This is a genomic window from Pedobacter anseongensis, assembly GCF_037482965.1.
Lineage (GTDB): Bacteria > Bacteroidota > Bacteroidia > Sphingobacteriales > Sphingobacteriaceae > Pedobacter > Pedobacter anseongensis.
In genome coordinates, this window is record NZ_JBBHKB010000002.1 from 576,714 (window position 1) to 634,384 (window position 57,671).

Genomic DNA, 57,671 nt, shown 5'->3' on the forward strand with positions numbered 1-57,671 from the left:
GTGTAGGATCGCCAATAACTTTATTTTTCAAAGCGGGATCTATATTCAATTTTAACTCAATTCCTTTTTCCTGGGCAAAATTCTGCAAGCCCGCAACAATATTTCTAGCTATGGCCACCACATCAATTTCAGTATAATCGAGTTCTATCTTGCCGGCTTCAATTTTATTATAATCTAAGATATCGTTAACAATACCCAATAAATTATTGGCTGAAAACAACATGATAGCTAAGTGTTCGGCCTGATCTTTACGAGGATTATTTTTCAATAACAAATGGCTCATACCGATAACTGAATTAAGCGGAGTTCTAATCTCGTGGCTCATGGTGCTCAAAAACTCGCTCTTGGCCACCAATCCTTGTTCTGCCTGTGATTTTGCTCTTTTCAATTCGAACGATACGCGATGTGATAAAATAAGGGATTGCAAAAAGAAGAAAGCCACATAACCCCAGAAACTAAATAATTGTAGCACAGGAATAATCCCCCAATAGTTTAAAAGTGCCAATCCAAAAGCAAACATTAATGTTGCCGAGCTTATTAAAGCATACATCGAACCAGGCCTTTTTCTTTTATAGGCAAGGCCATAAATGTAAAGCGTATACACAATGCAAAAAACAGTAACTACCAAAAAAGGGTCGATTAATTGGCTAAAATAATAAGGGGGAATTAATAAAGTAGCTACACTAAATAGCAAACAAATTAAAGAAACGATATCAATAATTAATTTGTTTACATCCTCGGGATACAAGTAGCGTGTATATTGTCCGAACAGGCCAATGGCAGAAAACAAGCTAAGATACTCTAAATGAACCATAATTTCCCAGCTCGCATTTGGCAAAATGGTATGGAGTACATAATTGCTGGTTCCCATTATTCGATAGCAATAAACAATCGAATACAAAGAAAATAATAAAATTGCCTTATCTCTGCTTCCCAAAAGGTATAAACCTAAGAAGAAAAGTCCGCCCATAAACAAGCAGCCTGTTAACAACAAATCTATTGCTTCTACCCTTCTGCGCTCTAATAAGATGGTGCTCGATTTTCCAACAATGATAGGATCTTTAATACCCCCTTTACTATGTACAAAATTTGCGATTTGCAAAACGAGCTGAGCCGTATCGATTCCGGTAGGAATATCAAAAGCTTGATATTGCCAATGCGGTTTAAAATCTTTTGGGTTAGTTGCAACTTGGCCATTTTGTGCCACTAATTTCCCGTTTAAAAACAAGCTATAAGCACAATACACATCTGGCATTGCAATACGTAAACTACCTTTTTCTTTGGGTAGAAGAAGTTTGAGCTCATACGTAGCATAGCCAAATGCAGGTAATTTTTTTCCATTTATGGATAAATCATTCCATTTTACAGGAAAAGAAACCAGTATTCCCGTGGTTGTATCTTTAGGAATAATTAATTTTTGCCAATAAAACCTCCATTCACCGTTGAGCGAAATAGATTGATCTATGGTTTGATTACGAAGATCTAAAACCCCATTTTTAGCCAATGGCACAGTATCTTTAGAAAAAACACTACCTACACAAATGAAAATTAATAAAAAAGTGTAGCTAACAATTCTAAATTTCATGGGGCAAAAAAACACCTATTTTAATGGAATGTTAAAATTAGGTATTTTCTAGTAAATTATATTTATTTATAAATAGCTGCTAGTTTTAATGCATTATAAGCATTTACAACCCCACCTGTGACACAAATTTCGGAAAATGGCACGCTAACAGGCTCTTTTCCTTTTAAATACGTTATATTGTGATTAACCTTTACTACAGATTTTAAAATAATATCTTTTACCTGTACCGCTGTTAACTTAGGGTAGTATGAACGGATTAAGGCGGCCAATCCTGCTACAACAGGTGAAGCCATACTCGTACCGTCTTCTTCCTTATACGTGTTTTCAGTGGTGGTCGATTTTATCTTTACGCCTGGGGCGAAAACATCAACGGCGGTTTTCCCAAAATTAGAGAAACTTCCTTTCAGCGTTTCATCATCTACAAAGCCTGAGGCCCCTACAGTCAAAAATGAGCTCGCTACTTCTCCATTTAAATATTTTCTGTTCGGGAAATTAGGCTCGATATCGATATTTTTATTTTCGTTCCCAGCCGCCTGAACTAGCAATACATCTTTACTTACCGCATACTTAACCGCATCGTCTACTACCGATTTATCCCAAGAATACGACTTACCAAAGCTCATATTTATTACCTTTGCGCCATTATCTGCCGCATAACGAATGGCATTGGCTACATCTTTATCGCGCTCATCACCGTTTGGTGTATTTCGAACACCCATAATCAGTACATTATCGGCAACGCCCATAATTCCTAAGGTATTGCTGCGGTCGGCTCCAATAATACCCGCCACATGCGAACCATGCAAAGCATCTGGTCCTTTTATGTCATTATTTCCATAGAAACGCTCTTTGCTATTATTGGGATCGTCGCCAACGATAGCCCGTGGATCGTAATCTACGTTATAGTTATAATTAACTTGATCACCAAAGTATTTTAAGCCTTCAATAATCTGGTCTTCGTAAAACGTTTTAAAATCTGTTTCCTTTAGAACCTCGAGCAGAGTAGCTCTTATTGCAACTTCTCTTTCTCCTTGCGGTTTAAAGTCCTCCCAATCCTTAATGCTTGGATTCTCCTTTCCTAACTTTTTCACAACAGGGTCTAAAGCCATTTTAAATCCAGTAATACTTGCCAAATTACTTCTCGCCTCACTTAAACCTTCTTCAAGTTTTGTTCTGTTCCGAATAAAAGCATAAAAATCGGCCGTATCCTTTGTCGGCACAGTTCCAGCTGTTAAACCGGCAAAACGAGCTTGGTCTCTTCTTACCAAACGGGTTAGTTCTAAGGTTTCGTGTTCTATTGAACCTGTTTTTCCACCTAAAAAATTCCAACCGTGAATATCGTCTGTATAACCATTCTTATCATCGTCGATGTCATTTCCTACAATTTCCTTTTTATTTGTCCAAATAATCCGTTTTAGATCTTCATGATTTAAATCTACTCCACCATCTAAAACCGCTACGATTACCGGAGACGACTTTTTCCCTTTCAGTAATTCCTTGTACGCCTTTTCGGTGCTGATACCAAAAGTGGTGTCTGTTTTAAGATCTAAATTCTGCCAATTGGGCTTTTGGGCGACTGAAAAAAATGGGAGTGCGCACAATAAGAGAAATGCGCCTATCTTCTTAGTAATGTTCATACAAATTAGTTTTCGGTCACAATAATACCATAAGTTGTTAACAATCCAACTAAACCATGAGTAGAAAATTTAGCTTTCCGAAGTAAATTTCGTTCTGGATCGATGGTAAAGTTAAAAGAGGTAGCAAAATTTGCGCTATTTAGCATGCTGTTCATAAATACAGCGTTGCTAAGGTCGCAACGGTCAAAAATAGATTCTGTTAAATCAGCTTCCGAAAAATCAGTTCCTTTTAACGAGCAATTCTCGAAGCGGCATTTTCGATTTTTCTTTTTCATAAAAGCCGCGTAATCCAAGATGCAGTTAGAAAAATTAACATGGAATAAAAAATCTTTAACTGTAGAGAAATCTGACCCTACCATTTTGCAACCAACGAAATGCACGTTATCTAAACCTACATATCCAAATTTGATCATGCTAAAATTACAATCTTCGAAAGTAGTATTGGCAAAGTTGCAACTTGAAAAATTAATTCCTGTAAAATCGTAATTCTTAAAGTTGCAGCCTTCAAATTGAGTGTCCTTTGTCCCCTTTAGGGGGAATATAGATTTTTCAAATATTTGGTTAACGTAGTATATGCTTTCTTCGGCCTGCATGGTTTTAATTAAGAGACGAAAATAATTAAAAACAGGGTATTATGCCAAAAGCCTTTTTATTCTATTCTCGATATCATCTAGATCAAATGGTTTACTAATGTAATCATCTGGGGTAGCCATTTCGCTCATTTGCTTACTTCTAACGTTGGCCGACATCACAATCACAGGGATATGCTTAGTGAACATATCATTTTTTAAATCGTGACAAATCTCAATTCCATTTCCATCGGGCAACATTACATCCAAAATAAAAAGATCGGGAATAGAATCCTTTAACTTCTTTTTCATTTCTTTAAATGTTGAAGAGAGCTGCAAATCGTAACCTTCGTCTTTCAATAAAAATTCGATGATATAGCCTATATCTTTATCATCCTCTAAAATGTGTATACGTTTCTTCATATTTATATGAAACAATTAAATTGGAGAATTGTTTTAAACATACGAAAATTTAAATTTAAAAATTTCGCAAGTTTCGGCTAAAGCCATAGGCACATAAGATAAGTAATACTGTTATCCCAATCCAAAGCGGATGATATCCAAATTTCCTTGCTAAATAAAACCCGCTAATAGGACCAATTATTTGTGCGGCAGACCATGCCACAGTATTGCCCGCAGCGTATTGCCCACGATTAAATTCATTGCTTCGTTTAATTACTATGGTATTCATAAAAGGAATAGAAAGCATCTCGCCAAAGCTGAAGCAGATAATGCTAATTAATGCTACTACCACTGGCATAAATTTAGGAATCATTAAACAGGCAAAAGAAAATCCCACCACAAGAACCCCTGCAACGATGTAAAATGTAAACGATTTTTTATTTTCTATCTTACTGATCATTACCATTTCAAATAAAGCTATAATTACCCCATTTACACCTAAAATTAAACCGATTAAGGCTTCATTTAAATGCCAAACCTGTTTAAAGAAAACCGGTGCAACCCTAAACATCAAAAAGAAACAGGTGGCAAATAGCACGGTAAGTAGCAAAAATTTTATATATGAAAAATCTTGCCAAGGCTTGCGTACCACTAGGCCTTCTGCTTTCTCCTTAATTGTTTTTCGAAATCCTTTAATAGCGGGTAAAAGCATATAGATTGCGATTCCTACTCCAATACTTACCACCCCATCTACGAGAAATAAAAGTTTATAATTATACGCAGCAATAATGCCTCCCATGCTTATCCCAAATGCCCAGCCTACATTAGTAGCTAAACGGTTTAGCGAATACGAACGGGTTTCCATTCCTGGTGATGCATAGGCTGCAATAGCGGTAAAATTGGCTGGACGGAAAGCATCATAAAAGAAACTAATTAATAAGGAAAGTCCACACAAAACCATAAAATCATTTAGCAATGAAAATCCTAAAAAAAAAGCACCTCCAATAATAGATGAAAAAATTTGAACCGGTCTAAATCCAAACACATCGGTTAACTTGCCACCAACTGCAGCTCCCAAGATGGAGCCTATCCCAAAACACAACATAATAATACCCGCATCGCGATTAGAGCGATGGAGCGATTCGGTAACATAAAGCCCCATAAAAGGAACAGCCATGTACCCACATCGATTAATAAAAATAACAATACTTAAGAGCCAGGTTTCCCTGCTTAGCCCAGAAAACGAAGTCTTATAGGTACTAAAAATTTGTTGGAACATTTGGTTCGACTTGCAAAGCAAAAATAAGGATTCCTATCCATAATTTCTGTATTTTTGAGTTCTCCAAAAAACAAAAGCAAACCCCTAACATCGTATGTCTACAGAAATAAAATGCCCTAATTGCAACCATACCTTTCCAATAGAAGAAGTGATGGCCGAAGAATATAAACAGGATTTAAGAGAAAAGATGGTTTCTTTTACCAAACAAAAAGAGGAAGAATTTCAAAAAAAGGCCGCCGAATTCGAACAGCAAAAAAAACAACAAGAATTAGCGTTTGAACAGAAATTGGCCCAAGAAAAAGCTGCACTTCAGGCCTCTGTAGCGGAGAATCTACGTAAAACAATTAGTGCCGATTTCGAGAACAAATTAAAAATGCTAGATGATGCCAACAAAGAAAACGAAGAGAAATTAAGGCTGGCTAGAAGCAAAGAAATCGAGTTTTTAAAGAAGGAACAAGAAATTAAAACACGAGAAGCTGAACTCGAATTAGTGATGCAAAAAAAGCTAAACGAAGAACGAGAAAAAATGACTGTCGACATTAGGAGCATCGAAAATCAGCGACTACAGCAAGCTGAATTAGACTTTAAAATGAAATTGGCAGAAAAAGATAAACAATTAGACGATCAGAAAAAACTTGCCGAAGAAATGAAACGTAAAGCCGAGCAAGGTTCGATGCAGCTGCAAGGCGAAGTTCAGGAATTAATTTTGGAAGAACTGTTACGCAATACGTTCCCGTTCGATTTAATTGAGGAAGTTGGAAAAGGTGTTCGAGGCGCCGATTGTGTGCACATTGTTCGCAATCAGTTTGGGCAGGAATGTGGCAAGATTATCTACGAGAGCAAACGCACCAAAGATTTTTCGATGGAGTGGATCGAGAAATTAAAAAAAGACATGCGCGGTATTGGTGTAGATGTGGCTGTAATTGTAACACAATGTTATCCTAAAGGAATGGATTGTTTTGGTGAGCGAGATGGGGTTTGGATTTGCTCTTTCGACGAGGTTAAAGCTGTTTCTTATATCTTAAGAGATGGCATTGTGAAATTATTTGGTGCTGCTAAATCGCAAGAAAATAAAGGCGACAAAATGCACATGCTATACGATTATCTTAATGGAAATGAATTTTCTGAACAGTGGAAGGCCATTCGCGAAGGTTTTATGAGCATGAAACTTTCTATCCAGCGCGAGCGTGATGCTATGGAGCGTTTATGGAAAAGCAGAGAGAAACAATTAGAAAAAGTATTACTAAATGCGGCCCATATTCGTGGTTCTATTGAAGGCATTTCTGGGAACGATAATATTCAGCTGAGTTTAGGCGAAGAGGATGGGGATTTGTTATTGGAGTAAGTTTTTCACCATCCAGATATCGCACCCAAAATGGCCTGAATTGCCTAAAGCGCTGCATTGACGAGCAAAACCCATTTTTTCGTACATGCTAACGGCCTTACTGAGTTCGGGCATAGATTCTAAGTAGATGTTTTCGTAGCCTAAATCTAAAGCCTTTTCGAAACATTTATCGATTAGTGCTTTACCCAACCCTTTGCCACGCGCTTCCGGATACAAATAAAGCTTCACCAATTCGCAGGTTCCACTTGGCAGGCCTTCGGTCGGAAAAATTCCACCACCACCAATCACCCTACCTCCTTCTTCAACTACCCAATACGCAGAATTAGGATTTTCGAACACCGTGGCTAAATGATCAGTACTCTCATCGAAATAAGCCGTACCTGGCTTGTTTGCTTTAAACTCGGTTAATACGGCTTTGATGAGTATGCCTAAGGCGGCATTATCGGATGGCTTTATAGGGCGTATACTCATCCAACTACCCCTCCCATTAATGGATCACTTATAGAATCTTCACCAGTTTCTACATGTCCGGCATACTGTTGCTCAAAATCATTCAATCCGCTAATCGAAACTTTAAAATCGTACCACCCCCTACTTTTCTGTAAGTTTAACGTAACTATTTTGCGGCTTTTAGCCTGCACTTTAACCACTTTGTTATTCGCTTGATAAGGATCTTCTTTAATTAACACTTCCTGCGCTTTATCTTCATGGTTTTCTATGATCAATTGCAGATTTCCTGTCAATTTTCTTAGTAATCCACTTTGTTCGTAAACACAACTGATACGTACTTCTAAATCACTTTTAGAACCGCTAAACGACCTGAAAAAACCATTTGGACCATTCACACACAAAGAATAAACCTCATTTTTAAAGTCAGAAATAGCCCATTCTGCTTCAAGTTCATCAGCAGCCCCAACGGCGAATGCCCAGGTCTTCCCTGCTTCATTTTTATAATTAGTTTTTGTATACACGTTAAAAGCAGAACCCAATTTTTGCGCTGAAAAATTCAACCGTACTGCATTTTTATCAGGAGTTAACATGCTATCAACCGTTAATTGATAAGGCAAAGCGCAAGCTAACCGCGTTCCACGCTCTTGCACAGGCGCAAATTCGGAAGATTTTAAATCAAAAGGTAAATACGCATTTATTTTGGTAATTTCTTCCTTAGAGAGCGGTTTTGGAACCACTTGTGCTGGCTTAGACTTCGCATTCTGAATGTTTGCGATCACTTTCTCCTTTTTAAGTCTGTCCGGAACATTTAGGCTCTCGCCCATAGCAGGTCGAAAAGCAGAAGTTAAATCTCCACAAATGGCCCTTCTCCACGGACTAATTACATCACTTTTAATTTCTTTTCCAGTTTTCTTGCTTAAAAACTTCTCTAAAAACATTAGCGACGAGGTATGATCGAACACCTGAGAATTTACATACCCACCTTTGCTCCAAGGCGAAGCAATTAACATAGGTACACGGTAGCCCAATCCTATCGGACTATCTTTTTTATATTCATAATCAGCCCACGCCGTTAAGCCATTGCTAACTTTCCCAGTCGATGGGTCGTCTGGCTTAGGCGCTACAAATGGGGGTAAATGATCAAAATAGCCATCATTTTCATCATAAGTGAGAATAAAAATCGTTTTCTTCCAAACTTCTGGATTTTTGGTTAAAATATCTATTGCTTCAGAAACGTACCAAGTTCCATATAAAGGAGAGCTGGTATGGTCTGAAAAGCGTTGAGGGGCCACTAACCAAGAAACAGTAGGCAATTTTCCACCATCCACATCGTTGCGAAAAGTTTCGAAAATATCTTCTTTCGGGATGGATAAGGTTTCTTGTTTGCCCTGGTCGTTCGTAAACGTATGAGGCGCAAGCTTTAAATAATCGGGATTATGAATATTGCTAGAAAATGCTTTATCTATTAAATTTTTCTCGCGTTGCGAAAGTTGATTATATTTTATTAAAACTTCTTCCGCGCTTAGGGCGGGGCGACTGGTTTGATCGCCATTTTTACGGAAATAGGCCGAAAGCTTAACCCGGTGGCGCTTTACATATTCTAAAGGATTATCTCCATAATTCCCTAACCAATCGTCTACTTCACCTTCTGGTAAATTGGCCGTCCAAATTTCATTTTGATACACTTTCCACGACACCCCGTTGTCTTCTAAAATCTCTGGGAAAGTTTGCCAGTCTACGAAAACATTATCATGCGATTCGGCTTGCGAATTATTTACTACTGGTACTGAATTTGCATTTTGCTCTGGCCGAATGGTACCTGTCCAAAAAAATAAGCGGTTTGGCGTAGTTCCCGTTAGCGAAGAACAAAAATTATGGTCACAAACGGTAAATGCATCAGCCATTGCATAATAAAATGGAATATCTTCTCGCTTATAATAACCTAAAGTCATTAACGACTTAACCGGCACCCATTTATCATATTTTCCTTTATTTCGCGCAGCAACTTGATCAGACCACGAATGGGGCAAACCACCCTGCCAAGTAATTTTTGTCTTATTAATATCGACATGAAATGGAGCATAGGTACTTCCTTTTTCATCGTCTTGCAACCATACTTTATTCTGGTTAGGCAATGTTTTAGCTCTAGGATCATTAAAGCCTCTAACGCCACGCATGGTGCCGAACATGTGATCGAAAGATCGATTTTCCTGCATCAAGAAAACAATATGCTCAGCATCGTAAAACGTACTTCCAGGGTCGGCGCTAATGGCCATCGCCTTTTGAATCGACATCGGAATTACATTCGGGAACGCAAAAGCTCCAGATAATAGCGTTGCTTTTTTAATAAAATCTCTTCTTGATTCCATAGATAAGGTTTTAGATTTGACCACTTTTTATACACATTGCTAAATAGTTGTCAAAGCTCAGAAACAGGTTACTTCCCAACTACGCTGCCATTCGCCATGAGGTTCAAGTACAATTATACCCTCTTTGTCTTTTAACTGTTGGTTATGATTTATTGAATCGGCTATTCCACACCAGGGTTCTAAACAGATAAATTCTGCATCTTTTGCCGCCCAAATGCCGAAGTAAGGAAAATTTTCGAACTTAAAATTAATACCATTATAGTTTTTTGTATTCATCAATGAAATACTGTTACTTTTCAGGTTTTTAATTACCAAAGCATCATTATAGAAGAGCTGGTGCTTCAAGAATAATTTTTTATCATCCAAATTTAATGTTATGGTCTTGTCAGATATTAAATTATCTTCTATTTCATGGTAAGTAAGCTTATCATCTGCATTAAATTGCAAATAATAATCGGTGTACTTACCTTGCCTATTTAATGGTGCGGCAAAAGCTGGATGGCCGCCTATTGAAAACAAGAGTTCTTTAGGGCTAGGATTTGAAATTTCATACGTGCAACAAACGGTGGCTTTGGTAAGCTTATACCGGAGGCCTAATTTAAACTCGAAAGGATAATCTTTTAGGGTTTCTGGTGTAGACTTAAGTATAAATAGAATTTCTAAATCCGAAATTTTTTCTACTTCAAAATCCATATCTCTTGCAAAACCATGTCTTGGAAGAACATACGTTTCGCCTTCGAATTGGTACGAATTTTCTTTTAACGCACCAATAATTGGAAATAACACCGGACTAAACTTTGGCCAATGTTTCGCATCTCCACTCCATAAGTACTCTGTTTCACTATCTATACCAGTAATGTGTTGCAATTCTGCACCCTTTGAGGAAAATGAAACCCTTAAATGTTCGTTTTCGATGTAAATGTCCATTATTCAAAAATATGAAATTTCACTAATCTATTCGACGAATAATTCCATTAAATCCAATTACCGAATCAGGCAAGCTTTTAATGCTAATTTCTTCATTACTCGATGGCATAAACGACCGCTGGCTAAACTTTAAAGGCATTTTAACCGGTATTTCTATAATAGTATATGCTTTTTTTGCCAATTCGCTATGTCCTAGAAGTGGTCGAGGTCCATCCCCAATACAGCCCAAATTAAGTAATTGTACCCCGTTTTTTTTGGCAGGATAATAAGCATGCTGATGTCCGCTGATGTACATATCAATACCATTGGTTTTGAAAAAAGCCAATGCACTATCGGGGTTCGAGTTCACTTCACCGGGCTTATTTTTTGCAGCAACAATGGCGTACAAAGGTAAGTGCCCTACTAAAATTCGCATCCTTGCGTTCTTTGCTACGGGGAGTTCAGTTTGTGCTTTCATCCACGTATAGAGCTCTGGTTTTATTTTAGCCCCCGAAGCATCCCAACTTATAAAAAAAACATTGTTTTTTAGGTAACTAAAATAAAATGGGTAATGTTCGAAATCTACAAATTTTAATCGGGTAGCAGCTTGCTCATCCTTCCAAAACTGACCTGCAACTGCTCTATCCTTTAAAAAACTTGGCGAAGCATCGTGATTCCCTAATGTAAACCCGAACGGAACCTTGGCTTTTTTAATGGGGTCAAGAACTACCGATTTAAAACTTCGCCACATCTCCTTTAAATTTTGTTCGGTTAAAGACGACTTTTGTCCCGCTACCATATCGCCCCCACACAAAATAAGATCAGGTTTTATTTTTCCAATTTCTTTAATTACAGCTGGTACATCTTCACTATAGGTTAAGGAGCCGTAGCCTGCATTTAAATCGCTAATCAAAACTATTTTTAGGGGGCTATCTTTTGTTTCTGTTTGCCATGGCGGGGGAGCAGTAGATTTGAACGAAGTGGTGATAAACGCACTTAAAATCAATAAAATTATGTCTTTTACCTTCATTTTAATTTACGATCATCTTTTTAAAACCTGTACTTAGCGTATCGGCCAACTCTCCGTTTTGCTTGATATAGATCATATATACTTCCATATCTTTCCGTTTAGCCACAAATGCTAAAGCTTCCTTTACGCTCATGGCCATAAAGGCATTATCGTAACCATCTGCTGTTATGGCATCCTTCGCAAAAACAGTAACGCTAATCATTTCATTTTTTAATGGATAGCCGGTCTTTGGATCTATTAGATGTGAAATACGTTGTTTGCCATTCAACACATATTTCTGGTAATTCCCAGATGTGGTGATTGCGCCTTTTTTAAATTGAAGAATATGTTTAATATTTTGTACTGATAACTCCTTATTGGTTGGCCCTTCAATACCAATTTTAAACAATTTTCCATCGTTTTTGATTCCATTAATGCGTAACTCGCCGCCTACTTCTACCATGTAATTATTAATTTTATGCAATTGCAAATACCTTGCTAGTACATCAACACTATAGCCTTGCGCAATGCCGTTAAAGTCGACCTGAACACATGGATTTTCCTTGTCTATCCTTAGATGATGTGCGCTAAGCTTTTCCATACCCACACAATTCAATATATCTTTGAGGGTTGCATCATTAGGGAAGTTCTTCTCCTTTGTTGGCCCAAAACCCCATGCCTGAACCAAAGGTGCCACCGTTACATCAAATTTACCTTGAGTATCTTTAAAAATGGCATTTGCTCGTTTATATACCTTCATAAAATGAAAATCTACAACCGTTCCGGCTGTAGATTTATTAAATGTAGTAATCAACGAATTTGACTTATACAATGACATCGATTGATCGATTACGGCTAGGATGCTATCGACACTGGTTTTTTTCACAAACTCATCCTTAGCATAATACGTAATCGAATAGCTCGTACCCTGGGCATAGCCCTTAATTTTAAACTCCTGCAATTCATCACCATTGGATAATAAAGCACCTATAAAAACTAAGGCTAAAAAGATACTGTTCATTTGTCAATAGTTTCTTTGTCAGTAGTTCATTAGTCATTGATTTATTCGCTAGTCGATGAGCTTAATGAACAGGTGAACCACTGAACTCTTCTAAATTACCTTAATTTTCCCTGGCCTTGCCACTGGATAAAACCCATTTGCATCAGGCAATAGTTTTGGATTCGCATCCCAACTTAAAACATCAGGGAACAAACTATTTTCAGCCTTTAAGGCTTCATCCCATTTAATTATCTCGCCCGAATAGGTGGCATAGCGACCAATTATTGCTGTAAAGGTGCTTTTAGCAACCCGTTCTGCGTCCCAGAATTTATATTCGCGCTTAGAAATGGCCTCAAAGAGTTCGTCGTGTTCAGTTTGATAAGGATTTGCATTTCCTTTAGTATCGTGATTATAAAGCTCATTCCCTTTATGATCCCATAATTTACCACTGTTATTAGCAGATAAGTAAACCTTTCCCTTTGTGCCTTGGAAACTCTCATCTACCCGATTGCTTATGCCTTCGAAGTGCCTACATTGGCTGTAAATAACCGAGCCATCGGCATATTTTAATTCTACGGCATGGTTATCATAAATCTCGCCGTAATCTTTTCCTGTTCTCCAAGCACGGCTACCTGTGCCTTGTACTGAAACTGGATACGCATTTTTAACCCAATTGGCGATATCAATGTTGTGTACATGTTGCTCTACAATATGATCGCCACATAACCAGTTAAAATAATACCAATTGCGCATTTGGTAATTCATTTCGGTTTGATTAGCCGTTCTTGGTTTTACCCAAACACCCCCACTATTCCAGTAAACTTGTCCCGAAACAATATCGCCTACTGCACCGTCTTGAATTCTTTTTAAGGTTTCTCTATAATTAGTTTGGTACCTGCGTTGTAAACCAACAACTACATTTAATTTCTTTTGCTTGGCAAGTTCTGCCGCAGCTAATACTCTACGAATACCAGGCGAATCTACAGCAACTGGTTTTTCCATAAAAATATGTTTTCCCTGTTTTACGGCTTCTTCGAAATGCATTGGACGAAAACCTGGAGGCGTTACCAAAAGTACGACATCAGCAAGGGCAATAGCTTGTTTATAAGCATCAAAACCTATAAACTGGCGTTCCTTCGGAACATCGACCTTCTCCTTAAATTTATCGACCAACAGCTTATAACTATTGTCTAACCGATCTTGGAAAGCATCGGCCATTGCTACTAATTTTAAATTAAATTTTGTACTTAAGGCCTGAAAAGCCGCTCCTGTACCTCTATCTCCACAACCAATTAAGGCTATTTTAATGGTATCGTCTACAGAAGAGTGACCGGCTGCCCACGAAGACCCACTTACCATTACCCCACCTGCAACCAGCGCCGAGGCCTTTAAAAATTCTCTACGCTCATTTAGCGTATCTTTGATATGTCCCATGTTTTTATTTAGTTTATATTGGTTCGCTTTAATAATCTTTAATTGGCGCTTTGTTATAATAGGCCTCAATATCTTCTTTTTTTGGCACATTTAGCGGACGTACGAGTCGTATTCCAATAAATGGCGCCTCCGGAAACCACCAATTGCTTTTTGGAATTTGCGGATCGATCTGTTTCCAAGATGGATCAGAGGCTTCTCTTGCTGATGAACGAAGGTCTTTAGCCACATCATCATAGGCTCCACCACGCACCACTAAGGGGTATAATTTATCGGGGTTCGCTACTGGATTTTTTATTTCCTTTGTACCACCCGCCGCATAAAAGTTAGGGAGATATTGATCAAAGGTCCATTCGGCAACATTCCCATGCATATCGTGTAAGCCCCACGCATTCGGTTTTTTCTCGCCTACCGGATGTGTTTTCTTGTCGCTGTTTTCGATAAACCAAGCATACTCTTTCAAATCCTTCTTGTCGTTTCCAAAAGAATAATCACCCGTACTGCCTGCTCTACATGCATATTCCCATTCGGCTTCAGTAGGTAATCTATAAAAAACACCAGTCCTCGTGTAAAGCCATTTACAAAATTGGATAGCATTATATTGAGTCATCGCTAATGCTGGATAATTTTGCTTGCCCATCCCGAACGTCATATCAAGGTAGGGTTTTGTTGGTCTTGTAACAGCATCAATTGCAGGTGATATCGGTTTTGAACTCTGCGAAACTTCGTAATCTTTATACAAAAAAAGCTCAAATACATCCCAAGTTACCTCCGTCTTGCTCATCCAAAAAGGTTCGACAGCAACTTTATGTGCGGGTTGCTCATCTTGGTTCCCGGTTTTGCTACCCATTATAAAACTTCCACCAGGTATCGCTTTCATCTCATAGGAAAGCGGCGTACCATCTATTTTTTGCACATAGGCATTAAATTTGTCTTGCGCTATTGATGTTAATCCCAAAAGCATTAAACAGCATGCCGTTAACAGTGTTTTTTGGTTCATGAACTAAAAATAGGAAAAAATATACATCCTAACGAACGCATACAAAATTCGGTAGAATTAGGGTAATATTTGTTGAATTAGCGTGGAAAATCGTCTTTCTTTCGGTTATCTTTGGCGTTCTGAATGGCTATATTTTTAATTATTTCAGTTTGATCTTGACGTATCATTCTGAGTTTCGCATACATAAATATGTTATAGAGAAATGAGAATACCATGAATAGGTAAATAATTAAATCAGCTCCCCTCCCTACACCCACATATTCAGCTAACTCATTAGATAGTGAAGGAAACAGAATGAACAACACTCCTAAAAAAGAGATAATGATCATTACAAGCCTAGACATCGCATGTCTTCTAAACCTTGGCAGCATTAATACAATAAGCAGCAGGAGCGGAATGAGGAGTATAACTTTAATATTCATATGTAGCTAACTTTGTTTTCAATTGTTGGTACTTTTCGGTACATGCTATTTCATTTTAGAAAATATTTTTTAATAAAATATCGATTAGAATGTTAAACGAGTTCATAGAACTTTGTCCTTTGGTTTTCGAATAATCCGTATATACAACGTTTACGGGAATTTCATCGTATCTTAAGTTATTTTGTTTAATCTGAGAAAGAATTTCACTTGCATGTGCCATTCTATTTTCTTTGAGCTTTATACTGGCAATGGCAGCTGCATTCATTGCTCTAAAGCCATTGTGAGCATCTGTAAGCCATAATCCAGTAAAAATTCCGTTAACAAGTATGGCCACCTTTAAAACAAGCTTTCTAAATTTAGGTATTTGTGCAACATCTTCCTTTCGTTTAAAACGTGTCCCTAATGTAATATCAACCTTTCCTTCTAAAATTGGAGTTAATAGAGAGGGTATTTCTTCATAGTTATGTTGCCCATCAGCATCGAAAGTAATTGCATATTTTGCATTTTTTGCCAAACTATATGTTATTCCAGTTTGTAATGCAGCACCTTGCCCCAAATTAATAAAATGTTTTAGGTATATGATTGGTAAATCTTTAAGAATTTCTTCCGTGTTATCTATTGAACAATCATCAATAACCACCACTGTGTATCCCATTTTAATCAAAGGCTCAATGGTGCTTACGATTACTTTACCTTCATTGTAAGTAGGTATTAAAATGAAAACTTCTTTCTTATTTATGTCTTTATTCATCAAGTATGCTACGTTAACATCCCTTTACTCATCCCCAATTTTTGATGGGTAAATTTACAATTTAGATTTTTTATTTATTAGCTATATTCGTGAAATTTAAGGATATGCTGTTAATTACATTTTGGATACTGATCTATTGCATTGCAAATACATTATCGATCGTACTTATTGGAGATCGGTCGTTGATTTCTGGAAATTTATTAGATATAGATAACATTTTACGCCTAATTTTTAACTGGAAGTTTATTTTAGCCATGATTTTCGCGGTAATTTGTAGAATAAGCTTCATTATGTTGAATAATGCCCTCTTAAAAATACCTAAATTAGCGAATACATCAACCACCATAACCACATTTGCCACGCTGCTATCCTTGGTATTCGTAGTATTTGCCAATTATTTCTTTTTAAATGAAAAACTAAATTTAAATCAAGTAATTGGTGCTTTTATTGTGCTGGCTGGGCTAGCCATTATGGTTAAATAACTACAGTTTTTCGCGTAGTGCCCACTCCAAATTTCCTTTTGCAAATTTATGGTTAGGATCTATGGCTAATGCTTTCTTACTCGCTTCAATTCCTTTTTTCCAATTTTTTAGTTGGTTATAAGAAGCTGCCATGTTACTATAGGCATCTGCATAATCTGGTTTCAGTGCAATTGCTTCTTCGCAGTAAAGAATACATTTTTCGAAGTCGCCAGTATTATAATAAGCTAAACTTAAATTTAAGTAATCGACCGCAGTAAGTTTTCGGCTAATTGATGGCGAAATTTGGCTGGTATTGTTTTTAGTTTTTGCGGCATTTAAATAATTTTGCGCCAGCTCGTTGCTAGGCAAAATTGCAAGCGCCATAACAGCCGTCCGTTCCAGATCTACCCATAAACCTAAATATTGGTAAACCTCCATTAATAGATTTAAGGTTACCATAGATTGTGGATTACAAAGAAGTGCTCTTTCGCCCATCTTTTTAGCTTCTTCATATCGCTTTCTTTGCACCAAAAATCGAGCATAATACACATACGAATCGCTTAAACCAGAACCATAATACATCCCTTTTATGAAATTCGTTTCGGCTTCTTTATACTTACCTAATGCAGCCTGTGCTATACCCATGTTGGTATATACTCGACTATAAGTGGGGGTTAATTTTTGTGCTTCCTTAAAATAATAAAGTGCCTTAGCAAAAAGCCCCTGATTAGAAAGGGATAGTCCATAATTCATTAAACCCCGTCCATTTAAAGGACTTTTGATGGTTACATCATGCCAAAGCGATTCATCACTGAACCAAACTTTATTCCTTTCGCTAACCCCATAGGCATTTAATGTTAAAATAACTAAAATGGTTGTTATAATTAGCATTTGATTTACTTTACTTGTGATAATGCTCTTCTCTTTTCTTATCAAAAAAAGAGAAATGCAACCCACTACACTAAAAGCCAAGCCAACGAAGGCGAAATACATTCTATGATCGTTTGTTACTTCTGCAAAAGGCATCAAAGATGTAGGCAGCAATGCGGCAACAAACCAAATAAGACCAAATGAAATGGGCCTAGTTTCAGCCTTTTTTGAAGTCTTAAAAATGGCAAAAAATAAGACACCAACAAATAACAAACCGATAAGAATCCGCTTGTCCACTACCGATAAAATAACTGTCCAATCGGTGTCGGCACTTAAATGAATAGGTAAAAAGAAGGATACAAAATAATGGAGCCAAACAAAACTCTGTGTAAGCAAATAGTAGCCAAATGGATGAGGAATATTGTTAGCTGATGTAATTTGAGAAGATGCTATCGTATAATATTGAACTGCCCCTACGATAACGATAAGGGGTAGCAAGGTAACAATTGTATTTAAGACAAGCTTAGCGTTCTTGATCTTGAACATATCAATAATTGCCAGTTTATGCTCAAATAAATGGATGTAAAAAAACAAAAGAATTACAAGTACTACGGCTGTTTCCTTTGTTAATGCTGCAATAACGGCAGGAATGATATATATGTGCCATTTTCTTTTCGACGGAAATAATACATAAGTTCCGAAAGATGCGGTTATAAAGAAAGTAGAAATAATGTCAGACCGTGAAATGATATAGTTCAACGTTTCAGCATTTGCGGTATGTAATGCAAACCATGCTACAGCGAACAGTGAAAAATAAACTGTCCATGAGTGGTCGAAAGACTTTTTAAACAATCTAACAAAAATAAAATAACAGGTAATGCATAGTAAAATATGCCATACAAATCCCGATAAATGAAAGAAGAACGGCGTTAGTCCGTTTCCCAACCAATAATCTATAGCCAAACTGGTGGTTACAATGGGTCTCAAGCTTTGATTTTCTGGAGATGCGCTAAACATCCTTGGGTCTGTAAAAAATGAGGGGATATTCTTTAGATTTCGGATATATAAATTATCGACAATGGTATGAAGGTCGTCGAAATGAAAACCATTATTAAAGTGATTTGCATAGGCAACCAACAGTAAGACAAACAAGATACCGGCTAAAAAAAATATGTTTTTATGAGGTGAGGTCATTTTCTTTCATTTAATAACATAACGTCTCTAACAAGAGTTGGATTGTTTAGTTCAGACAAAGTTATTAAATATTTCTTTGGATGGATTTAAGAAATTCTGCTTTACCGGATGCTTAGACTAAAAAACTTTGGAAGCAAAAAGCCTTCCAGCAAACTGAAAGGCTTTTAAGTGGGAGCTGAGGGGTTCGAACCCCCGACCCCCTCGGTGTAAACGAGGTGCTCTGAACCAGCTGAGCTAAGCTCCCATTTTTGGTTTCCCTAAAGCAAAGTTTAATAAATATTCCTTCGTTTTGGGATTGCAAATATAGTGTCTTCTATTTGTTTTGCAAAAATAATTTTACTTTTTTTAGGAAAGCACTTCTTCCAGGATTTGATGCGACCTAATTTGCCCAAACGAAGCTGTATGTAACGTATAGTAAACCAATATTTTATCTAATAGAAACCTTCTTTTTACGGTTTGAATTTCGATTTCATTTAATTTTTCGAGCGGACAATAAAACAACTTATTTAAATAGTCTGCATCAATTCTATCAATAAAATAAGGATGGACAGGGGGTAAAGAAGCAAGTTCTCCCTCTTGTAAATCGAAATATAAATGATCGGCACGCGATTGAAAATGTGGAGCAAAGCCTAAAAACCGTGTAAGTTTTAATAAAAATGCGAGGTGAAAGTTCACATTTGGCTCATCCGTTTCATCAAACCAACTTATTGCACTATAAATAAAATCGAACAAATGCTGGTCTGTGTGCTGATGATGAACACTCTTATAAAGCACCTCATTTAAAAATTGTACAATCGTGTTTTTTATTACCTGATAAGGGATAGTTCGGAATACTGGCGATGGGCGTGCCTCAGAAACTCGTTGAATTTGTGTTGTCGCCTTATGGTACACAACCATTTCTAACAAATGAAGCGGTTGTAAGATATTCATCGGTATTTTTGCCTTGGGCTTTTTAACGCCATTAATGAGATACGATTGAATGCCAAATTTCTCGGTAAAAATCTTCACCACCACGCTACTTTCGCTATACAATGTAGTTTTTAAGACAATTCCTCTCGTTTTATGCAACATTTAAATAAACTTGGGCACAAATATACATAAACCAATAGCAGCAGCTACGAAAGCCGAAACTAAAACCGCAGCAGCCGCAAGATCCTTTATGGCACCAGCCTTAGGGTGTTGCTGAGGAGATACCCAATCTACAAGCAATTCGATCCCTGTATTTAGCAGTTCAACGATCATCACCAAACCAATAGCAAAAAAAACCCATAGCCATTCGTGGAGTGATAATTCTATATATACGCCTAAAGCGACTACCAAAATCGCTGCTGCACAATGGATTCTAAAATTTAATTGTGTCTTAAAAGCATAAACCAATCCGTTAAATGCATACCAGAAACTTCTTAAAAACTTATTCATCTGTTGCTAATTTACGGCAATTTTAGCAGAAACAATTTATATCGCTTTACTGTTAATTTAACATTAAATGAGAGTGTTTATTTTGTATTCAGCAGTTTTTATACTTTCTTTACCTTTTTAAAACGCAGTTGATATGTGGGCTAAACTCTCTAGAGCTATACTTCAAAATCGAATTCCTCTCCTTATTTTCTTCCTTATCGCAACCTTATTTATGGGTTGGAATGCCCGAAACCTAAAATTATCTTACGCTGGAAGCAAAATTTTACCCTTAACCGATTCAGTTTTCATTAAATATAATGCTTTTAAAAAACAATTCGGAGAAGATGGCAGTGTAATGGTTTTAGGGATTCAAAGTGAGGCCATTTACGAAAAAGACAAGTACACACAATGGGCTCAACTTGCTACAGAAATTCAAAATTTAAAGGGAATTAAAGGCGTTTTATCAATTGGGAAATTATTTGAACTTCAAAAAGATACACTTAACCAAAGATTTGTAGTTATTCCATTACCGGCTAAGCCTGTTCAAAATGATGCAGAAATGGACTCCCTAAAAAATAAAATTCAAGGGATGCCTTTTTATAGTGGACTTTTGTTTAACAAGGCGAGTAATGCCACACTAATGGCCATCACCTTCGATCCTATCGTTTTAAACTCTGTTGCGCGAAACCCAATCTTAAAAGAAATTGAAGCTAAGGCAAAGGCCTTCGAAAAAAGCACTAATATAGATGTTCATTTATCGGGCCTGCCTTTTATTAGAACGGCCACAAGTGCATTGGTATCGAAAGAATTTGTACTTTTCTTGGGGCTATCCATTTTGGTTTCAGCATTAATTTTACTGATTTTTTTCAGAAATTTTTATGCCGTTTTATTCCCTATTTTGGTAGTAATTATGGGTGTAGTTTGGAGCATTGGCACACTGGTTTTATTTGGATACGAGATTACGATATTAACCGGATTAATTCCACCCCTTATCGTAATTATTGGTATACCGAACAGTATTTTGTTGCTCAATAAATACCATAACGAACTTAAAAAGCATGGCGATAAGCAAAAAGCCTTAAGCATTACCATCGAAAGAATTGCCATTACTACTTTAATCGCAAATATAACTGCAGCTATTGGTTTTGGCGTATTATACTTTACAGGAAGCGAATTATTAATGCAATTTGGTAGCGTTGCTGCATTAAATGTGATGTTTACCTGGCTAATGTGTTTATGTTTAATTCCTATAATTTTTAGTTATTTACCGCTTCCAAAGGGTAAAGCAAACACGCCGCATGTTCCTAATTTCTTAGACCGCCTATTGGTTAAAACCGACCTACTGGTGCAGCAAAAAAGTATATTAATTTACGCAATAACCTTTATTATAGCCTGCATTTCGTTTATTGGGATTTATCGCATTAACATTAATGGATATGTAGTGGATGATTTGCCTAAAAGTTCAAAAATTTTAACTGATCTTAAGTTTTTTGAAAAGAATTTCGAAGGCATCTTACCGCTCGAAATCAGTGTAGATACCCGAAAGAAGAATGGCGTATTAAGTATCTCTACGCTTAATAAGATTGATAAAATGGAGAAGATGATTGCTTCTTACCCTGAATTTTCACGTTCTATTTCCCTGAATACTGGTTTGAAATATGCTTCCCAGGCTTTTTATAATGGGGATTCGGCATTTTACAGGCTTCCAACCAATATCGAAAAGAACTTTATCCTGGCATATGCGGCCAATTCTGGAAAAGGAAACGGCAATATGCTTACTAATTTTGTCGACAAGGACAAACAAACCGCCAGGGTAAGTTTTCAGATGGCAGATGTAGGCTCTAAACGACTAGATCAATTGTTGTTAGAATTAAAACCTCGGATAGATTCTATCCTATCGCCAAAAAGATTTACTGTAGAATTAACTGGTTCGAGCATTATTTTCTCTAAAGGAACAGATTATTTGCTAGAACATCTTTTCGAAAGCATTGGCTTAGCTATCGTTTTAATTTCGATACTTCGACTAGCGCAATTTAAGAGTTTAGGAATCATGTTCGTTTCTTTATTGCCGAATATTGTTCCGCTTATCATTACAGCGGGATTGATGGGTTTTTTTCATATTCCGCTTAAACCCTCTACGATTTTAATCTTCACGATTGCTTTCGGCTTAGCTTCCGATCAAACCATATATTTCTTAACCCGTTATCAGCAAGAATTAACGTTAACCAACTATTCGGTAAGCAAGGTGGTTTCAGACACAATTAGGGAAACTGGGGTTAGCATGACCCATATTGCCTTAATCTTGTTTTTTGGATTTGGCATTTTTACTGCATCTACTTTTGGTGGAACCGTAGTTTTAGGTTTATTGCTTTCTATAACGCTGATTGTGGCTTTAGCATTTAATTTAACCTTACTGCCGGCCCTAATGCTTTGGTTAGATAAGAAGAAAACCAGAAAATTGATTTCGGCAGAAGAGCTAGCTAAAAATGAAGCGTTAATTGATCATTAATTATATAGAGATTGGATCTTCCTCTGCCTCTTCCTTTCCGGCAGGTTTTAGTTCAACCTTCTCTCCCTCACTATCTACCTTTTTTGCAAACATAATGGGATAAAGAAACGTTAAGGCTCCTATAATTAATAAAGCACCCGATAACCCCAGTAAAAAATTACTTCCATCTACCTTGTTCCGACTCAAAATTTGAGCCGCTATGAGTGCCAAAATCCCTAGAATAATAACATACACAGCCTTTTGAAGTTTTAAGACTTTTAACATGACGCTGTTCTAATTTTTTTTAAGATTAATTATATAGCGTATAACAAAAATTAACACAATAAGTTTGAGGTACTTATCTCTAAAACAAATTCAAACAAAACTACCATAATTCATTCTAAAACCGTAACTTTGCATCCTTTAATTTTGAAGATACTTGATTGATGTATAGGGAATTTAAAACGTTAGAATTAGCTAAGATAGGAGAAGAGATACTTAAATTTTGGAAAGAGGAAATGATCTTTGAGAAAAGCATCAGCACTCGCTCAAAAGCCAAGCCTTTTACCTTTTACGAAGGTCCGCCTTCGGCAAATGGCATGCCTGGCATCCACCACGTAATGGCTCGCGCTATTAAAGATATTTTTTGCCGCTATAAAACCCTTAAAGGCTACCAGGTAAAACGAAAAGGGGGTTGGGATACGCATGGTTTACCAATCGAACTTGCTGTTGAGAAAAAATTAGGCATCACGAAAGACGATATCGGCAAGAAAATTTCTGTCGAAGAATACAATACTGCCTGTAAAGAAGAAGTGATGCGCTACACCGATGTGTGGAACGATCTTACTGAAAAAATGGGCTATTGGGTAGATTTACAAACACCTTATGTAACCTATCACAACGAATATATCGAAACCTTATGGTGGATTTTAAAATCGTTTTACGACAAGGGATTATTATATAAAGGGTATACCGTACAACCTTATTCGCCCGCTGCAGGAACTGGATTAAGTTCGCACGAATTAAATCAACCAGGCACCTATAAGGATGTGAGCGATACTACTATTGTTGCTCAGTTTAAGGCCATAAAAGAAACTTTACCTGCTTTTTTACAAGAATTTGGCGAGGTAGATTTTTTAGCGTGGACAACTACCCCGTGGACATTACCAAGTAATACTGCATTAACTGTTGGACCAAAAATTGAATATGCTTTGGTTAAAACTTTTAATCAATATACCTTCGAGCCTATTCAAGTTATTTTAGCTTGTGCACTAGTAAACAAACAGTTTACTGGTAAATATTTTTTAGCTCAAAATGACCAAGATTTCGAAAACTATAAAGCAGAAGATAAAAAAATACCTTATGCTTTATTATCCACTTTTATGGGTGCTGATTTAGCAGGTATAAAATATGAGCAGTTGTTACCCTATGCCTTACCTTATCAAAATGCGGAAAATGCATTCAGGGTTATTTTGGGCGATTTTGTAACTACGGAAGATGGCACAGGTATAGTTCATACCGCCCCTACTTTCGGAGCCGATGATGCCCGAGTGGCTAAACTTGCAGTACCAGAAATTCCGCCAATGCTTGTTTTAGACGAAAAAGGGAACGCCGTTCCGCTTGTCGACCTCCAAGGTAAATTTATCGCTTCATTAGGTGGAAATTATGGCGGTAAATATGTAAAAAACGAATATTATGAAGAAGGCGAAGCTCCCGAACGTTCTGTCGATGTAGAGCTAGCCATCCAATTAAAAGAAGAGAACAAAGCCTTTAAGGTAGAAAAATACGTTCACACCTACCCTCATTGTTGGCGTACCGATAAACCGGTTTTATATTATCCATTGGATAGCTGGTTTATCAAAACAACAGCGGTAAAAGAAAAAATGGTGGAGCTGAACAAAAGCATCAATTGGAAACCTGAAGCTACCGGAACGGGTCGCTTTGGCAACTGGTTAGAGAATTTGGTGGATTGGAACTTATCTCGCTCTCGCTATTGGGGAACACCTTTACCAATCTGGCGCACAGCTGATGGATTGGAAGAAAAATGTATTGGGTCGATTGCCGAATTAAATGCCGAAATACAGAAATCTATAACTGCTGGATTTATGCCGGAAGGATTCGAACTAAAAGACATGCACCGTCCGTATGTAGACGATGTAATTTTAGTGTCGGCCAAAGGCGAAAAAATGACTCGCGAATTAGATCTTATCGATGTTTGGTTTGATAGTGGCGCGATGCCCTATGCACAATGGCACTTCCCTTTTGAGAACAAAGAAGAGTTTGAAAATGCTTATCCGGCCGATTTTATTGCCGAAGGAGTTGATCAAACTCGGGGCTGGTTCTTTACTTTACATGCAATTGCGGTAATGTTAAGCGAAAGTAGCGATGAAATTAAAGCCATCAACAAACGGGTTAACAATGTTGGCGTTGCGTATAAAAATGTAGTTTCTAACGGTTTGGTGCTCGATAAAAATGGCAACAAAATGTCGAAACGTTTAGGCAATGCTGTTGATCCATTTACAACCATCGATACCTATAGTGCTGATGCTACACGCTGGTACATGATCAGTAATGCATCACCATGGGATAACCTTAAGTTTAACTTAGAAGGATTAGACGAAGTACGCCGTAAATTTTTTGGCACCCTGTATAATACCTATTCGTTCTTTGCCCTTTATGCCAATATCGATAAGTTCGAGATCGACATTAACCATCAAACTCCCATTGCACAACGTAGCGAATTAGACCGTTGGATTTTATCGCTATTGCAAACTCTAATTGCAGAAGTTGACGAAAGTTACAATACATACGAGCCTACAAAAGCGGCTAGAGCCATACAAACTTTTGTAGATGAACATTTGAGCAATTGGTATATCCGGTTATCGCGTCGTCGTTTTTGGAAAGGTGAGATGACAGAAGATAAAAAAGCTGCTTACGAAACCTTGTATACGTGTTTGACGAGCATTTCTCAATTAATGAGTCCTATAGCTCCTTTCTTTGCCGATTGGTTGTATAAAAATTTAAGTGAAACTTCAGAATCAGTGCACTTAACCATTTGGAACGAAGTTGATACGAGTTTAATCGACCAAACCTTAAACGAACGGATGGAATTGGCGCAAAACATCTCATCTATGGTGCTGTCGCTTCGTAAAAAGATGGGCATTAATGTTCGTCAGCCCCTAGCAAAAGTATTGATACCCGTTTTAGATGATTCTTTCCAAGCAAAAGTTGAGTTGGTTAAAGATTTAATCTTATCCGAAACGAATATTAAGGAGGTCGACTTCATTACCGATACTACTGGTTTTATCAAGAAAAAGGTTAAACCTAATTTTAAAGCATTAGGAGCTAAAGTGGGGAAAGACATGAAGGTAGTAGCTGAAGCTATTTCTTCGATGTCTCAAGAAGATCTTGCTACGTTTGAGCGTGATGGATCAATCTCAATACGCGATACTAGCTACTCGATACGGCTAAGTGATGTCGAAATCATTGCCGAAGATATTCCCGGCTGGCAAGTTACAAACATGGGCAATTTAACCGTGGCTTTAGACGTGAGTATTACTCCAGAACTTAAAAAAGAAGGATTATCGCGCGAATTAATTAATAGAATACAAAACTTAAGAAAAGAGTTAAATTTTGAAGTTACTGATCGCATTACTGTAAATTTACAGAAACATAATTTAATTGCAGATGCAGTGATGCAAAACAAAGCCTACATTTGCGCAGAAATTTTAGCGAATGATATTCTTTTTGAAGAAAATATAATTAATGGAAACCAAATCGTAATTGATGATGTTGAACTACAGATTTTAATTACCAAACAATAAAAAAAATGGAAAAAACGGAGAAAACCCGCTATTCAGATAGCGAATTACAAGAGTTTAAAGAGCTGATCCAAGGGAAACTTAAAAGTTCTAGGGAAGAATTTCTTTCCCTAACCTCATCGTTAAGCAGTCCGAATTCTCATGGTACAGAAGATACTTCTGGCGCATATAAAACCCTAGAAGATGGTTCGGCCACACTAGAAAAAGAACAAATTAATCAACTGGCTGCACGTCAGAAAAAATTTATCGACAACCTTGAAGCTGCATTGGTACGTATTGAAAACAAAACCTATGGCATTTGCAGAGAGACCGGAAAATTAATTCAAAAAGAACGTTTACGTGCGGTACCACATGCTACGTTAAGCATAGAAGCAAAACTTAAACAAGGTTAATGAAGGGCTATACTAAACCACTACTTTTAATATTTTTAGTTCTACTGGCAGATCAGGCTTTAAAAGTTTGGGTAAAAACCAATATGTTCATTGGTCAAGAATATAAAATTTTGGGCGAATGGTTCATTATTCATTTTACCGAAAATAACGGTATGGCCTTTGGATTAGAGTTCGGTGGCGAATTCGGAAAACTTGCCTTGTCGCTTTTCCGAGTGATCGCCGTAGCAGGAATTGGCTATGGTTTGCATTATTTAATTAAGCACAAATATCACCGAGGTTTAATTTTAAATGTTGCGCTTGTTTTTGCGGGTGCTCTAGGGAATATTATCGATTCGGTATTCTATGGTGTTATTTATAAATACGAAACTTTATTTCACGGTCGTGTGGTAGACATGTTGTATTTCCCTATTGTAGACAGTCATTTTCCAAAGTGGTTCCCAATTTGGGGAGGCGACGAATTGGTATTTTTCCGTCCGGTTTTTAACTTAGCAGACACTGCAATTTCTGTAGGTGTAATAGCGATCATGATTTTCCAAAAAACCTATTTTAAGGAAGAAATTAAAGACGAGGTTGGAATTAATAACGAATCTGTAGAAGATTAATAGCTATAAACAGCTATCCTAGTTAAGCCGCAGGAAAATTTACAATCCAACTGCGGCTTTTTTTATTTCCAATCGTCACAGCGAGGCAGGAGGCAATCTCCTACAACTCTTTATTTATAACTAAATTTATACTAAATTTGAGATAGACCAATATATTCTTTATGAAACCTATTTCCGTTCTTTTAGCCTTAAGCCTTTTCATTTCAAGTTTAACAGTAAATGCCCAGAAAAAAAAGCTGTTTGATGGCAAAAGTTTAGCTGGTTGGCATGCAGATGTGCCCGCAAAAGATAAAGACCCAAAAACTCCCGATGCTTTCATTATTAGAGATGGCAATTTGGTAAGCCTTGGCGAACCAAGAGGTCACTTAATTACCGATGCAGTTTACGAAAATTATCGTTTAGAGGCAACTTATCGCTTCGCAGGCAAACCTGGAAATTGTGGTATATTGGTGCACGCCTCTACCCCTCGAGCATTATATGGTATGTTCCCAAAATCGTTAGAAGTGCAGATGCAGCATTTAGATGCGGGCGATTTTTGGTGTATCGAAGAAGACATTACCGTTCCAGATATGGAAGCGCGCAGAGGTCCCAAAGAAACTTGGGGCGTAAATGGCAACAAAGCCAGGAGAATTAAAAATTTAACCGACGGTACCGAGAAACCACTAGGCGAGTGGAATACGATGACTATCGAATGCTTTAAAGATAGTGTTAAAGTTTGGGTAAATGGCATTTTGGTAAATGAAGGCACGAAGTGTACAGCTACAAAAGGTCAGATTGCCGTGCAAGCGGAAGGCTCGGAAGTAGAGTTTAAGAAACTGGAACTGAGGCCTATTAAAAAATTAAGTAAGTAAGTCTGTGGAATTGGCACAATATTTTCATCTAATTGCTATACACACACAAAACAATTAGAAAAATGAAAAGAATAATAACCCTAGCCTTCGTTGCCTTATTAAGTGTAAGTGCCATGGCCCAGCAAGTAGATTTAAGAAAGAAAATTTCAGTAAGTGGATCGGCAGAAGCTGAAGTAACTCCCGATATTATTTACCTCGGTATTTCTTTAAAGGAATATTTTAAAGATAATAATAACAAAAAAAGAGTAGACATTACCGAGTTAGAAACTCAACTTTACAATGCTGTACTAAAAGCAGGAATTGCAAAAGAAAACCTAATGGTTAATAATATTTCTAGCTATAATTATGCAACCGAGAAAAAGAAAAACCCAGATTTCTTAGCAAGCAAACAGTATCGCTTAAAAGTAACTGATTTAAATAAATGGAACGACATTATCAGTGCTGTTGATGCCAAAGGCATTGCCTACACCAACATTGAAAGCTATGATTATTCCAAAATTGAAAGTTTAAAGCAAGAGTTAAAAATTAAAGCGCTACAGGCTGCCAAAGCAAAGGCTTTATATATGGTGGCAGCGCTTGATGAAAAATTAGGTGGCGTAATCGATATTCAAGAAGTAAACAATGAAGCTTATCCTCAACCGATGTATAGAGCTAACGTAATGATGATGAAAGGCGAATCGATGGCAGCGGATATGGCAGCACCCGAACTCGATTTTAAAAAGATAAAATTAAATTATGTAGTAAATACAGTTTTCGAAATTAAATAAGTGCCTAGTACACTATACAACTTATTCGAGTAACCTTTTAAAAACCTATCAAATCAATTTTGGTAGGTTTTTTGTTTATAGATAAATAATTAACCATAAACCCAACATTTTAAACTCAAAAAGCATGAAAAAATTTATTTACACTTTAGCACTTGTTTTCACATTAGGAATTAGTACCAATACCGTATCTGCGGCAGACAAAAAAGAAACGAAAACAGAATTAACTGCTGAGCAAAAAGTTCAATTCGAAAAATTAGTTAACCGAGTTGAAGAAATCCGTAGTATGGATAAGTCTAACTTAACAAGAGAAGAAAAAAGGGCATTGCGCAAAGAGTTGAAAGAGATGAAAGAACAAGCACGTGTTTTGCAACAAGGGGTGTACCTTTCTGTAGGTGCGATCATTATCATCATTTTATTATTAATTCTTATTTTATAAGAAAATAAAAGAGCTATCTATAAAAGCAAAGAGCTGCTCGGTTAACGTCGATCAGCTCTTTTTTGTGGATTATACTCACTCATTAACCTCGGAGGTTGTAATACGTTCTTTCAGTTAGTCAATCACATCAAACCCTGTATACTTTCTCAATACCTGCGGAATAACAATTCCATTTTCGGTTTGGTAGTTTTCTAATATCGAAGCTACAATTCGAGGCAGGGCCAATGCACTTCCATTTAAGGTATGTGCTAATTGTGTCTTTCCTTCTTTGCCTTTGAAGCGAATTTTTGAACGATTACTTTGAAATGTTTCTACATTAGATACCGAAGACACTTCTAACCAACGTTCCTGTGAAGCACTCCAGGTCTCCATATCATAGGTCATTGCCGAACCAAATCCCATATCACCCCCACATAACCGCAGCACCCGATAATGGAGCCCCAATTTTTTCAAGAGCGACTGTACATAAACACTCATTTCTTCCAAGGTTTCGTAAGATTTATCTGGATGTGTTACCTGAACAAGCTCTACTTTATCAAATTGATGCAATCTGTTCAACCCGCGCACATGAGAACCGTAAGATCCGGCTTCGCGACGGAAACATGGGGTATACGCTGTATTTTTAATTGGTAATTCTTCTTCTTTCAAAATTACATCGCGATACAAATTGGTAACTGGTACTTCAGCCGTAGGGATAAGATATAAATCATCTATGGTTGAATGGTACATCTGCCCTTCCTTATCGGGTAGCTGCCCAGTGCCAAAGCCCGAAGCCGCATTAACAAGGTGGGGTACTTGTACTTCTTTGTATCCAGCCTCAATAGCCTCATCTAAAAAGAAATTAATCAGGGCACGTTGCAAACGAGCACCCTTTCCCTTATATACAGGAAATCCTGCGCCCGTAATTTTTACGCCCAATTCAAAATCGATAATATCGTATTTAGCAGTTAATTCCCAATGTGGTTTTGCATCCATAGGTAAAACTGCAGGCTCGCCATGAACTAAAACTATTTCATTTTCTTCAGGAGTAGTTCCTGGTTTAACCAAATCATGAGGTAAGTTAGGCAGTTGAACCAATAAATTAAATTGGGTTTGTTCAAGTTCAGTTAACTTCTCTGAAAGCAATTTAATCTGTTCCTTATGATTAGCAGAATTTGTTTTTATCGCTTCTGCTTCTTCCTTTTTGCCTGAGCGCATTAATTCACCAATTTGCTTTGCCGCAGCATTTGCAGCAGCAGAAAGGTTATCTAACGAATTTTGAGTTTGGCGACGCTCTTCATCAATGGAGATGATCTGGTCTACCAATTCTGGTTGTTTAAAATTACGTACGCTAAGACGCGCTAAAACTTTCTCTCTATTTTCGCGGATATAATTAACTTGCAGCATTATTTTATTTTTTTACAAAGATAGTAACTAAACTCGTCATTGCGAACGCAGTGAAGCAATCTCCTTACAATAGATTGTTTCTTCATCCTTCCTCGCAAAGATGCTATTTAACTATAAAATACTCAAAACTATGACAGGAAAATTATATCTCGTTCCTACACCGATTGGCAATTTAGAGGACATGACCTTTAGGGCTATTCGCATCTTAAAAGAGGTGGATGTAATTTTAGCAGAAGACACGCGGACAAGTGCGCCTATGCTTAAGCACTTTGGCATCGATAAAAAAGCCTATTCTCATCATCAACATAATGAACATAAGGCCACCTCTGAAATCATTAAATTTTTAAAAGAAGGACAAAATGTTGCCTTAATTTCTGATGCAGGTACACCAGCTATTTCGGATCCGGGATTTTTCCTAGTGCGTGAAGCACTAAAAAATGAAATTGAAGTAAACTGTTTGCCAGGTGCTACCGCTTTTGTACCTGCACTTGTGAATTCTGGATTACCTAGCGATCAGTTTGTTTTTGAAGGATTTTTGCCCGTCAAAAAGGGCCGTCAAACACGTTTAAAACTATTGGCAAATGAAGAACGGACCATGATATTTTATGAAAGTCCACATCGCCTCTTAAAAACTTTAGAAGAATTTGCCGAATTCTTGGGCGATGATCGGCAAGCTTCAGTTAGCCGAGAGTTAACCAAAATGTACGAGGAAACTGTTCGTGGAACAGTGGTAGAAATAAAATCACATTTTGAAAACAATATATTAAAGGGAGAATTCGTAATTTGTGTGGCAGGAGCGGTCGGGAATGGAAAAATTAAAATTGAAAAGGATTGGAAAGTTGCAAAGTTTGAAAGTTGAAAGGTCTTTGATTTTTAAAGACCCCAGCCGTATACACCCTGAACATTACAACCTTTCAACATTAACTGAGCGTAGCGAACTCATGAGTGCCATCGAAACAATAAGAACTCGTGAATAAAACACTATAACAAAATAAGCACCCAACAAAATGAATATAGATAAATTTTTAATCGACGAGCAAGACGTTAAAACTGTAGAGAAAGTAATGACTAAATTAACAGATCTCTTAACTTCTGGAGAAGAGCTGATTTACTTAGCGGTACAGAAAAAGCCTGCCGTAAATTTGTTACCCGATAGTATTGCCATTAGCAATAAACGTATTTTTTACTGCGAACCCGGTAATTTGGGCTTAACCATGAATTTTAAAGACATCTCGTGGAAAAATGTTAAGGAAGTTTCTTTTAAAGAAGAATTCTTTGGCTCAAAGTTTATTTGTGTGCCTCAGCATGGCGAAAATATTGTTACTGAATTTATTCCCAAAGTACAAGCTCGAAAACTATATCAAGCCGCTAATGAGCAGCTAGAAAATCAACCAAATCCAACTCCTATCCAAAAGGTAGTTGAATTCGAAATTGAGGAAGCCCAAATAATCAATCAAGACCCCATTGAAACAGAAGCCGAAGACGAAACTACCTTGAAATTGAGAAAGTTAAAAACCTTATACGATAAGCAATTAATTACGTTAGAGGAATATGAGAATAAGAAAGCAGCTATTTTAGAGAATTTTTAATACAGGGATCCCAGCCTATTTCCCATTTCCAAAAAATAATGAACAAAAAACAAACCTACGGCTTAGCCCTTCTCAGTGCCTTCATCATGTGGCTAGCATGGCCTCCGCATACATGGCTTGCCCCTTTATTGCTAATTGGCTTAGTACCATTATTTATAGCATTAGCTAACATTGATAGTAAGGCTACTAAAAAAAGAGGTAAGAAAATTTTCTTAACTGCAGGTTTTACTTTCTTGGTGTGGAATACCGCTTCGATTTATTGGGTTTTTAATGCAATAAATAGTGCTAGCACCAACGTTGTAGAAACAATTATATCGTTATTTGTTTCGCTAATTCCATTTGGTTTAGGAGCATTATTAATGACTTTCGCTTTTTGGCTTTATTATAGGCTAAAAAATTATGTTGGTGTTAAAATTGCCTATTTAGGGTTAATATCCTTTTACATTTCAATGGAATATTTGCACCAAAGCTGGCAATTGAACTTTCCCTGGATGAATCTGGGAAATGGATTCGCAGGGTTGCATCAATTTATACAATGGTATGAATATACAGGTGTTTATGGCGGTTCAGTTTGGATTCTCCTTAGCAATATTCTCGCCTTCGAGGGGTACAAAGCCCTCGTGCAAAAAAACACAAAAGCTTATCAACCTATTCTCTCATGGATTTTAGTTTTAGTAATCCCAATAGGTTTCTCCCTGTATACTTATTTCACCTATGAAGAGAAAACTTCACCAGTAAATGTAGTGGTGGTTCAACCAAATATTGATCCTTATGAAAAACTTGGCGGTATTTCTCCTGAAGCTCAATTGGCAGTATTAACTCATCTATCAGATTCGGCTGGTCAGGTAAACACGGAATATTTTTTCTGGCCCGAGACGGCTTTACCCATTTATGCCGATGAAGATCAAATCAGAAGCAATCCTACAATTATTAGTGCACAACAGTTCATTAGCAAATATAAAAATGGAACCCTGATTACGGGAATGGAGGGTGTTAAATGGTATAATACCAAAGAAACAGAATCTGCACAAGAATGGAAGCAGAAAGGAATCTTTGTTGATCATTTTAACTCTGCTATCCAGCTAGAAAATTCTGCCCAAGTTAACATTTATCATAAGTCGAAGCTTGTTCCAGGTGTAGAAAGAATGCCTTTTCCGCAAGTACTCTCTTTCTTGGCTCCTGTTTTTAGGGAATTGGGTGGCAGTATTTCAGGCTGGGGAACACAAGATGCGCCAGAAGTATTTTATGCACATAGTGGCGTAGGTGTAACTCCAGTAATCTGCTACGAGTCGATTTTTGGCAGTTGGGTTGCTCAGTCGGTAAAAGATGGCGCTCAATTTATTGCCATAATCACCAACGATGGTTGGTGGGGCAATACTTCTGGGAAAGACCAACACTTTATGTACGCCAAGCTTAGAGCCATAGAAACTCGCCGTTGGGTAGCACGATCGGCAAATACAGGTATTTCTGGTTTCATTAATCAACGTGGCGACGTAGTAAAACGATCGAAATGGTGGACGAGTACTGCATTAAAAGAAGACATTAATTTAAACGATACGCTAACTTTCTACGTTCACAACGGAGATGTATTAGCTAAATTATTTTCAGTCTTAGCCCTATTACTTGCATTAATTATTCCCTATATCAAATGGATGAAAAAAAATTAGTTCAAGAATTATTGATCCGACAGTACGAATTGATAAAAAGTTCGAGAGCGGCGTTATTAAATTATTGCAACCAGTTAACGGAAGAAGATTTTTTAACTAGCAACAGTTCTTTTGGTCGCGGTAGCATCCGAAATCTACTCGTTCACAATGCAAACGTGTATGAATTTTGGCTTTTAAGGAACATTTTAAAAATTAACGTCGATGTTAGAGATTTCGATTCTGTAAGAAATGTTGCTGAATGTATCACATATTTTCAATCGGTAGACCAAACCGTCCTCAATTTCATCCGCCACTTCGATGGCATGTATGAGAAAAAAATGGATGTTACGCTAGGAAACCGTTTTCTTACACTTACCCCACTCCAAGTATTTACCCATGTAGTTACCCACGAATTTCACCATAAAGGCCAAATTTTATCGCTTAGCCGGCATTTAGGATATACCCCAATAGATACAGATGTTATACGATAGTATATGAACCTCAAGCAATCAAAAAAATTACTCATTCTTGCCCTCATTTTAGTTAATGTAGGCTGCGATCAGGTATCAAAAATAATCGTCCGCCAGCAAGTGGCTTACAATGAAAATATTAGCCTCATTAAAGATCATTTTACCTTAACAAAGGTCGAAAATACAGGAGCATTTTTAAGCATGGGCGATGAATTACCTGAATTTGTACGATTTACATTATTGAGCTTAATGCCAATTTTGGTTTTAGGCTTTGGCCTATATTATCTTTTCTCACACGCTAATTTACCAATAGGAGTGCAAGTAGGAATCTGCTTTTTAATTGGGGGAGGAATAGGAAATATTTACGATCGCCTTAAATATGGATCCGTGACCGATTTTCTACATATTGATTTTGGCATATTCCGTACGGGTGTATTTAACTTCGCAGATGTTTCGATTATGATAGGAATTGGGATTCTACTAATTCAATCGTTCAAAAGGAAAATCGAAACTTCCCGATAAATTAACAGCATCTAAATAATAAGTTTTCGACTAATTTAATTAAATTGGTTAGTTACTTGTTTAGTATAGAATTTTATGAATATTCCTCAAAATCATCAAGGCCTAATGCCTTACTTAATGCTCGACGAACCAGAAAAGTTTATCGATTTCGTTGAAAAAATTTTTAATGCGACCATTTCTGCAAAACATTTAACTCCAGACGGAAAGATACAGCATTGTGAGGCCACGATTAACGGCAGTACGATTATGTTTTCTAGCACTAATATGGATTGGAAAGCCGAAACCGCTAATCTCTTTGTCTACGTAAATGACGTAGATACAACCTACGAAAAGGCAATCGCTAACGGTGCAATTAGCATTATGGGCATTTCTAACCAAAGTTATGGAAGAACCTGTGGTGTAAAAGACCCCTGCGGAAATGTTTGGTGGATCACAACAGTTTAAGGTTAAAAGACAATAGCTATCGTCTTTTAACCTTACTTATAAAATTAGAAACTGCTCACTTTTATATTGAAAGAACCTTCAGTGATATCTTTAAAGTCGGCATTATCGTTCTGATTTCTTGCTTTAAACTTAAAAGTACCTGCTACATTTCCAGTTTTAGAAAATTCAGAAATCTTAACTTCTCCAATTACACCACTATTTGAATAAGGTGCTGCCCACGTTTTAGAAGAGCCACCTAAGTTTACCTCCGTATAGCTTGACACTACACCAATAAGACCTATGCTATTTGGAATTTGCCAAGTACCCGTACTACCATCATAGTTGTTAATCATGATATTAATAGCTTTACCGCTAGCATCAGTTCCTAACAGGTTTAAAGATTTTCCTATTGAAACGTATTGCGCACTGGTTGATATTTTAGCCGACATCCAACTTGTTCCTCCGATTTTGGCTTGCATTATTCCATCCGCGGCCGTTCCGCCATCACCACCATCGTCGTCTTTTTTACAGGCTGCTACGCTGAATAAAATCATGCAACTAAAAAATAATTTCTTAAATGTGTTCATAGTATATGGGTTTTAATTGTTTACGATACAAAAAAAACCAATAACACTACGTAATACCATACCCAATTTTACGGATTATAACTACCCACTATTGGGTATAGTGAATTAAGCCATGTACTTGCCTACAATCGGCATCCTTCGGCCCATGCCAAAAGCTTTTGGCGAAACTCGTAAAATTGGAGGACTCTGGTAGCGCTTAAATTCGGCCAAATTAACCATTTTAAGCACTCTTTGCACCAATGCTCCATCAAAACCTTGCGCAATAATTGCCTTTGATCCCTTTTGCATTTCGATATGCTGAAATAGAATTCGATCCAAAATACCATAGTCTGGCAATGAGTCTGAGTCCTTCTGCCCGGGTCTTAACTCGGCCGAGGGTGGCTTAACAATGGTATTTTCTGGGATAATTTCGCCCTCGTTATTTATATATCTCGCCAATTCAAAAATTTGTGTTTTATACACATCGCCAATCACGCCTATGGCGCCACACATATCGCCGTACAGCGTGCCATAGCCTACTGCGCATTCGCTTTTATTAGAAGTATTCAATAATATGTAGCCGAACTTGTTCGACATGGCCATTAAAATAATCCCTCTACAACGCGCTTGTATGTTCTCTTCAGTTAAATTAAATGCTAATCCCTCAAAAGGTTTCGCCATTACTTCATCAAATGCATCAGCCGCTGCTGCAATGCCTATAATCTCGTGCTTACAACCAATGGCCGTTACCAAATCTAAAGCATCTTTAATAGAATGATCGCTCGAATATTTTGAAGGCATTAAAACCGCCATTACATTTTCTGGCCCTAAAGCCCTGCAGGCCAATGCGCAAACTACAGCCGAATCTATTCCGCCCGACAAACCTAGAACGGCCTTTGTAAATCCCGATTTTCGAAAGTAATCTTGAATCCCCAAAATCAACGCATCGTGAATTTGAGCAATGTCGGATACACGGGGAGCAGGAGGATATTTATTTCTAACATTTTGCACTTCATCTAGATCAAACAACTGCAAATCTTCTTTAAAATAACTCATTTCGGCCTTTAATTCACCTGCTTCATCAAAAACGAGCGAACCTCCATCAAAAATAATTTCTGTTTGTGCACCAACTTGGTTTACATAAAATAAAGGCAGTTTATATTTCTTTGCGTTATCAGATAAAATTTTAATCCGATTTTCATCATGCTGATAATTAAAAGGGGATGCCGCAATGTTAATCATCACATCCGGGTTTTCTTTAATCAATTCATCCATCGGACAAGAAACATACAAGGGATTATCGTTAATGTTCCATAAATCTTCACAAATGGTTAAGGCAATACGCTTTCCTTTGTATTCAATGGTATTAAAAACAGCATTTGGCTCAAAATAACGGTATTCATCAAAAACGTCGTAGGTTGGTAATAGTGCCTTTTTCGTAATGGCTTTCACCCTACCATCGGTCATAAAATAGGCTGCATTGTATAAATCCTTCCCTTCCAAAACCTCGTTTTTTATGGGCAAACCCACAATTACTGCAATATCAACAGCGTGTTTTGCAATTTCTTGTGCATTTTTTTCGCATAGGGCGATAAATTCATCAAATTCTAAAAAATCGCGCGCTGGATACCCACAAATAGCCAGTTCTGCAAACACCACAATATCAGCCCCTTTGTTTTTAGCTTTATCGATAGCGTCGATAATCTTTTGTGTATTAAAATCGAAATTACCAATGTGATAATTGAGTTGTGCGAGTGCTATTTTCATTAAATGAGATTAAAGACTAAAAGAAAACCCCCAAATTTAATGAAACAAAGTGATTTCGTACTGCATTTTTTGAAGTCGTAATGCTTGTTAATCCATTATTATAGGAAATACCTGCCATTAAACTGGTATGCCCCGCTAAATCAAATTCCCCACCGCCACCAATTACCAATCCGGCACGATAAAAACGGGTCCATTCTCCCGAATTGCGATCGTTTGCCAATACGCCAGTCGCAGTTTTAGCATCTTGGCTCGCTCGAATTTTAAACCCATTGCTTAAACCAAATTGCCCAAACCATTTTAAATCGCCTATTTTAGAGGTTCTCAGTTTAAGGATAAATGGGATTTCAAGATACTGCATTTTATACTTCAAATCGTATGCTATGGGTGCGGTACTACTAACCACTGCATGATAGGGCAAAGCATTAATTTCTCTGCTCTTACCATTTATGGTGGTTATGGTTAATCCTGTATTAAAACTATAATGTTCGGCAAAGTTAAAATCGGCCATCAAACCATACGCAAAACCTAAATTTGTGCCTTTATTCTCCCCCACTTCAGGACTTATTTTTCCAAAAGTAGGATAGGCTGTTAAACCCAATCTAAAGCCATAGTTACGAATGGTATTTATTTGAGCAGTGGCTTGCACGGCAAAAAACAAGAAAAGTAATCCCGCTACTATTTTCTTCATCTGTTATATTATATTTGTTAGTAATGAACTATAACGTAAAATCATATCAAATCTATCTATTTTTTCTTTGTGCACTTGTAATTTTTTCTTGTAAGCAAAGCAAAAGGCCCGATGTAAGTGGAATTAAAATAGCGATCAAAATACAACGATTTGACCAAGATCTTTATCAAAATCGAACAAAACGTGCGCAAGAGGCCGATTCACTTTTAACTAAAAAGTATGGTGCTTTCTATGGCGATTTTATCACCCGGATGGTTGGTACGCCTAATTTAAGTGGGGTTGAGGTATTAAAAAATCTATATAAAGGGAAAGCGTATGCCGATTTACAACACGAGGTAGACAGCGTTTACCCTAAACTTGATCAAGTAGAGAGCGAATTAACGGAAACCTTTCAATATATCCGTTATTATTACCCAAAAGTTAAAATACCTCGTTTTATTTCGTTTTTATCGGGCTTTGCTTATCAAATTCCAATTGGCGAAAATTACATGGGCATTGGCCTAGATATGTTCTTGGGTAAGGATAGCAAGTTCTACCCTGCTTTAATACAAAGTATTCCACGTTATCAGTCTAGACGATTTGAGCCGAGTTATATCGTTCCACGGATAACAGAGGAATTTGCAAAAGAAGAACTTTTTAAACCTAATGATGAAGACCAAACCCTCCTATCCCAGATGATTTACCAAGGTAAAATTTTATATTTTATGGATCAGGTTTTGCCTGAACACGTAAGTGATAGTGTTAAAATTGGCTATACTGCGCGACAAATGGCTTGGGTTAAGAAATTTGAGGGTAATATTTGGGGCGTTTTGTTAGAAAAGGAGCTATTGTACAACACCGATTTTCGAAAGATACAAGTGTATATAACCGATGGCCCCTATACTGTAGGATTGGGAGATAAAACTGAATCTGCTCCCAAATTAGGGGTATGGATTGGCTGGCAAATGGTAAAGAAGTACATGGCCGAAAACCCTAAGGTTACGCTTCAACACTTAATGGCCGACAATGATGCTCAGAAAATATTAACGAAATCTAAATATAAACCAAAGATTAAAGAGTAGCTAGTTTTCAGTTAACAAGTGGCAGTTTTCGGCGGCAGTTAACAAATTAACCAAAAATGATTTTCAGACTGCAACAATTCAATATTAAAATAATCTAAAAATAAATACGCTAGCTATGGCTAAACCAAAAATAGGTATTGTACTTTCGGGAGGGGGAATTAGGGGCATTGCTCATTTAGGCATCTTAAAGGCCTTTATGAACGCAGGCATAAAATTTAGCCATGTGAGTGGAACAAGTGCAGGTGCTATCGCTGGAAGTTTTTATGCTGGCGGAATAGACCCTGAAGAGGGATTGAATATTTTTATTAAGACCAAATTATTGCGCTTTATTCGTCCTGCTTTTGGTTCATTAGGCCTAATTAACATCGAAAATACTCGGGAAATTTTAAAAGATTATTTTCCCCACGATAAAATTGAAGACCTTAAAATTCCGCTAACCATCTGCGCCACTAATTTCAGCGAGGGTAATTTGGCTTATTTTACCAGAGGCCCCCTAATTCAAGCCATATTGGCTTCGAGCTGTATCCCAGGAATTTTTAAACCGATTATGATCAATAATCAGATGTTTGTAGATGGAGGAATATTGAACAATTTCCCGGTAGAGCCGCTCTTGGACAATTGCGATTACATTATTGGTTCTTCTTGCAATCACTTAAAACCTGTAGAAAAGATTACACGAATTTCGCATTTAATGCAGCGAGCGGGCATTATGTCTATCAATCATGATATGGAAAGAAAAGCAAAATTCTGCAATGTATTAATCGAGCCTAAAGGTATGGGAGAAATTAGCACCTTCGACATGAAAAAGGCTGAAACCATTTACTGGGTAGCGCACGAAGAGGCGCTTAAAGCCATAAAAAACAGTGAAATAATGCAGGAGTTATTGAGGAATAAATAAAGATGGGTCTAGAAAGCAGATCAACTTCAATAACCGTAAAGACAACAAATTTACTATGGTTTAGGGTAGTTTTCATCCTACCTGTTGCATTTTTTGGCTTCATCGTCATGGCCCTTATACTCAGTGATGCAAACGTCCGGCTCCTGGCATTTTTCTTATTTTTAACCCTATTTGCTAGTTTTGGATGTTATTTTTTAGCTAGATACCTAACCAAAAGCGATACTACAATTCGTGTTGAGAACGATTTATTAACACTAGAGCAAACAAATAATATTCTTAGAAAAGATACTTTTAGGCAATTCGAAATCGGTTCTGTTCGGGGATATGAAATTTCGGAAGTAAAAAGTAGTTTTAGTTTAATTATTTATTTAAATGATTTTTCATATTACAAATACCCTCTTTACCGTATTACAGAACTGCTAAAGTTTAAGGTATTCTTTGCTGATAAATTAACAGAACTAACCGCTAACCATAATCCTAATTTTAAGAATTTTTGGGCTGCTTTTCTATTTGCTTTACTTAGGGTTAGTATGTGCACCCTTACCGTTACGATATTGGTATATCTAACACAAATTTTGGCAAATTATTTTCAATGGTCAATCGCTAATCATAAAGTATTGGCTAGTCTACTTTACTTGACCGCATTAACGCTATGCTGGATAGGTTTGGTCAGGTTACCTGCAAGGAAGAAGAAAATTAGGTATATGGGATTTTCTCCTCATAACCTTCTTTTCTTAGGCATTTCATTCATTTTAATTTTACTAGCATTCTCAACTAGTAATACGCTTAAAGAAAAGCCTAAAAAAATTCTAAGCGTAAGCGGCATTCTTGATAACCCCAAAGAAAAGCTATTTTATATTCAACATACGAATTACAACCCAAAACAGACACTCCTTTATCGTCCAATTATAAAAAATCGCAGTAAGAGTAATAAATTAAGCGTAGACCATATTTTTGTAACACCGATTACCAATTCTAACCAAAAAGAACCTATCCAACCTATCAATTTTTGGATTACAAAAACATATACGCAAAGCATCCCTAAAGCGATACCGGCTGTATCTAAAGAATCAATGATCAAAGAATTTGGGCTGCAGTCGAGGGTAAAACTAATTAATCAGCTACAGGAAAAACCGGAATTTTATAAAATTCTATACAATCAGCTAAACTTAACCAAAAGTCATGATCAAGCATATGAGCTAATAAAATCCAGTCAGATTTTCAATTCGACAGCGATTATTCTAGAACCTCATTGGGAAACACTCTCAGTATATAAAGATGAGCTAAGGCTTAAAATATTTTGGCTTTTAATGGGCGTATTACTTTTTAATGGTATTTGTGCGATAGCTATCGCAATAAACAGGTAATTATTGCTTTAAAGCAACTAATCGCTCTGCATGCAAAACTGGTATCACCTTACAAGCATCCAATTTCAAACAAAACTTAACATCTTCTTCTATATTTAACTGCTCTAAACGATGGCTGTGTGATGATTTACGCAAGTACGTTCTTAAATCGTCTTTAGCTAACAAATACATATCTTCTGCAGCTACACACGAATCATCAAAATGTATAAACTCTTTGCGCAACACATTCACAACTGCCCCGGCAAACAGCGTATCTTCCAAGTTAAATTGATCTTTCCATCCTGCGCACAACAAAAGCACATTTCTATCTTGTGCCTTTAGCCATTCACATAAGGATGTTAAATTCAAAAATGACCCAACTACAACCTGATGGGCGCGTTCTTGGGCCATGTGCATTGCTTTAGTACCATTTGTTGTGGTTAAAACGATGGTCTTTCCCTCTACTTTCTCTTTTGTATACGAAAAAGGAGAATTCCCAAAATCGTAACCTTTTACCACTTCACCATTTCGCTCTGCTGCCAATAAATAACCCCTATCGCTATAATTAAGGCAATCTTCTACATGTGCCACAGGAATAATCGCTTCTGCGCCGTTCTCTAGTCCGTAGGTAATTGATGAGGTTGCTCTAAGAATATCAATAACCACAACAATACTATTCTCTATCGCATATAAATGCAATAACGCTGGAGTGAGGCAAACTTCGATGGTTCTAGACACTATGGGTTGTGAGTTGTGAGTTGTGGGTTGCGGGTAATTGTTATGCGCCCAGACCGCCAACTGACAACCCGCAACCTGCAACCCTATTTATAAAATGGAAACTTAACTACTTTGGCTTTTACCTTATTATTTCTAATGTCGATATAAATTTCAGTGCCTTCTTTCGAAAATTCTTTACTTACATAGCCCATTCCGATTGCTTTTTGTAAAGACGGGGATTGTGTGCCTGAGGTTACTTTTCCGATTACATTTCCATGCTCGTCTACAATTGGATAATCGTGGCGAGGGATACCGCGATCGATCATTTCGAAACCAACCAGTTTATTTTTAATGCCAGCTTCTTTTTGAGCTAATAAACCCTCTGAATTGGTAAAATTTTTGGTGAATTTAGTGATCCAACCTAGACCAGCTTCTATCGGCGAAGTTTCATCATTAATATCGTTGCCATACAAACAGAAGCCCATTTCTAAGCGTAAGGTATCTCTAGCGCCTAAGCCAATGGGTTTTATGCCGTAAGCTTGGCCAGCTTTGAAGATAGCTTCCCAAATTTTTTCGGCATATTGGTTTTCAAAGTAGATCTCAAAACCGCCAGCACCTGTATACCCCGTTGCTGAAACTAACACATTATCTATACCCGCAAAAACACCTTTCTTAAAACTATAATATTCCATCGAGGCCAGATCTATATCGGTTAAACTTTGTAGGGCATCGGCAGCTTTTGGTCCTTGAATGGCCAATAGGGAAGTTTGATCAGAAATGTTATGCATTTCAACATTAGCGGTATTGAATTGTTTAATCCAATTCCAATCCTTTTCGATATTTGAAGCATTAACAACCAGCATGTAGCTCTTTTCATCTATTCGGTAGACTAATAAATCATCTACTATACCCCCATCATTATTTGGCAGGCAAGAATATTGCACTTTGCCATCGTATAACTTCGAAGCATCGTTACTCGTTACGCGTTGAATTAAATCTAAGGCATTTTCACCTTTTAAGATAAATTCGCCCATGTGACTTACATCGAAAACGCCAACAGCATTTCTAACCGTTGCATGCTCTGCATTGATGCCTTCGTATTGTACAGGCATATTGTATCCAGCAAAAGGGACCATTTTAGCACCTAATGAAATATGTTTTTCTGTTAAAGCAGTATTGTTCATGTAGTCTATAAAGATTGAAGCCCAAAAATAGGAAGAATTGGGCAGTATTTTTAATGCAATTTGCTAACTTGTGATAAAACCTTAAAGTTATACAATAAATTATGGCACAAGAACCCGAAACCACAACCATAAATGGATATGAATTAATCTGCCCTATTTGTAAAAACACTCTTTTCTATAGCAGAGAAGCTCAACTAAACACGGCTACCGCTAGCTTTTTTAACTTAGATTGGGCCAATCGGTCGGCCACTTGTTTCGTCTGCTCTGAGTGTACGCACATTTCTTGGTTTTTAGGCGATTAAAATTTTATATATTTCTAGCATTCGCTTTGCATTTTCACTAATATCGTGATCGCGTTCTACCGTTTTTCTAGCATTTTCGCCGATCTCTCTCCACCGTTGTGGCTGAGTGATGCATTGAAGTATAGAGCGATAAAATTCGTCGGGCGTATTGGCAATAAGAATATCTTTTCCGTGTTCACAATTAATTCCTTCGGCAGCCATTGAAGTTGCAATTATACATTTCTGCATGGCCATTCCCTCAATAATTTTCACTCGCATTCCGCTTCCAGATAGTAAAGGCACAATCATAATTGCCTTTGAGTTCATAAATTCTATGGCGTCAAAAACCTCTCCTTCTACAATTAAATTATCTGAGTCATAATCGAAAAATTGTTTCTGCATGTTTTTGCCTGCAATGTAGAAGCGAAGTTCTCCGCTTAATTTCTCGATGTCGGGCCAAATTTCATCGAGAAACCATTCCAATCCTTCTTTATTCGGACGCCAATCCATCGCCCCCAAATGAAACAACGTAGGGAAGCTAGTTTTCGATAAATCTACCTGGTATTTATCGAAGTCGACCGCTACAGGAAAAACATCTAGTCGAGTTTGGCAACCAAATTGCAAAATGCTTTGTCGGTCGTGATTACTAATGGCAAAAACCTGATCAAAACGATTAATTTGTTCCCTTTCGTAAACCTTTAATCTTCGCGATAAAAATTCTAAATATTTTCTTCTAGGTGTAAACTGTTCTCTTGCCGCTAAACGTTCCCAAACATCAAATTCTATATTATGTGCGCGATAGATCAGTTTAGCCTTACTATTTTCTTTCACTAAATCTAAATAAGGCACCACAAATAATCCTTCGAATTGAATAATATCAAATTCGTTTTCACGTAACACATTCTCCAATAACGCTGCGGCATCATCATCATAAAAGCGCGAAACATTGTAAGATTGGTTAGAAAAAATATTAAAAAATGCTCCCCAAACATTAACTTCTGTATCTATTTCGTGAGCATGAAAATTTATTTGGCTAAACACCGGATCATAAATATCATCAACATCAACCCAATGTTTACGCCGATTAAGACTAAAAAGAGAAATTTCGGCATCTAGCTTCAATAAACCCTTGATGGTGTTGTAAACCACAATTGGGTAACCACTATTGGTGGGAAAAGGAACTCGATTGGTTAACATTAATACTTTCACAACTTGAAATTACGAATAATCAATCTTCTGTAAAAGAAATAGTAAGCTGTGGAGTGCTTATGGTAAATGTTTTACGATGATAGGGCGACAAGCCCATATTGATAACGGCATTTCGATGGGCTATAGTCGGATACCCCTTGTTCTGCTGCCAATTATATTGTGGATAATCGACGCCCAAACTGGTCATAAATTCATCACGGTGAGTTTTTGCCAAAATGGATGCAGCTGCAATATTTAAATATTTTCCATCGCCCTTTATGATGCAAGAATGTGGTACTTTAGCGTAGGCTTTAAATCGATTGCCATCAATAGCCAAGTAACCAGGCTCAATACCCAACTTTTCTATCGCTCTATGCATCGCTAAAAAAGAAGCATTTAAAATATTAATTCGATCTATCTCTTCGTGATCTACAAAAGCTACCGCCCAAGCAAGTGCTTCCCTCTCAATCACAGGCCTTAACTTTTCTCTTTGTTGATGGGTTAGTTTTTTAGAATCATCTAACCCTTCCAGGCAAAAATTGGCTGGTAAGATTACAGCAGCTGCCGTTACAGGGCCTGCTAAACAACCACGCCCCGCTTCATCACACCCTGCTTCAATAAATTCTTGCTGATAGCAATTTAATAGCATAGCTCAAAATTACCAATTCTTATCTAAACTTAATCATCGAAACCATTTTTGATGGCATATACGGCAAGTCCAACCCTGCTTTTTAATCCAAATCGTTCAAACAAGGTATTTCTATAATATTCGACTGTTCTTGTGCTACAGCACATTTTTTCAGCTATTTCTTTGTAGCTCATTTCGGTTACACAATGCCGCAAAAATTCAATTTCTCTATCATTAAGTGGGTTTTTCACCAATTCGTTACTTAAACTTTCGAACACTTTAGCCGTTGCCCAATCTGGATAATAAAAACCAGCCCGAATCAGGTTATTTAATGCATTTTCTAATTCTGCAGGGTGTACATTTTTAAGCAAATAACCTTTTGCGCCGCACTTAATCATTTTGATCAGGCTTTGATCATCATCTTGCATGCTTAACGCCATAATTAGCACTTCAGGATGATTCATTTTTAACCATTTAGCGGTTTCAAACCCATCCATTATTGGCATACTGATATCTAAAAGTACAATATTGGGCACATTACCTGGAATTTTACATTTTTCTTGCAGCTCCTTCCCGTTTTCGCATTCATACAGCACTTCAAACTGCGTAAAATTACTCAAAATGCTTGCTATTGCCTTTGCAATTAAAATATGGTCATCTACAATTACTATGCTATTTTTCATTATTCTATAGAAATCTCGATGGTTAACGTTGTGCCTATATTCTTTGTACTTTGAAGCAAAAAGCGTCCGCCTAATAATTCCACTCTTTTTTTTATATTGATGAGGCCAATACCGTTCTCACTTATATTTTCTAAATCAAAGCCTACCCCATCATCTTTTAGTATAATTTTCAATTCTTGATTAAGTTTAACCATGGAGAGGCTTAACGTTTCACAATTTGCATATTTCATGCTATTTTGCACAAATTCTTGCACAACCCTCACAATTACATTTTTAGTTTGATAGGGTAAAAATAATTCTTCATTGGTAAGTTCTAAATTAACGTTAAATTTTCGCAATTCTTTAATTCTTTCAAATTCCTGTTGCAAAAGATAGTTGATGGTTCCATTTTCAATCTTATTATCGGTTAGCGATTTAGAAAGATGTCGGAGATCCTTTAACGACTGGTTAATAATTTCGCCAATGTTTTCTATTTTTTCATTAATAGAAGACACGTTATTTTCGTAAACAAGTTGCTGTGTATATAAGCTTGCTAAAGTGAGCTTTTGCCCAACATTATCGTGGATTTCGCGGCCAATATATTGCATCGTTTGTGCCTGAATTTCCATCTCGGTAGCAAGCAACTCTTTTTGATGGAGGATTTCCTGTTGGGCCAATTGGGCTTCGTTCTCTCTTTTTTTATTTTTGTATTGGACAACGAATATAATTGCAGCGATAATAAATGCTAGCAAAAAAACATTAAATAGAATAATAATTAAAAGGTATTCGGTTTGCCCCATACAAAAGCATTAATGAACAATAAATACATAATGTGATTGGCGATCATGAAAAAAATATAATAGCTTGTCCAAATTTGAAGATCTTTTAATATTAATCCATAAAATGAGAAAAATGGCAGGGTTCCGATATAAAATAACATAATTCCAATGTTAATATAGAACATAAAATTCGATCTAAAAAGCAATATTTTTTCTGACTTAATTTGCTTAAAAATCTCAAGAAAAACCATCAACATAAGTAGCACATTACCAACTGTATAACTTAAAGAATACACAATCGACCCTTTGGCAAATAAGGTAAAATAAGGAAGAAATGAAATGGCATACAGGAAGATACAGAGCCAAAACAACGCAGGGTTTTTTAACGATTTTACCGCATATAGCCAATAATAAAAAATAAATTGGATGGGAATTCCGAAAAAATCATACAGGTAGACGCGATAGGTGGGAGTATCTTTCAACCCCCACTTACTAAATGCCTCCACAAAAAAAATAATACAGAGATAAACAATAAACCATTTCCAATAGCTATGCTTTAATTTAGGCCAGTAGAATAGCCCTACGAGGGCAGCGGCCAATTGAATCCATATTAATGTTTCTCTTAAGATAGATGAGGTGCTCATTTTTTTTAAAATGCCTCTCCCGCTATGCTAGCCGGTGGAATAAGCTGCCCATGGTTTAACGCTGGAATTTCAGTAGTATCAGACGGTTCCCTTAAAAGAGACATTGTCTTCATTGCCCTGCCCGGAAAACCACCATAGGTGTTTTTATTAAATGGATTAAAATCTGCAAAAATCCCTTTTTCGGTTTTGATTACCGGGATCATGATGAGGGTATGTTTTCTTTCATAAAGTTTAGGTATGTCATTACCTAATAAGTTTCTTAAATTCTCATACCCGCTTTCACTCCATTTTTCTTTTACGGGATAGGCTGCGTAGTACATCCTAATTGCCAGTTTAGGATTAGCCGATGGGTCGACCTGTTTAACCCCTTGTTCAATATAACTAATAAATTGCTTTAAGGTATCGAGATCAAATAAGATTGAATAGGAATCATCCTTAACAGGATTTTTGGGTGAATTTTCAATAGACAATAACTGCGCTTTTCTATAATTGCCAACCATTTCTTCGATGAGGCTCATTCTAAGTTTACTTGGCGCGGGTTCAACCCCGTCCATTTTTAACAAAGTAGATGCTTTTTCAGGTTCGCGCTTTACAGGTGGATACTTGTAGACGTAAATGGCGAATACGGCCAGTAAAACACAGATAACAATAAATGCAGATTTCTTTTCCATGAGATTAATTTAGTTTAATGAGAATAAATATAGTTTTTAGTTTACACATTGTGCATGGTAAATTACTCATTTCTAAACTCGTTAAATAACTAAAAAAACTTTAGTCGTTTAGCTAGTGAAAGTTTAGCTATTTAGCTAGTAGAAAAGCCGAAAACAGTATGCAAATTTGCTAAAGAACGAATAATCAAATTATACTGATGGAAAAATATTTAAAGCGAGTTAAAGATTTTATAATTTCTGTTCGACTTCAATTAGATTTTTGTAAGTCTATTCTTACTAAATTATAAAGAACCAAAATCTACCTATAAAATTTGGTGTTAGTTACCTGTTCTACGTGTTAGACAGGTAATTTTTTTTGAACTATATTTTACAACCACTGTAGCGTTTTTGTAATGGCTCTCGTTTAGTTAAATATAGCTAGTGAAGTAGCGAAAAATTTAACTCTAATTAAGACCCCTATTTTCCAGAACGAATAGGGGTTTTTTATACACTTGCATTTTGACCTTTTACATCAAAGGCATCTCTTAGCCCGATTGCAAGTACGTTAAAAGCATAAACCGTTAGCATAATGGCTAAGCCGGGCAATACCGCCAAATAAGCTGCATCCATAATAATATATGCATAATGCTCTTTAATCATGCTGCCCCAGCTTGGCATAGGAGGTTGTGCACCAAAGCCTAAAAAGCTCAATCCAGTTTCTAATAATATTGCGGAAGCAAAATTTGCTGAAGCGACAACTAAAATAGGACCAGCAATATTGGGTAAAATATGTTTAACAATCGTTCTCCGAGTAGAAAAGCCCAGTGCCTTAGCTGCCTCTACAAATTCTACCTCCTTTAACGACATCACTTGCCCCCGTACCAAACGCGAAACATCAACCCAGGTAGAGAGACCCACAGCAATAAAAATTTGCCAAAACCCCTTCCCTAATGCAAAAGATATGGCAATCACCAGTAATAAAGAAGGAAGCGACCAAATCACATTCATGAACCAGCTAATTGAGGCGTCGGTTTTGCCCCCAAAATACCCTGCTATAGCACCCAAGCTCACCCCAATAACTAACGAAATCAGTACAGCCATCAACCCTACAGAAAGAGATACTCTAATGCCCAAAATTAATCGGCTTAACAAGTCGCGGCCATACATATCGGTACCTAGATAAAAAGTTTGCCGGTAAATATTATTTTTTTCGAAGTTTGCTTGCGGCTCAATTTTATAGCTTGTTTCTTCGGCCTTTTCATCATCACCAATATATTCGCATACAACTACTCGATCGCCCTCAACCCTATACGATGTAATGGGTACACTTTTAAAATCTGCCTCTTGGCCGTACAGCATTTTCTCGAAAAGATTTGTCTTTTTACTTGTTTTACTGCGATTAATAATTAGAAAATCGAAGGTCCGGAATGGTTTTTTATTGCTCAATTGCAAATGCATGGTATTTGCATAAGGCGTTTGATCGGGCGTAATTAAATAACCCAATATTCCAATTAGCATTAATACTAAGATGAAAATTAATCCTCCAAATGCTAGTTTATTGCGCTTAAATTTGTTCCAAATCTTTTTTGAAGGGCTATTCGTATTCATCTCTAATTTATTTTACCATTCGGCCTTTCCAATTGTATTTTCCCGAATTGCCTGCGATACCAATATACACGATATAAAAGATATGCATTATGCTAGTTAACGGCTGTAAAACTAACAATTGTTTTCTTCTAAAGAAACTCGTAACAGCGTTTAAAAAAAATAGTTCGATAATAATTTTCAAGAACAGTTGGACGACTAAAACATTGAAAAAAGAAATATTTTGAAGCATTAGTGCAATTGCTCCATTCAAAAAAATGCTTAAATTAAATAGCCATACTAAAACTCCAAGTAAAACTATCCCTTTATTTCTATAGCGTGTGCTTTTCGACGCCCATCGTTTCCGTTGCTGGATAAACTCTTTTAAGGTATGTTTAGCTCTAGTATATACAATCGCATCTGGGCTTTTTAAAAATCCGATGTTGTTGTCGTATTGGGCTGCTATCTTGTGCAAGAGTAATTCATCATCGCCAGATGCCAAATCATCTATACCTTTAAAGCCACCTACTTCATCAAAAGCTGCGCGTTCGTAAGCCAAATTTGCGCCATTACAGGTAATTGGATTTTTGTTTCCTAAGGTTGAGGCGCCTAATCCGATAAGATAGGAAAACTCCAATGCTTGGCATTTTTCAAAAAGATTTTGCTCGTCAAAATAAGCCACTGGCGATGAAATCATTTTGTAATCATGTTCTTCATAAAAACTAACTATGGTTTTGAGCCAGTTCTTACCCATTCTACAATCGGCATCGGTTGTGATGATTAATGTACCGTTTGATTCACTTATCGCTGTTTGAATAGCTTTTTTCTTATAAGAGTTTAGCACTTCATCTTCCATTAGGTTGATTAGCTTTACCCCTTTATTTAAAAAAGAACCAACAATAGCCGCTGTTTCATCTGTAGAATGATCATTGATGATAATAATCTCAAATAATTGAGAGGGATAATCTTGATTTAAAAGATCATTAATTGTATTAGCGATATGATTTGCTTCGTTTCTTGCGGCAACGATAACTGATACCTTTGTAGATACGGCTGTTTTAACGGGTGAATATATCGTTAAGCGATACCAACCTTTGATGAACGTAATCACAATAATTACATATACTAAGGCCAAGATATAACTAATTACGCTTATCGCTTCCAAATAATTTAAGTTTAATTTTGTGCAAATATGCTTAATATTGTGAGAGCCTGTTCAAATTTATGTTGAAAAATTGTTAAATGCTTATTTTTAAGCGAAACAAGGCTTACTTTTGAAGAGATAGCAGAGCTTCTACCTCGAAAAAGTATAACGAAGTTGCAGCTAAAAAGAAGCTTAAACAAACTACAAGATAAACTTAATCAGGCTCTCTTATAATGGTTGAAAAAAAAGAACGTGTAATTATGGGTATCGATCCTGGTACTGCAATTATGGGTTATGGGATAATTTTGGAAAAGGGAAACAAGATCGAACTCATTAGCATGGGTGTTGTCAAAATGGATCATTTAGAGGATCATTTTTTAAAATTACAACGAATTTTTGAGAAAACTATTGGGTTGATTGAAGAATATAAACCTGATGTACTTGCCATTGAGGCACCATTTTATGGAAAAAATATTCAAGTAATGCTTAAGTTGGGTAGAGCCCAGGGAATTGCGATGGCTGCTGCACTTTCTAAGAATATATCCGTTACGGAATACGCACCTCGGAAAATAAAACAGTCGATTACCGGAAAAGGAACGGCCAGTAAAGAACAAGTTGCCGCCATGTTGCAACGACTATTAAACTTTAAAGAAACTCCCGAATTTTTAGATGCGACCGATGGCTTGGCCGTTGCGGTATGTCATTCTTTTCAGCGGATAAATATGAGCAGTACGAGTAAATCTTATTCGGGGTGGGAAGCGTTTGCGCAGGATAATAAGAAAAGGGTTAAAGGTTAGGTATTTGAAAGCTTTTTCTTTATAAACAGGCGATACCCATAAAAGTTAGCCACTAAACCTAACCAAAAAGGGCCGATAAAAATAGCTATTAAAGGAGCCATTTTAAAAGCATCGTGTGGCATTGCAAAAGAGCTAAGCATTAACGGTAATATAAAAAACGAAAGCGCAGAATAGGTAATATCTTCCCTAATTGATTTGATTAGGTTGAGATAGATTGGCAGCGTAGCTATTGTTAAACCAACAATCATAAGTATTGCTAATGGAAATGCGATAATACGTTCATCAACCCCCTTAAATGAAACTGGCAATGGTTGTGTGATAAAAAAGTATAACATTAAAAATGTCAACAAAATCGAAAAGATTGCTGTAGAAATAAAAATGAATGTCAGTCTTTTAAAGTTACCTATTTTTTGCCTTTACCTTAATGCAAGAATCTGAAATAAGTAACCCTTTTTTGCAAAAAATAAAAAGGTATAAAACCAAAAAATCCCTCGACGCTTAATCGAGGGACTTTAAATATCTATTATTAAACAACTATTTTGCTTCCATGATTTTAAAAACCCCTTTGCAGGCTATGATAGAGCCTACTAGTAAAATAGCCCATGAAGCAATTGAAAGTGCAGTTGAATCGAATGCGAAACGTGCATATACACCAACAATACCTATAAGTACGCCCCATAAAATTAGCATATAATGCGAGGTGTTATTAGCAGAGGCCATGCTCTTTTCTCTTTCTTGATCTTGACTCATGAGTTTTATGTATTTATTGCTTACAAAATTAATATTTATTCGTTAATTCTTGCAAAGATATTGAATAAATTAGTTGAAAAGATTAATAGCTTTTTAGTCGTTCTAACCGTTGCTTTGCTTTATCGGCCTCGCTTAATTTATCAGAAGTATACAATGGTTTCTCCCAATCGCCATACATCGGGTTAGGCAATACGATAAACTTTTTGCCAAATAGAGCTTTAGCTGCATCAACCTGTTGTTTGGTATCCTTTCCCTCTCGATAAAAAACATTAGAAAAATCACTTAAATTATCTCCACATAACAGCAAAACGTTATACTTTTCTAGTACTTTTTGTCTTCGCGGTTCTTTATCTGAAGTTGTTGTTTTTACCAATAAATGTGCTTCATCGGCGTTTGGAAATCCAAATTTTTGTAGATTTTTTAGCGTCCCTACGTAATCTTTTTCATCTCTATTGGTAACATAAAACGTTTCTACTTTTTTACTTGCCGCAAATTTTAAAAAATTCAATGCACCTGGAACGGTATCAGCAGCTCCCATTGAAGTCCATTGTGCCCAATCGGCTACATCAAAACTCACCCCCTTTTTAATCTCGTGCCCTTGAAAGGCAGAATTATCTAAAATTGTTTCGTCTGCATCAACGATTACGCAATTAGGCTTACCATTTGCTTGTTCCCAGAGGGCTTCTTTTAAAGAAAGTTTTGCAAAATTGTAGGCCTGATAAGCCAAGGCACGATATTCCCCACTCGTTTGTTGCCACAATACGGCATTGGTGAAATCTCTTGCCGGGGTTAATGCTTGGGCTATAGTTAAAATTGGCAAAAAGCCAATCGATAATAGTAGAATACATTTTTTCATGGTTTATTTTTTTCCAAAATTAAGGTATAGTGCTTAAATAAAAAAACCTTTAAAAAGGTAACCGAAAAACTTAAAAGATGAATTATTCTAAAGTATAAAGCAGAATCGCCGTAACTCGATATATAATTATTAACGTTCTATAGCAATTTTAAAATCCATTTTTAAATTGTTGGTACCAAAACTAACGTTCAATCTTAACTATTATTTAAAATGCGAAAATACAAGACATAAAAAAACCCTTACCGATTAAGATAAGGGTTTATATTTTCAAATGAGTTTCTTACCCATTCAATGCAGCAGCACCACTAACAATCTCCGTTAACTCGGTTGTAATGGCCGCTTGGCGCGCTTGATTATAGGCTAATTTTAATGCTTTTAATAAATCCCCCGCATTTTCTGTTGCTTTATCCATTGATGTCATACGTGCACCATGTTCTGAAGCATGAGAATCAAGAACTGCTTTATATAATTGGATTTTAATCGATTTAGGAATTAATTGTTTAACAATATCTTCTTGATTAGGCTCCAAAATGTATTCAACATTTGATGATTTTGCCTGTGCAGAAGTTTCTGTTCTTGGTAAAGGCAATAACTGCTCGCTTGTTAAAATTTGAACTGCAGCATTTTTAAATTGATTGTATACTACCTCAACTCTATCAAAATCGCCATTTTCAAAACCTGTCATAATCGCTTCTGTAATTTTGGTTACATTTTCGAAAGTTAGGGCCGAATACACGTCATTGTTATTACCGATAACTTTGTAATTACGTTTCTCGTAAAAATCTTGCGATTTTTTACCAATTGCTATAACACTTACATTGCCTTTTTTAAGCTGTTCACTATATTTTTGGGCAATTAAATTATTTGCAGTTTTAATTACATTCATGTTAAAAGCACCCGCCAAACCACGGTTTGATGATACTACAACGATCAACACTTTATTTGGCTCCCGGTCTTCGATAAATGGTGAAGAACCACCTTCTAAACTTGCAGAAAGATTACCTAAAATTTCTTTTAGCTTGGTAGCATACGGACGTAATTGAACAATAGCATTAGTAGCACGTTTCAACTTCGCAGCCGAAACCATTTTCATGGCTTTGGTAATCTGCTGGGTAGATTGTACCGATGCTATACGTATTCTTACTTCTTTTAAATTAGCCATCTCTTTTTTAGTCTTCAGTCTACAGTCTTTAGTCTTAAGTCTACTCGAGACTTTAGACTAAAGACTCAGGACTAAAATTAATATTTACTTGAAATTTCTTTTGCAACAGTTTCTAAAACCTCAGTAGCATCGTCTAGCTTACCCGCCTTTAAGGCTGCTAAAGTTTCAGGGTGACGCAACTCTAAGGCTTGTAAAAACTCAGCTTCAAATGCTTTTACTTGGTTCACAGGAACTGAACGCATTAAGTTCTTGGTACCTAAGTAAACGATCGCAACTTGCTTCTCTACCGTAAATGGAGAAAATTGAGCTTGCTTTAACATCTCTACGTTACGTGCACCTTTATCCAATACCGATTTGGTTGCTGCATCCAAGTCTGACCCGAATTTAGAGAAAGCCTCTAATTCACGATACTGAGCTTGATCCAACTTTAAGGTACCAGCTACTTTTTTCATCGATTTAATCTGTGCATTACCACCAACACGTGACACCGAGATACCTACGTTAATTGCTGGACGAATACCTGAGTTAAATAAGTTCGACTCTAAGAAAATTTGTCCGTCGGTAATCGAAATTACGTTCGTTGGAATATATGCAGAAACGTCACCTGCTTGTGTTTCGATAATCGGTAAAGCGGTTAATGAACCACCTCCTTTTACAATTGCTCTTAACGACTCTGGTAAATCGTTCATGTTTTTAGCAATCTCATCGTTCGAGTTAATTTTCGCAGCACGTTCTAACAAGCGACTGTGAAGATAGAACACATCCCCTGGATAGGCCTCACGACCTGGTGGGCGACGTAATAATAAAGAAACCTCACGATAAGCAACAGCTTGTTTAGATAAATCATCATACACAATTAACGCTGGTCTACCCGTATCACGGAAAAACTCACCAATTGCAGCACCTGCAAATGGGGCATAAAACTGTAATGGAGCAGGTTCAGCAGCAGAAGCAGCAACAACAACTGTATAAGCCATTGCACCGTTCTCTTCTAACGTACGAACTACGTTTGCTACCGTACTTGCTTTTTGTCCGCAAGCTACATAGATACAGAATACAGGGTTACCTGCTTCGTAAAATTCTTTTTGATTGATGATGGTATCGATACAAACGGCAGTTTTACCAATCTGACGATCACCAATAACTAGCTCACGTTGACCACGGCCAATAGGAATCATCGCATCGATTGCTTTGATACCAGTTTGTAAAGGCTCAGTAACGGGCTGACGATAAATTACGCCTGGTGCTTTACGCTCTAGAGGCATTTCATAGGTTTCGCCTAAAATTGGTCCTTTACCATCAATTGGCTCGCCTAACGTGTTTACCACACGGCCTAGCATACCCTCACCAACTTTAATAGAGGCAATTTTTTTGGTACGCTTAATTGTATCACCTTCTTTGATCTCGTCGCTAGGGCCTAATAAAACCACACCAACGTTATCTTCTTCAAGGTTCAAAACTATACCCTGCAACCCATTAGCAAACTCAACTAGCTCACCACTTTGAACTTTAGTTAAGCCGTAAACACGAGCGATACCATCACCCACTTGCAACACGGTACCAACTTCTTCAAGCTCAGCTTCTGATTTAAAGCCCGACAATTGTTGTCTGATAATTGCCGAAACTTCGTCTGGTCTTACCTCTACCATAATATTTGTTTTTTTTAAATTCTTTTTTAAATTGCGCCTTTACAGTGCAAATTCTCTTTTTAACTTATTTAATCCGCTAGCGATACTTGCATCAAACTGCTTGTCGCCTACTTTTAAAATAAATCCGCCAATTAATTTATCATCAAGTTTTTCTTTAACGATAACTTCGTTAGCCCCTAATTCTTTTTTAACTAGGCTTACAATCTCTTTTCTACTCTCATCGGTTAATGCCGTTGCAGAGGTTACTTCTGCAGTTACAATTCCTTTGATTAAGTTATATTGATGAATAAATTGCTTAGCGGTTTCGAACAAAATCGAAGCTCTACCTTTATTTACTACTAATTTCAAAAAGCTTTGGGTAATATTATGAACTTTGCCACCAAAAACATCATTCAAAATTCCTGACTTTTTATCCAAAGGAACAATAGGATTTCTCAATATCGCTTCTAATTCGCTATTATCGTCTACAACTTTCTCGAATAATACCATATCATTCTTCAATTCTTCCAATGCATTTTGCTCGGTAGAAAGGTCGATTAATGATTTTGCGTACCTACTTGCTGCTTTACTTGACATATATTTTAGTTGTAAGTTGTAAGTGGTAAGTGATAAGTCATAAGTTGCAAATTAAAATCTAGCACTTAAACTTATACTTAAAACTTAAAACGTAATACTTATAACTTAATTTAACTCAACATCTTTCAACAAGCTTGTCACCAAGTCTTGCTGTTTTGCTTTATCGTCTAACTGGCTACGTAAAACACGTTCTGCAATATCTAAAGATAAAGTTGAAACTTGCCCTTTTAACTCCGCCAAAGCAGCTTTCTTCTGGTTTTCAATCTCGATACGTGCCTTTTCAATCAGCTTTGCACCTTCGGTTTGCGCTTGTGTTTTAGCTTCGTTAACGATGTTATCTTTAAGTGTTTTTGCTTCTTTCAAGATCTCATCACGCTCTGCGCGCGCCTGTTTCATCAAGTCTTCGTTTTGAGCAGTTAACCTTGCCATTTCTTGTTTAGCCAATTCTGCTTTGTTCAACGCATCGTCGATAAATTGCTCACGTTCTTTTATTGCCGCCATTACGGGTTTCCAAGCAAATTTGGCTAAGATAAATAGTAAGGTCAGAAATACAATTGAACTCCAAACGATTAACCCAATACTGGGACTAAATAAATCCATGTTTTATTATATTATTGTTGTTT

59 protein-coding genes and 1 tRNA gene (1 of these 60 only partly in view) are annotated in these 57,671 nt (G+C 36.9%); 20 read left to right on the forward strand and 40 right to left on the reverse strand.

Annotated features, from left to right (window positions below):
* The 5 genes from WG904_RS09685 to WG904_RS09705 form a co-directional block, all read right to left on the reverse strand.
* A protein-coding gene (locus WG904_RS09685; protein WP_339579103.1) for an ATP-binding protein crosses the window boundary here: on the reverse strand, positions 1–1,585 show its 5' portion. The gene continues 773 nt to the left of window position 1, outside the view; only the first 1,585 of its 2,358 coding nucleotides appear in the window; its start codon is at positions 1,583–1,585; its stop codon lies off the left edge, out of view.
* A 62-nt stretch (positions 1,586–1,647) separates the two neighbouring features.
* Positions 1,648–3,222, reverse strand: coding sequence for a S8 family peptidase (locus WG904_RS09690; protein ID WP_339579104.1), 1,575 nt, complete (start codon positions 3,220–3,222; stop codon positions 1,648–1,650).
* Between the two features lie 5 nt (positions 3,223–3,227).
* The gene (locus tag WG904_RS09695; RefSeq protein WP_339579105.1) at positions 3,228–3,815 is read right to left on the reverse strand and encodes a pentapeptide repeat-containing protein; all 588 of its coding nucleotides are present in this window, start codon (positions 3,813–3,815) and stop codon (positions 3,228–3,230) included.
* 39 nt (positions 3,816–3,854) lie between these two features.
* Positions 3,855–4,214: a response regulator transcription factor gene (locus WG904_RS09700; protein WP_339579106.1), complete on the reverse strand. Its 360-nt coding sequence runs from the start codon at positions 4,212–4,214 to the stop codon at positions 3,855–3,857.
* A 55-nt stretch (positions 4,215–4,269) separates the two neighbouring features.
* A complete protein-coding gene (locus tag WG904_RS09705) occupies positions 4,270–5,472 on the reverse strand; it encodes an MFS transporter (protein WP_339579107.1) in 1,203 nt (400 codons plus the stop codon).
* 94 nt (positions 5,473–5,566) lie between these two features.
* On the opposite strand from WG904_RS09705, the gene WG904_RS09710 reads away from it, so the two are divergent.
* Positions 5,567–6,817, forward strand: a complete 1,251-nt coding sequence (locus WG904_RS09710; protein WP_339579108.1) for a DUF2130 domain-containing protein — start codon at positions 5,567–5,569, stop codon at positions 6,815–6,817.
* Here the strand turns inward: WG904_RS09710 and WG904_RS09715 are convergent.
* From WG904_RS09715 to WG904_RS09755, 9 genes are all read right to left on the reverse strand, one after another.
* The gene (locus WG904_RS09715) at positions 6,806–7,288 is read right to left on the reverse strand and encodes a GNAT family N-acetyltransferase (protein WP_339579109.1); all 483 of its coding nucleotides are present in this window, start codon (positions 7,286–7,288) and stop codon (positions 6,806–6,808) included. The two genes, WG904_RS09710 and WG904_RS09715, sit on opposite strands and share 12 nt — an antisense overlap.
* Positions 7,285–9,636 (reverse strand): phosphocholine-specific phospholipase C, encoded by a 2,352-nt coding sequence (locus WG904_RS09720; protein WP_339579110.1) that lies wholly within the window; start codon positions 9,634–9,636, stop codon positions 7,285–7,287. Before WG904_RS09720 ends, WG904_RS09715 begins: the two co-directional genes overlap by 4 nt.
* A gap of 57 nt (positions 9,637–9,693) precedes the next feature.
* Positions 9,694–10,563, reverse strand: a complete 870-nt coding sequence (locus tag WG904_RS09725) for an aldose 1-epimerase family protein (protein ID WP_339579111.1) — start codon at positions 10,561–10,563, stop codon at positions 9,694–9,696.
* 22 nt (positions 10,564–10,585) lie between these two features.
* Positions 10,586–11,572: a metallophosphoesterase family protein gene (locus tag WG904_RS09730; protein WP_339579112.1), complete on the reverse strand. Its 987-nt coding sequence runs from the start codon at positions 11,570–11,572 to the stop codon at positions 10,586–10,588.
* Between the two features lies 1 nt (position 11,573).
* The gene (locus tag WG904_RS09735) at positions 11,574–12,572 is read right to left on the reverse strand and encodes an FAD:protein FMN transferase (protein WP_339579113.1); all 999 of its coding nucleotides are present in this window, start codon (positions 12,570–12,572) and stop codon (positions 11,574–11,576) included.
* Positions 12,573–12,662: 90 nt separating this feature from the next.
* The gene (locus WG904_RS09740; RefSeq protein ID WP_339579114.1) at positions 12,663–13,985 is read right to left on the reverse strand and encodes a Gfo/Idh/MocA family protein; all 1,323 of its coding nucleotides are present in this window, start codon (positions 13,983–13,985) and stop codon (positions 12,663–12,665) included.
* Between the two features lie 28 nt (positions 13,986–14,013).
* On the reverse strand, positions 14,014–14,982 hold the full coding sequence (locus WG904_RS09745; RefSeq protein WP_339579115.1) for a formylglycine-generating enzyme family protein: 969 nt from the start codon (positions 14,980–14,982) through the stop codon (positions 14,014–14,016).
* Between the two features lie 77 nt (positions 14,983–15,059).
* Positions 15,060–15,404, reverse strand: coding sequence for a DUF2304 family protein (locus WG904_RS09750; RefSeq protein WP_339579116.1), 345 nt, complete (start codon positions 15,402–15,404; stop codon positions 15,060–15,062).
* Positions 15,405–15,459: 55 nt separating this feature from the next.
* Positions 15,460–16,155 carry a glycosyltransferase family 2 protein gene (locus WG904_RS09755; RefSeq protein WP_339579117.1) on the reverse strand — a complete coding sequence of 232 codons (696 nt, stop codon included), beginning with the start codon at positions 16,153–16,155 and terminating at the stop codon, positions 15,460–15,462.
* A gap of 104 nt (positions 16,156–16,259) precedes the next feature.
* On the opposite strand from WG904_RS09755, the gene WG904_RS09760 reads away from it, so the two are divergent.
* Entirely contained in the window at positions 16,260–16,637 is a 378-nt protein-coding gene (locus tag WG904_RS09760; protein WP_339579118.1) for a hypothetical protein, read from the forward strand.
* On the opposite strand, the gene WG904_RS09765 is transcribed toward WG904_RS09760, so the two are convergent.
* The 4 genes from WG904_RS09765 to WG904_RS09780 form a co-directional block, all read right to left on the reverse strand.
* Positions 16,638–18,680 carry a tetratricopeptide repeat protein gene (locus WG904_RS09765; RefSeq protein WP_339579119.1) on the reverse strand — a complete coding sequence of 681 codons (2,043 nt, stop codon included), beginning with the start codon at positions 18,678–18,680 and terminating at the stop codon, positions 16,638–16,640.
* A 169-nt stretch (positions 18,681–18,849) separates the two neighbouring features.
* Positions 18,850–18,924, reverse strand: a tRNA-Val gene (locus WG904_RS09770).
* Positions 18,925–19,025: 101 nt separating this feature from the next.
* The gene (gene recO / locus WG904_RS09775) at positions 19,026–19,751 is read right to left on the reverse strand and encodes a DNA repair protein RecO (protein WP_339579120.1); all 726 of its coding nucleotides are present in this window, start codon (positions 19,749–19,751) and stop codon (positions 19,026–19,028) included.
* Positions 19,752–20,099: a diacylglycerol kinase family protein gene (locus WG904_RS09780; RefSeq protein WP_339579121.1), complete on the reverse strand. Its 348-nt coding sequence runs from the start codon at positions 20,097–20,099 to the stop codon at positions 19,752–19,754.
* 133 nt (positions 20,100–20,232) lie between these two features.
* Here WG904_RS09780 and WG904_RS09785 point away from each other — a divergent pair, with 133 nt between their 5' ends.
* On the forward strand, positions 20,233–22,587 hold the full coding sequence (locus WG904_RS09785; RefSeq protein ID WP_339579122.1) for an efflux RND transporter permease subunit: 2,355 nt from the start codon (positions 20,233–20,235) through the stop codon (positions 22,585–22,587).
* On the opposite strand, the gene WG904_RS09790 is transcribed toward WG904_RS09785, so the two are convergent.
* Positions 22,588–22,851 (reverse strand): isoleucyl-tRNA synthetase, encoded by a 264-nt coding sequence (locus WG904_RS09790; RefSeq protein WP_339579123.1) that lies wholly within the window; start codon positions 22,849–22,851, stop codon positions 22,588–22,590.
* A 161-nt stretch (positions 22,852–23,012) separates the two neighbouring features.
* Here WG904_RS09790 and ileS point away from each other — a divergent pair, with 161 nt between their 5' ends.
* The 6 genes from ileS to WG904_RS09820 all read left to right on the forward strand — a co-directional run bounded on the left by ileS (position 23,013) and on the right by WG904_RS09820 (position 29,435).
* Positions 23,013–26,390 (forward strand): isoleucine--tRNA ligase, encoded by a 3,378-nt coding sequence (gene ileS, locus WG904_RS09795; protein WP_339579124.1) that lies wholly within the window; start codon positions 23,013–23,015, stop codon positions 26,388–26,390.
* A 5-nt stretch (positions 26,391–26,395) separates the two neighbouring features.
* Positions 26,396–26,779: a TraR/DksA family transcriptional regulator gene (locus WG904_RS09800; protein WP_339579125.1), complete on the forward strand. Its 384-nt coding sequence runs from the start codon at positions 26,396–26,398 to the stop codon at positions 26,777–26,779.
* Entirely contained in the window at positions 26,779–27,381 is a 603-nt protein-coding gene (locus WG904_RS09805) for a lipoprotein signal peptidase (protein WP_339579126.1), read from the forward strand. The genes WG904_RS09800 and WG904_RS09805 overlap by 1 nt, the downstream gene beginning before the upstream one ends.
* A 161-nt stretch (positions 27,382–27,542) precedes the next feature.
* On the forward strand, positions 27,543–28,232 hold the full coding sequence (locus WG904_RS09810) for a 3-keto-disaccharide hydrolase (protein WP_339579127.1): 690 nt from the start codon (positions 27,543–27,545) through the stop codon (positions 28,230–28,232).
* 62 nt (positions 28,233–28,294) lie between these two features.
* Positions 28,295–28,999, forward strand: a complete 705-nt coding sequence (locus WG904_RS09815) for an SIMPL domain-containing protein (RefSeq protein WP_339579128.1) — start codon at positions 28,295–28,297, stop codon at positions 28,997–28,999.
* 124 nt (positions 29,000–29,123) lie between these two features.
* On the forward strand, positions 29,124–29,435 hold the full coding sequence (locus tag WG904_RS09820) for a hypothetical protein (RefSeq protein WP_339579129.1): 312 nt from the start codon (positions 29,124–29,126) through the stop codon (positions 29,433–29,435).
* Positions 29,436–29,549: 114 nt separating this feature from the next.
* Here the strand turns inward: WG904_RS09820 and serS are convergent, their stop codons facing one another.
* Entirely contained in the window at positions 29,550–30,821 is a 1,272-nt protein-coding gene (serS, locus tag WG904_RS09825; RefSeq protein ID WP_339579130.1) for a serine--tRNA ligase, read from the reverse strand.
* Positions 30,822–30,951: 130 nt separating this feature from the next.
* Between serS and rsmI the strand changes: the two genes are divergently transcribed.
* The 6 genes from rsmI (at position 30,952) to WG904_RS09855 (ending at position 35,492) form a co-directional block, all read left to right on the forward strand.
* On the forward strand, positions 30,952–31,680 hold the full coding sequence (gene rsmI / locus WG904_RS09830) for a 16S rRNA (cytidine(1402)-2'-O)-methyltransferase (RefSeq protein WP_339579131.1): 729 nt from the start codon (positions 30,952–30,954) through the stop codon (positions 31,678–31,680).
* 148 nt (positions 31,681–31,828) lie between these two features.
* Positions 31,829–32,410 carry a PH domain-containing protein gene (locus tag WG904_RS09835; RefSeq protein WP_339579132.1) on the forward strand — a complete coding sequence of 194 codons (582 nt, stop codon included), beginning with the start codon at positions 31,829–31,831 and terminating at the stop codon, positions 32,408–32,410.
* 38 nt (positions 32,411–32,448) lie between these two features.
* Entirely contained in the window at positions 32,449–34,077 is a 1,629-nt protein-coding gene (lnt, locus tag WG904_RS09840; protein ID WP_339579133.1) for an apolipoprotein N-acyltransferase, read from the forward strand.
* On the forward strand, positions 34,059–34,547 hold the full coding sequence (locus WG904_RS09845) for a DinB family protein (protein WP_339579134.1): 489 nt from the start codon (positions 34,059–34,061) through the stop codon (positions 34,545–34,547). The genes lnt and WG904_RS09845 overlap by 19 nt, the downstream gene beginning before the upstream one ends.
* A 3-nt stretch (positions 34,548–34,550) precedes the next feature.
* Positions 34,551–35,048 (forward strand): signal peptidase II, encoded by a 498-nt coding sequence (gene lspA, locus WG904_RS09850; protein WP_339579135.1) that lies wholly within the window; start codon positions 34,551–34,553, stop codon positions 35,046–35,048.
* A gap of 75 nt (positions 35,049–35,123) precedes the next feature.
* Complete coding sequence (locus WG904_RS09855; RefSeq protein WP_339579136.1) at positions 35,124–35,492, forward strand: VOC family protein; 369 nt, start codon at positions 35,124–35,126, stop codon at positions 35,490–35,492.
* A gap of 44 nt (positions 35,493–35,536) precedes the next feature.
* On the opposite strand, the gene WG904_RS09860 is transcribed toward WG904_RS09855, so the two are convergent.
* The 3 genes from WG904_RS09860 to WG904_RS09870 all read right to left on the reverse strand — a co-directional run bounded on the left by WG904_RS09860 (position 35,537) and on the right by WG904_RS09870 (position 38,492).
* Positions 35,537–36,058 (reverse strand): DUF6252 domain-containing protein, encoded by a 522-nt coding sequence (locus tag WG904_RS09860; protein WP_339579137.1) that lies wholly within the window; start codon positions 36,056–36,058, stop codon positions 35,537–35,539.
* 105 nt (positions 36,059–36,163) lie between these two features.
* Positions 36,164–37,804: an NAD+ synthase gene (locus WG904_RS09865; RefSeq protein WP_339579138.1), complete on the reverse strand. Its 1,641-nt coding sequence runs from the start codon at positions 37,802–37,804 to the stop codon at positions 36,164–36,166.
* A gap of 16 nt (positions 37,805–37,820) precedes the next feature.
* Positions 37,821–38,492, reverse strand: a complete 672-nt coding sequence (locus WG904_RS09870; RefSeq protein WP_339579139.1) for a porin family protein — start codon at positions 38,490–38,492, stop codon at positions 37,821–37,823.
* A gap of 23 nt (positions 38,493–38,515) precedes the next feature.
* Between WG904_RS09870 and gldB the strand changes: the two genes are divergently transcribed.
* The 3 genes from gldB to WG904_RS09885 all read left to right on the forward strand — a co-directional run bounded on the left by gldB (position 38,516) and on the right by WG904_RS09885 (position 41,818).
* Entirely contained in the window at positions 38,516–39,553 is a 1,038-nt protein-coding gene (gldB, locus tag WG904_RS09875; RefSeq protein WP_339579140.1) for a gliding motility lipoprotein GldB, read from the forward strand.
* A 115-nt stretch (positions 39,554–39,668) separates the two neighbouring features.
* Positions 39,669–40,451, forward strand: coding sequence for a patatin-like phospholipase family protein (locus WG904_RS09880; protein WP_339579141.1), 783 nt, complete (start codon positions 39,669–39,671; stop codon positions 40,449–40,451).
* Between the two features lie 575 nt (positions 40,452–41,026).
* Positions 41,027–41,818, forward strand: a complete 792-nt coding sequence (locus WG904_RS09885) for a hypothetical protein (protein ID WP_339579142.1) — start codon at positions 41,027–41,029, stop codon at positions 41,816–41,818.
* On the opposite strand, the gene WG904_RS09890 is transcribed toward WG904_RS09885, so the two are convergent.
* Both WG904_RS09890 and gcvT read right to left on the reverse strand, forming a co-directional pair.
* Entirely contained in the window at positions 41,819–42,535 is a 717-nt protein-coding gene (locus tag WG904_RS09890; protein ID WP_339579143.1) for a 2-phosphosulfolactate phosphatase, read from the reverse strand. It lies immediately after the preceding gene.
* Between the two features lie 83 nt (positions 42,536–42,618).
* The gene (gene gcvT / locus WG904_RS09895) at positions 42,619–43,698 is read right to left on the reverse strand and encodes a glycine cleavage system aminomethyltransferase GcvT (protein WP_339579144.1); all 1,080 of its coding nucleotides are present in this window, start codon (positions 43,696–43,698) and stop codon (positions 42,619–42,621) included.
* A 101-nt stretch (positions 43,699–43,799) separates the two neighbouring features.
* Here gcvT and WG904_RS09900 point away from each other — a divergent pair, with 101 nt between their 5' ends.
* Entirely contained in the window at positions 43,800–44,000 is a 201-nt protein-coding gene (locus WG904_RS09900; RefSeq protein WP_339579145.1) for a hypothetical protein, read from the forward strand.
* Here the strand turns inward: WG904_RS09900 and WG904_RS09905 are convergent.
* The 8 genes from WG904_RS09905 to WG904_RS09940 form a co-directional block, all read right to left on the reverse strand.
* Positions 43,989–45,188, reverse strand: a complete 1,200-nt coding sequence (locus WG904_RS09905) for a glycosyltransferase family 4 protein (protein WP_339579146.1) — start codon at positions 45,186–45,188, stop codon at positions 43,989–43,991. The two genes, WG904_RS09900 and WG904_RS09905, sit on opposite strands and share 12 nt — an antisense overlap.
* A 19-nt stretch (positions 45,189–45,207) precedes the next feature.
* Positions 45,208–45,816: a ribonuclease HII gene (rnhB, locus tag WG904_RS09910; protein WP_339579147.1), complete on the reverse strand. Its 609-nt coding sequence runs from the start codon at positions 45,814–45,816 to the stop codon at positions 45,208–45,210.
* Positions 45,817–45,845: 29 nt separating this feature from the next.
* Positions 45,846–46,478 carry a response regulator transcription factor gene (locus WG904_RS09915; RefSeq protein WP_339579148.1) on the reverse strand — a complete coding sequence of 211 codons (633 nt, stop codon included), beginning with the start codon at positions 46,476–46,478 and terminating at the stop codon, positions 45,846–45,848.
* Entirely contained in the window at positions 46,478–47,257 is a 780-nt protein-coding gene (locus WG904_RS09920; protein WP_339579149.1) for a sensor histidine kinase, read from the reverse strand. Before WG904_RS09920 ends, WG904_RS09915 begins: the two co-directional genes overlap by 1 nt.
* A complete protein-coding gene (locus tag WG904_RS09925; protein WP_339579150.1) occupies positions 47,233–47,880 on the reverse strand; it encodes a hypothetical protein in 648 nt (215 codons plus the stop codon). The genes WG904_RS09920 and WG904_RS09925 overlap by 25 nt, the downstream gene beginning before the upstream one ends.
* A gap of 5 nt (positions 47,881–47,885) precedes the next feature.
* A complete protein-coding gene (locus WG904_RS09930; RefSeq protein ID WP_339579151.1) occupies positions 47,886–48,551 on the reverse strand; it encodes a hypothetical protein in 666 nt (221 codons plus the stop codon).
* A 483-nt stretch (positions 48,552–49,034) separates the two neighbouring features.
* Positions 49,035–50,138 carry an ABC transporter permease gene (locus WG904_RS09935; protein ID WP_339579152.1) on the reverse strand — a complete coding sequence of 368 codons (1,104 nt, stop codon included), beginning with the start codon at positions 50,136–50,138 and terminating at the stop codon, positions 49,035–49,037.
* 7 nt (positions 50,139–50,145) lie between these two features.
* Entirely contained in the window at positions 50,146–51,279 is a 1,134-nt protein-coding gene (locus WG904_RS09940) for a glycosyltransferase family 2 protein (protein ID WP_339579153.1), read from the reverse strand.
* A 212-nt stretch (positions 51,280–51,491) separates the two neighbouring features.
* On the opposite strand from WG904_RS09940, the gene ruvC reads away from it, so the two are divergent.
* Positions 51,492–52,055: a crossover junction endodeoxyribonuclease RuvC gene (gene ruvC / locus WG904_RS09945; protein ID WP_339579154.1), complete on the forward strand. Its 564-nt coding sequence runs from the start codon at positions 51,492–51,494 to the stop codon at positions 52,053–52,055.
* On the opposite strand, the gene WG904_RS09950 is transcribed toward ruvC, so the two are convergent.
* The 7 genes from WG904_RS09950 to atpF form a co-directional block, all read right to left on the reverse strand.
* Complete coding sequence (locus tag WG904_RS09950) at positions 52,052–52,390, reverse strand: hypothetical protein (protein WP_339579155.1); 339 nt, start codon at positions 52,388–52,390, stop codon at positions 52,052–52,054. The two genes, ruvC and WG904_RS09950, sit on opposite strands and share 4 nt — an antisense overlap.
* Before the next feature lie 199 nt (positions 52,391–52,589).
* Positions 52,590–52,805: a hypothetical protein gene (locus WG904_RS09955; RefSeq protein WP_339579156.1), complete on the reverse strand. Its 216-nt coding sequence runs from the start codon at positions 52,803–52,805 to the stop codon at positions 52,590–52,592.
* A gap of 82 nt (positions 52,806–52,887) precedes the next feature.
* Positions 52,888–53,661, reverse strand: a complete 774-nt coding sequence (locus WG904_RS09960; RefSeq protein WP_339579157.1) for a 5'-nucleotidase, lipoprotein e(P4) family — start codon at positions 53,659–53,661, stop codon at positions 52,888–52,890.
* Between the two features lie 280 nt (positions 53,662–53,941).
* Positions 53,942–54,823 (reverse strand): ATP synthase F1 subunit gamma, encoded by an 882-nt coding sequence (atpG, locus tag WG904_RS09965; protein ID WP_339579158.1) that lies wholly within the window; start codon positions 54,821–54,823, stop codon positions 53,942–53,944.
* Between the two features lie 77 nt (positions 54,824–54,900).
* Positions 54,901–56,472 (reverse strand): F0F1 ATP synthase subunit alpha, encoded by a 1,572-nt coding sequence (gene atpA / locus WG904_RS09970; protein ID WP_339579159.1) that lies wholly within the window; start codon positions 56,470–56,472, stop codon positions 54,901–54,903.
* Between the two features lie 39 nt (positions 56,473–56,511).
* Positions 56,512–57,048 carry an ATP synthase F1 subunit delta gene (atpH, locus tag WG904_RS09975; RefSeq protein ID WP_339579160.1) on the reverse strand — a complete coding sequence of 179 codons (537 nt, stop codon included), beginning with the start codon at positions 57,046–57,048 and terminating at the stop codon, positions 56,512–56,514.
* A 105-nt stretch (positions 57,049–57,153) separates the two neighbouring features.
* The gene (gene atpF, locus WG904_RS09980; protein WP_339579161.1) at positions 57,154–57,648 is read right to left on the reverse strand and encodes a F0F1 ATP synthase subunit B; all 495 of its coding nucleotides are present in this window, start codon (positions 57,646–57,648) and stop codon (positions 57,154–57,156) included.
* Positions 57,649–57,671 lie beyond the last annotated feature (23 nt).

Coding starts and splice junctions, on each gene's coding strand:
- WG904_RS09860 (WP_339579137.1), bottom strand. CDS start 36,058: ATGAACACATTTAAGAAATTATTTTTTAGTTGCATGATTTTATTCAGC.
- WG904_RS09720 (WP_339579110.1), bottom strand. CDS start 9,636: ATGGAATCAAGAAGAGATTTTATTAAAAAAGCAACGCTATTATCTGGA.
- WG904_RS09935 (WP_339579152.1), bottom strand. CDS start 50,138: ATGAATACGAATAGCCCTTCAAAAAAGATTTGGAACAAATTTAAGCGC.
- WG904_RS09820 (WP_339579129.1), top strand. CDS start 29,124: ATGAAAAAATTTATTTACACTTTAGCACTTGTTTTCACATTAGGAATT.
- WG904_RS09855 (WP_339579136.1), top strand. CDS start 35,124: ATGAATATTCCTCAAAATCATCAAGGCCTAATGCCTTACTTAATGCTC.
- WG904_RS09955 (WP_339579156.1), bottom strand. CDS start 52,805: ATGAGTCAAGATCAAGAAAGAGAAAAGAGCATGGCCTCTGCTAATAAC.
- recO (WP_339579120.1), bottom strand. CDS start 19,751: ATGTTGCATAAAACGAGAGGAATTGTCTTAAAAACTACATTGTATAGC.
- WG904_RS09800 (WP_339579125.1), top strand. CDS start 26,396: ATGGAAAAAACGGAGAAAACCCGCTATTCAGATAGCGAATTACAAGAG.
- WG904_RS09700 (WP_339579106.1), bottom strand. CDS start 4,214: ATGAAGAAACGTATACACATTTTAGAGGATGATAAAGATATAGGCTAT.
- ileS (WP_339579124.1), top strand. CDS start 23,013: ATGTATAGGGAATTTAAAACGTTAGAATTAGCTAAGATAGGAGAAGAG.
- WG904_RS09915 (WP_339579148.1), bottom strand. CDS start 46,478: ATGAAAAATAGCATAGTAATTGTAGATGACCATATTTTAATTGCAAAG.
- atpG (WP_339579158.1), bottom strand. CDS start 54,823: ATGGCTAATTTAAAAGAAGTAAGAATACGTATAGCATCGGTACAATCT.
- atpA (WP_339579159.1), bottom strand. CDS start 56,472: ATGGTAGAGGTAAGACCAGACGAAGTTTCGGCAATTATCAGACAACAA.
- WG904_RS09705 (WP_339579107.1), bottom strand. CDS start 5,472: ATGTTCCAACAAATTTTTAGTACCTATAAGACTTCGTTTTCTGGGCTA.
- WG904_RS09755 (WP_339579117.1), bottom strand. CDS start 16,155: ATGAATAAAGACATAAATAAGAAAGAAGTTTTCATTTTAATACCTACT.
- rnhB (WP_339579147.1), bottom strand. CDS start 45,816: ATGCTATTAAATTGCTATCAGCAAGAATTTATTGAAGCAGGGTGTGAT.
- lspA (WP_339579135.1), top strand. CDS start 34,551: ATGAACCTCAAGCAATCAAAAAAATTACTCATTCTTGCCCTCATTTTA.
- WG904_RS09810 (WP_339579127.1), top strand. CDS start 27,543: ATGAAACCTATTTCCGTTCTTTTAGCCTTAAGCCTTTTCATTTCAAGT.
- WG904_RS09715 (WP_339579109.1), bottom strand. CDS start 7,288: ATGAGTATACGCCCTATAAAGCCATCCGATAATGCCGCCTTAGGCATA.
- WG904_RS09730 (WP_339579112.1), bottom strand. CDS start 11,572: ATGAAGGTAAAAGACATAATTTTATTGATTTTAAGTGCGTTTATCACC.
- WG904_RS09760 (WP_339579118.1), top strand. CDS start 16,260: ATGCTGTTAATTACATTTTGGATACTGATCTATTGCATTGCAAATACA.
- WG904_RS09780 (WP_339579121.1), bottom strand. CDS start 20,099: ATGAATAAGTTTTTAAGAAGTTTCTGGTATGCATTTAACGGATTGGTT.
- WG904_RS09785 (WP_339579122.1), top strand. CDS start 20,233: ATGTGGGCTAAACTCTCTAGAGCTATACTTCAAAATCGAATTCCTCTC.
- gldB (WP_339579140.1), top strand. CDS start 38,516: ATGAACTATAACGTAAAATCATATCAAATCTATCTATTTTTTCTTTGT.
- WG904_RS09745 (WP_339579115.1), bottom strand. CDS start 14,982: ATGAACCAAAAAACACTGTTAACGGCATGCTGTTTAATGCTTTTGGGA.
- WG904_RS09930 (WP_339579151.1), bottom strand. CDS start 48,551: ATGGAAAAGAAATCTGCATTTATTGTTATCTGTGTTTTACTGGCCGTA.
- lnt (WP_339579133.1), top strand. CDS start 32,449: ATGAACAAAAAACAAACCTACGGCTTAGCCCTTCTCAGTGCCTTCATC.
- WG904_RS09900 (WP_339579145.1), top strand. CDS start 43,800: ATGGCACAAGAACCCGAAACCACAACCATAAATGGATATGAATTAATC.
- serS (WP_339579130.1), bottom strand. CDS start 30,821: ATGCTGCAAGTTAATTATATCCGCGAAAATAGAGAGAAAGTTTTAGCG.
- ruvC (WP_339579154.1), top strand. CDS start 51,492: ATGGTTGAAAAAAAAGAACGTGTAATTATGGGTATCGATCCTGGTACT.
- rsmI (WP_339579131.1), top strand. CDS start 30,952: ATGACAGGAAAATTATATCTCGTTCCTACACCGATTGGCAATTTAGAG.
- WG904_RS09725 (WP_339579111.1), bottom strand. CDS start 10,563: ATGGACATTTACATCGAAAACGAACATTTAAGGGTTTCATTTTCCTCA.
- WG904_RS09790 (WP_339579123.1), bottom strand. CDS start 22,851: ATGTTAAAAGTCTTAAAACTTCAAAAGGCTGTGTATGTTATTATTCTA.
- WG904_RS09710 (WP_339579108.1), top strand. CDS start 5,567: ATGTCTACAGAAATAAAATGCCCTAATTGCAACCATACCTTTCCAATA.
- WG904_RS09805 (WP_339579126.1), top strand. CDS start 26,779: ATGAAGGGCTATACTAAACCACTACTTTTAATATTTTTAGTTCTACTG.
- WG904_RS09740 (WP_339579114.1), bottom strand. CDS start 13,985: ATGGGACATATCAAAGATACGCTAAATGAGCGTAGAGAATTTTTAAAG.
- WG904_RS09870 (WP_339579139.1), bottom strand. CDS start 38,492: ATGAAGAAAATAGTAGCGGGATTACTTTTCTTGTTTTTTGCCGTGCAA.
- WG904_RS09750 (WP_339579116.1), bottom strand. CDS start 15,404: ATGAATATTAAAGTTATACTCCTCATTCCGCTCCTGCTGCTTATTGTA.
- WG904_RS09690 (WP_339579104.1), bottom strand. CDS start 3,222: ATGAACATTACTAAGAAGATAGGCGCATTTCTCTTATTGTGCGCACTC.
- WG904_RS09735 (WP_339579113.1), bottom strand. CDS start 12,572: ATGAACAGTATCTTTTTAGCCTTAGTTTTTATAGGTGCTTTATTATCC.
- WG904_RS09925 (WP_339579150.1), bottom strand. CDS start 47,880: ATGAGCACCTCATCTATCTTAAGAGAAACATTAATATGGATTCAATTG.
- WG904_RS09835 (WP_339579132.1), top strand. CDS start 31,829: ATGAATATAGATAAATTTTTAATCGACGAGCAAGACGTTAAAACTGTA.
- WG904_RS09845 (WP_339579134.1), top strand. CDS start 34,059: ATGGATGAAAAAAAATTAGTTCAAGAATTATTGATCCGACAGTACGAA.
- WG904_RS09865 (WP_339579138.1), bottom strand. CDS start 37,804: ATGAAAATAGCACTCGCACAACTCAATTATCACATTGGTAATTTCGAT.
- WG904_RS09950 (WP_339579155.1), bottom strand. CDS start 52,390: ATGTTATACTTTTTTATCACACAACCATTGCCAGTTTCATTTAAGGGG.
- atpH (WP_339579160.1), bottom strand. CDS start 57,048: ATGTCAAGTAAAGCAGCAAGTAGGTACGCAAAATCATTAATCGACCTT.
- WG904_RS09880 (WP_339579141.1), top strand. CDS start 39,669: ATGGCTAAACCAAAAATAGGTATTGTACTTTCGGGAGGGGGAATTAGG.
- WG904_RS09920 (WP_339579149.1), bottom strand. CDS start 47,257: ATGGGGCAAACCGAATACCTTTTAATTATTATTCTATTTAATGTTTTT.
- WG904_RS09765 (WP_339579119.1), bottom strand. CDS start 18,680: ATGACCTCACCTCATAAAAACATATTTTTTTTAGCCGGTATCTTGTTT.
- gcvT (WP_339579144.1), bottom strand. CDS start 43,698: ATGAACAATACTGCTTTAACAGAAAAACATATTTCATTAGGTGCTAAA.
- WG904_RS09695 (WP_339579105.1), bottom strand. CDS start 3,815: ATGCAGGCCGAAGAAAGCATATACTACGTTAACCAAATATTTGAAAAA.
- atpF (WP_339579161.1), bottom strand. CDS start 57,648: ATGGATTTATTTAGTCCCAGTATTGGGTTAATCGTTTGGAGTTCAATT.
- WG904_RS09815 (WP_339579128.1), top strand. CDS start 28,295: ATGAAAAGAATAATAACCCTAGCCTTCGTTGCCTTATTAAGTGTAAGT.
- WG904_RS09960 (WP_339579157.1), bottom strand. CDS start 53,661: ATGAAAAAATGTATTCTACTATTATCGATTGGCTTTTTGCCAATTTTA.